Source organism: Nocardia implantans (assembly GCF_035544775.1).
GTDB classification, from domain to species: domain Bacteria; phylum Actinomycetota; class Actinomycetes; order Mycobacteriales; family Mycobacteriaceae; genus Nocardia; species Nocardia implantans.
Genome location: NZ_JAYKYQ010000008.1, coordinates 230687 through 288357 on the forward strand (window position 1 = coordinate 230687; position 57671 = coordinate 288357).

Annotated in this window: 54 protein-coding genes and 3 tRNA genes (1 of these 57 cut by a window edge); 20 read left to right on the forward strand and 37 right to left on the reverse strand. The window is 67.3% G+C overall.

From position 1 onward, the window contains the following. Nucleotides 1–6 precede the first annotated feature (6 nt). The 4 genes from U3653_RS20220 to U3653_RS20235 all read right to left on the reverse strand — a co-directional run bounded on the left by U3653_RS20220 (nt 7) and on the right by U3653_RS20235 (nt 1989). A tRNA-Asp gene (locus tag U3653_RS20220) sits at nt 7–80 on the reverse strand. Between the two features lie 29 nt (nt 81–109). Beyond that, nucleotides 110–182, reverse strand: a tRNA-Glu gene (locus U3653_RS20225). A gap of 94 nt (nt 183–276) precedes the next feature. Next, nucleotides 277–942: a TetR family transcriptional regulator gene (locus U3653_RS20230; RefSeq protein ID WP_195078206.1), complete on the reverse strand. Its 666-nt coding sequence runs from the start codon at nt 940–942 to the stop codon at nt 277–279. 971 nt (nt 943–1913) lie between these two features. Beyond that, nucleotides 1914–1989, reverse strand: a tRNA-Lys gene (locus U3653_RS20235). A 64-nt stretch (nt 1990–2053) separates the two neighbouring features. Here U3653_RS20235 and U3653_RS20240 point away from each other — a divergent pair. Continuing rightward, nucleotides 2054–3163, forward strand: a complete 1110-nt coding sequence (locus tag U3653_RS20240; RefSeq protein ID WP_195078205.1) for a tyrosine-type recombinase/integrase — start codon at nt 2054–2056, stop codon at nt 3161–3163. Between the two features lie 72 nt (nt 3164–3235). On the opposite strand, the gene U3653_RS20245 is transcribed toward U3653_RS20240, so the two are convergent. From U3653_RS20245 to U3653_RS20320, 16 genes are all read right to left on the reverse strand, one after another. After that, a complete protein-coding gene (locus U3653_RS20245; RefSeq protein WP_195078204.1) occupies nt 3236–5356 on the reverse strand; it encodes an AAA family ATPase in 2121 nt (706 codons plus the stop codon). Nucleotides 5357–6967: 1611 nt separating this feature from the next. Then, nucleotides 6968–7423: a hypothetical protein gene (locus U3653_RS20250; protein WP_195078203.1), complete on the reverse strand. Its 456-nt coding sequence runs from the start codon at nt 7421–7423 to the stop codon at nt 6968–6970. Between the two features lie 39 nt (nt 7424–7462). After that, nucleotides 7463–8293: a DUF2637 domain-containing protein gene (locus tag U3653_RS20255; protein ID WP_195078202.1), complete on the reverse strand. Its 831-nt coding sequence runs from the start codon at nt 8291–8293 to the stop codon at nt 7463–7465. After that, a complete protein-coding gene (locus U3653_RS20260; RefSeq protein ID WP_195078201.1) occupies nt 8290–8655 on the reverse strand; it encodes a hypothetical protein in 366 nt (121 codons plus the stop codon). The genes U3653_RS20255 and U3653_RS20260 overlap by 4 nt, the downstream gene beginning before the upstream one ends. Continuing rightward, nucleotides 8652–9179: a hypothetical protein gene (locus U3653_RS20265; RefSeq protein WP_195078200.1), complete on the reverse strand. Its 528-nt coding sequence runs from the start codon at nt 9177–9179 to the stop codon at nt 8652–8654. The genes U3653_RS20260 and U3653_RS20265 overlap by 4 nt, the downstream gene beginning before the upstream one ends. Beyond that, a complete protein-coding gene (locus U3653_RS20270; RefSeq protein WP_195078199.1) occupies nt 9176–9796 on the reverse strand; it encodes a hypothetical protein in 621 nt (206 codons plus the stop codon). Before U3653_RS20270 ends, U3653_RS20265 begins: the two co-directional genes overlap by 4 nt. Then, on the reverse strand, nt 9793–11487 hold the full coding sequence (locus U3653_RS20275) for a coiled-coil domain-containing protein (RefSeq protein ID WP_195078198.1): 1695 nt from the start codon (nt 11485–11487) through the stop codon (nt 9793–9795). Before U3653_RS20275 ends, U3653_RS20270 begins: the two co-directional genes overlap by 4 nt. A 22-nt stretch (nt 11488–11509) precedes the next feature. Then, nucleotides 11510–11992 carry a hypothetical protein gene (locus U3653_RS20280; RefSeq protein WP_195078197.1) on the reverse strand — a complete coding sequence of 161 codons (483 nt, stop codon included), beginning with the start codon at nt 11990–11992 and terminating at the stop codon, nt 11510–11512. Between the two features lie 20 nt (nt 11993–12012). Further along, complete coding sequence (locus tag U3653_RS20285; protein WP_195078196.1) at nt 12013–14166, reverse strand: type IV secretory system conjugative DNA transfer family protein; 2154 nt, start codon at nt 14164–14166, stop codon at nt 12013–12015. Further along, the gene (locus tag U3653_RS20290; protein ID WP_195078195.1) at nt 14166–14936 is read right to left on the reverse strand and encodes a hypothetical protein; all 771 of its coding nucleotides are present in this window, start codon (nt 14934–14936) and stop codon (nt 14166–14168) included. Before U3653_RS20290 ends, U3653_RS20285 begins: the two co-directional genes overlap by 1 nt. Continuing rightward, nucleotides 14937–15371: an RRQRL motif-containing zinc-binding protein gene (locus tag U3653_RS20295; protein ID WP_195078194.1), complete on the reverse strand. Its 435-nt coding sequence runs from the start codon at nt 15369–15371 to the stop codon at nt 14937–14939. Continuing rightward, nucleotides 15368–15706, reverse strand: coding sequence for a hypothetical protein (locus U3653_RS20300; protein WP_195078193.1), 339 nt, complete (start codon nt 15704–15706; stop codon nt 15368–15370). Before U3653_RS20300 ends, U3653_RS20295 begins: the two co-directional genes overlap by 4 nt. After that, nucleotides 15703–16089, reverse strand: coding sequence for a hypothetical protein (locus U3653_RS20305; RefSeq protein WP_195078192.1), 387 nt, complete (start codon nt 16087–16089; stop codon nt 15703–15705). The genes U3653_RS20300 and U3653_RS20305 overlap by 4 nt, the downstream gene beginning before the upstream one ends. 145 nt (nt 16090–16234) lie before the next feature. After that, a complete protein-coding gene (locus U3653_RS20310; protein WP_195078191.1) occupies nt 16235–16450 on the reverse strand; it encodes a DNA-binding protein in 216 nt (71 codons plus the stop codon). A 169-nt stretch (nt 16451–16619) separates the two neighbouring features. After that, on the reverse strand, nt 16620–17324 hold the full coding sequence (locus tag U3653_RS20315) for a GntR family transcriptional regulator (protein ID WP_195078190.1): 705 nt from the start codon (nt 17322–17324) through the stop codon (nt 16620–16622). A 124-nt stretch (nt 17325–17448) separates the two neighbouring features. Then, on the reverse strand, nt 17449–18357 hold the full coding sequence (locus U3653_RS20320) for a class I SAM-dependent methyltransferase (RefSeq protein WP_323124128.1): 909 nt from the start codon (nt 18355–18357) through the stop codon (nt 17449–17451). 1359 nt (nt 18358–19716) lie between these two features. Between U3653_RS20320 and U3653_RS20325 the strand changes: the two genes are divergently transcribed. The 6 genes from U3653_RS20325 (at nt 19717) to U3653_RS20350 (ending at nt 27215) form a co-directional block, all read left to right on the forward strand. Then, on the forward strand, nt 19717–20685 hold the full coding sequence (locus U3653_RS20325; protein ID WP_195078189.1) for an acyl-ACP desaturase: 969 nt from the start codon (nt 19717–19719) through the stop codon (nt 20683–20685). A gap of 129 nt (nt 20686–20814) precedes the next feature. Further along, complete coding sequence (gene dusB, locus U3653_RS20330; protein WP_323124163.1) at nt 20815–21942, forward strand: tRNA dihydrouridine synthase DusB; 1128 nt, start codon at nt 20815–20817, stop codon at nt 21940–21942. A 694-nt stretch (nt 21943–22636) separates the two neighbouring features. After that, nucleotides 22637–24409 carry an LCP family protein gene (locus tag U3653_RS20335; protein WP_323124127.1) on the forward strand — a complete coding sequence of 591 codons (1773 nt, stop codon included), beginning with the start codon at nt 22637–22639 and terminating at the stop codon, nt 24407–24409. 189 nt (nt 24410–24598) lie between these two features. After that, nucleotides 24599–25261 carry a phosphate signaling complex protein PhoU gene (phoU, locus tag U3653_RS20340; protein WP_067795247.1) on the forward strand — a complete coding sequence of 221 codons (663 nt, stop codon included), beginning with the start codon at nt 24599–24601 and terminating at the stop codon, nt 25259–25261. 119 nt (nt 25262–25380) lie between these two features. Beyond that, nucleotides 25381–25674 carry a hypothetical protein gene (locus tag U3653_RS20345; protein WP_195078187.1) on the forward strand — a complete coding sequence of 98 codons (294 nt, stop codon included), beginning with the start codon at nt 25381–25383 and terminating at the stop codon, nt 25672–25674. A gap of 26 nt (nt 25675–25700) precedes the next feature. Further along, on the forward strand, nt 25701–27215 hold the full coding sequence (locus tag U3653_RS20350; protein WP_195078186.1) for a hypothetical protein: 1515 nt from the start codon (nt 25701–25703) through the stop codon (nt 27213–27215). 169 nt (nt 27216–27384) lie between these two features. Here the strand turns inward: U3653_RS20350 and pstB are convergent, their stop codons facing one another. From pstB to U3653_RS20380, 6 genes are all read right to left on the reverse strand, one after another. Next, complete coding sequence (gene pstB, locus U3653_RS20355; RefSeq protein WP_195078185.1) at nt 27385–28161, reverse strand: phosphate ABC transporter ATP-binding protein PstB; 777 nt, start codon at nt 28159–28161, stop codon at nt 27385–27387. 21 nt (nt 28162–28182) lie between these two features. Beyond that, nucleotides 28183–29085, reverse strand: coding sequence for a phosphate ABC transporter permease PstA (gene pstA / locus U3653_RS20360; RefSeq protein ID WP_067795241.1), 903 nt, complete (start codon nt 29083–29085; stop codon nt 28183–28185). Beyond that, nucleotides 29085–30056 carry a phosphate ABC transporter permease subunit PstC gene (gene pstC, locus U3653_RS20365; RefSeq protein ID WP_195078184.1) on the reverse strand — a complete coding sequence of 324 codons (972 nt, stop codon included), beginning with the start codon at nt 30054–30056 and terminating at the stop codon, nt 29085–29087. The genes pstA and pstC overlap by 1 nt, the downstream gene beginning before the upstream one ends. A gap of 90 nt (nt 30057–30146) precedes the next feature. Further along, a complete protein-coding gene (gene pstS / locus U3653_RS20370; RefSeq protein WP_195078183.1) occupies nt 30147–31259 on the reverse strand; it encodes a phosphate ABC transporter substrate-binding protein PstS in 1113 nt (370 codons plus the stop codon). A 241-nt stretch (nt 31260–31500) separates the two neighbouring features. Beyond that, nucleotides 31501–32421: a mycothiol synthase gene (gene mshD / locus U3653_RS20375; protein ID WP_195078182.1), complete on the reverse strand. Its 921-nt coding sequence runs from the start codon at nt 32419–32421 to the stop codon at nt 31501–31503. A gap of 129 nt (nt 32422–32550) precedes the next feature. Further along, on the reverse strand, nt 32551–33315 hold the full coding sequence (locus tag U3653_RS20380) for a winged helix-turn-helix transcriptional regulator (protein ID WP_195078181.1): 765 nt from the start codon (nt 33313–33315) through the stop codon (nt 32551–32553). Nucleotides 33316–33609: 294 nt separating this feature from the next. On the opposite strand from U3653_RS20380, the gene U3653_RS20385 reads away from it, so the two are divergent. The 8 genes from U3653_RS20385 (at nt 33610) to U3653_RS20420 (ending at nt 38397) form a co-directional block, all read left to right on the forward strand. Beyond that, nucleotides 33610–34410, forward strand: coding sequence for an LmeA family phospholipid-binding protein (locus tag U3653_RS20385; RefSeq protein WP_195078180.1), 801 nt, complete (start codon nt 33610–33612; stop codon nt 34408–34410). Continuing rightward, nucleotides 34407–34850 (forward strand): thioredoxin family protein, encoded by a 444-nt coding sequence (locus U3653_RS20390; protein ID WP_195078179.1) that lies wholly within the window; start codon nt 34407–34409, stop codon nt 34848–34850. Before U3653_RS20385 ends, U3653_RS20390 begins: the two co-directional genes overlap by 4 nt. A 287-nt stretch (nt 34851–35137) precedes the next feature. Further along, nucleotides 35138–35632: a DUF4395 domain-containing protein gene (locus U3653_RS20395; RefSeq protein ID WP_195078178.1), complete on the forward strand. Its 495-nt coding sequence runs from the start codon at nt 35138–35140 to the stop codon at nt 35630–35632. A gap of 29 nt (nt 35633–35661) precedes the next feature. Further along, nucleotides 35662–36495: a sulfurtransferase gene (locus U3653_RS20400; protein ID WP_195078177.1), complete on the forward strand. Its 834-nt coding sequence runs from the start codon at nt 35662–35664 to the stop codon at nt 36493–36495. A gap of 5 nt (nt 36496–36500) precedes the next feature. Then, nucleotides 36501–36806: a DUF1416 domain-containing protein gene (locus U3653_RS20405; RefSeq protein WP_043686601.1), complete on the forward strand. Its 306-nt coding sequence runs from the start codon at nt 36501–36503 to the stop codon at nt 36804–36806. Between the two features lie 187 nt (nt 36807–36993). Next, nucleotides 36994–37701: a heme-binding beta-barrel domain-containing protein gene (locus tag U3653_RS20410; protein ID WP_195078176.1), complete on the forward strand. Its 708-nt coding sequence runs from the start codon at nt 36994–36996 to the stop codon at nt 37699–37701. 187 nt (nt 37702–37888) lie between these two features. Next, nucleotides 37889–38023, forward strand: coding sequence for a hypothetical protein (locus U3653_RS20415; RefSeq protein WP_323124126.1), 135 nt, complete (start codon nt 37889–37891; stop codon nt 38021–38023). Nucleotides 38024–38103: 80 nt separating this feature from the next. Then, nucleotides 38104–38397 carry a DUF1330 domain-containing protein gene (locus tag U3653_RS20420; RefSeq protein WP_195078175.1) on the forward strand — a complete coding sequence of 98 codons (294 nt, stop codon included), beginning with the start codon at nt 38104–38106 and terminating at the stop codon, nt 38395–38397. 375 nt (nt 38398–38772) lie between these two features. Here U3653_RS20420 and U3653_RS20425 read toward each other — a convergent pair whose 3' ends face one another. From U3653_RS20425 to U3653_RS20445, 5 genes are all read right to left on the reverse strand, one after another. Next, nucleotides 38773–40833, reverse strand: a complete 2061-nt coding sequence (locus tag U3653_RS20425) for an ATP-binding cassette domain-containing protein (RefSeq protein ID WP_435406578.1) — start codon at nt 40831–40833, stop codon at nt 38773–38775. A gap of 10 nt (nt 40834–40843) precedes the next feature. Further along, nucleotides 40844–43096, reverse strand: a complete 2253-nt coding sequence (locus tag U3653_RS20430) for an ABC transporter ATP-binding protein/permease (protein ID WP_195078174.1) — start codon at nt 43094–43096, stop codon at nt 40844–40846. Between the two features lie 4 nt (nt 43097–43100). Beyond that, complete coding sequence (cydB, locus tag U3653_RS20435; protein ID WP_195078173.1) at nt 43101–44132, reverse strand: cytochrome d ubiquinol oxidase subunit II; 1032 nt, start codon at nt 44130–44132, stop codon at nt 43101–43103. A gap of 9 nt (nt 44133–44141) precedes the next feature. Then, nucleotides 44142–45635 (reverse strand): cytochrome ubiquinol oxidase subunit I, encoded by a 1494-nt coding sequence (locus tag U3653_RS20440; protein ID WP_195078172.1) that lies wholly within the window; start codon nt 45633–45635, stop codon nt 44142–44144. Between the two features lie 639 nt (nt 45636–46274). Continuing rightward, the gene (locus U3653_RS20445) at nt 46275–47138 is read right to left on the reverse strand and encodes an aminodeoxychorismate lyase (protein WP_324722429.1); all 864 of its coding nucleotides are present in this window, start codon (nt 47136–47138) and stop codon (nt 46275–46277) included. Here U3653_RS20445 and U3653_RS20450 point away from each other — a divergent pair. The 5 genes from U3653_RS20450 (at nt 47043) to U3653_RS20470 (ending at nt 50640) form a co-directional block, all read left to right on the forward strand. Continuing rightward, the gene (locus U3653_RS20450; RefSeq protein ID WP_323124170.1) at nt 47043–47276 is read left to right on the forward strand and encodes a hypothetical protein; all 234 of its coding nucleotides are present in this window, start codon (nt 47043–47045) and stop codon (nt 47274–47276) included. The two genes, U3653_RS20445 and U3653_RS20450, sit on opposite strands and share 96 nt — an antisense overlap. Nucleotides 47277–47377: 101 nt before the next feature. Next, nucleotides 47378–48490 carry a CAF17-like 4Fe-4S cluster assembly/insertion protein YgfZ gene (ygfZ, locus tag U3653_RS20455; RefSeq protein WP_323124124.1) on the forward strand — a complete coding sequence of 371 codons (1113 nt, stop codon included), beginning with the start codon at nt 47378–47380 and terminating at the stop codon, nt 48488–48490. Between the two features lie 101 nt (nt 48491–48591). Then, on the forward strand, nt 48592–49308 hold the full coding sequence (locus U3653_RS20460) for an MOSC domain-containing protein (RefSeq protein ID WP_195078169.1): 717 nt from the start codon (nt 48592–48594) through the stop codon (nt 49306–49308). Continuing rightward, nucleotides 49305–50258, forward strand: coding sequence for an asparaginase (locus U3653_RS20465; protein WP_195078168.1), 954 nt, complete (start codon nt 49305–49307; stop codon nt 50256–50258). Before U3653_RS20460 ends, U3653_RS20465 begins: the two co-directional genes overlap by 4 nt. Nucleotides 50259–50433: 175 nt before the next feature. Next, complete coding sequence (locus tag U3653_RS20470) at nt 50434–50640, forward strand: DUF3073 domain-containing protein (protein WP_067795154.1); 207 nt, start codon at nt 50434–50436, stop codon at nt 50638–50640. Nucleotides 50641–50788: 148 nt separating this feature from the next. On the opposite strand, the gene purM is transcribed toward U3653_RS20470, so the two are convergent. The 6 genes from purM to U3653_RS20500 all read right to left on the reverse strand — a co-directional run. Beyond that, nucleotides 50789–51865, reverse strand: coding sequence for a phosphoribosylformylglycinamidine cyclo-ligase (gene purM / locus U3653_RS20475; RefSeq protein WP_195044398.1), 1077 nt, complete (start codon nt 51863–51865; stop codon nt 50789–50791). A gap of 130 nt (nt 51866–51995) precedes the next feature. Beyond that, complete coding sequence (locus U3653_RS20480; protein WP_195078167.1) at nt 51996–53684, reverse strand: ABC transporter ATP-binding protein; 1689 nt, start codon at nt 53682–53684, stop codon at nt 51996–51998. Next, nucleotides 53677–54675, reverse strand: coding sequence for an ABC transporter permease (locus tag U3653_RS20485; RefSeq protein ID WP_195078166.1), 999 nt, complete (start codon nt 54673–54675; stop codon nt 53677–53679). The genes U3653_RS20480 and U3653_RS20485 overlap by 8 nt, the downstream gene beginning before the upstream one ends. Then, nucleotides 54675–55730, reverse strand: a complete 1056-nt coding sequence (locus U3653_RS20490) for an ABC transporter permease (protein WP_195078416.1) — start codon at nt 55728–55730, stop codon at nt 54675–54677. The genes U3653_RS20485 and U3653_RS20490 overlap by 1 nt, the downstream gene beginning before the upstream one ends. Before the next feature lie 68 nt (nt 55731–55798). Next, complete coding sequence (locus tag U3653_RS20495; protein ID WP_397071208.1) at nt 55799–57364, reverse strand: ABC transporter substrate-binding protein; 1566 nt, start codon at nt 57362–57364, stop codon at nt 55799–55801. 306 nt (nt 57365–57670) lie between these two features. Next, a protein-coding gene (locus U3653_RS20500) for a hypothetical protein (protein ID WP_195078164.1) crosses the window boundary here: on the reverse strand, nt 57671 shows a 1-nt sliver of it. Its footprint extends 386 nt past the window's final position; only 1 of the gene's 387 nt is visible here; its start codon lies beyond the right edge, outside the window; only part of the stop codon is in view: it crosses the right edge, with 1 base visible at nt 57671.

A 57671-nucleotide genomic window follows, 5' to 3' on the forward strand; every position in this document is an offset into this window, starting at 1 on the left:
TCTTTGCGACCCTGACGGGACTCGAACCCGCGACCTCCGCCGTGACAGGGCGGCGCGCTAACCAACTGCGCCACAGGGCCATGCTCTGCTACCAACGATCCGTGGATCGTACCCCCTACGGGATTCGAACCCGCGCTACCGCCTTGAAAGGGCGGCGTCCTAGGCCGCTAGACGAAGGGGGCTCGTCCCGGATTTCTCCGGACCGGCTTTCAACGGCTGTCCGTTGGGAGCTGGGATAGCTTATGACAGACCGGACTCGAATCCCAAACCGGCTGGTCAGAGGCTCAAACCGAGCTCATCCAGGCGCGCTTGGGCACGCCAGCCGTCGCTGCGGAACTTCTCCAGCCATTCCGGGGTGGCCATCGCCTCGATCACGACCTCGAGCGCCTCCTCGAACCGCGACCGCAGATCGACCTGCCCGCCGATCAGGTCCACCATGTACCGCTGGCCGGCCAGCGCGGCGGCGAGCGTGCGGGTGAACCGGTCGGGATCGGCGTCCGCGCGCAGCTGCCCTTGGTCGATGGCACGGACAGTGAGCACCCTGGTGGTGCGGCCCAGGATCCGGTTGCCGCCCGCTTGCACGTCACGGTAGAAGTCCGGTTCGATGATCAGGCGGTACTCGGCCTGCACGATGATGTCGTGCTCGAGTCGCAGCGCGATCTCGTCGACCACCCCGTGCAGGATGTCCAGCGGGCTGAGATCGGTTCGCGCCAGCCAGCGCTCGGCGGACGCGCGATAGCGCTCCACCGCGGTCTCCAGCACCGCGCGTGCCAGATCTTCCTTCGAATCGAAGTGGAAGTACATGGCGCCCTTGGTGGCGCGCGATCCTTCCAATATGCGGTTGAGCGATGCAGCGGCATAGCCGCTCTTCCCGAACTCAACGGCGGCGGACCTGATAATCGCCGCCCGTGTCCGGCGCGCCCGCTCTTGCTGCCGTGCCATGCTCGAAACGCCTCCGAAGCCTTACTCGCCGCCAATCAGCCACCCCCGAAGGAACGGACCCTCGGCGCGAATTCATGAGTTTTATCAATACGTTGAACCCGGTTTTCGACCGATTACAAACTCTCGGTACGAAAACTCCTCAAAAACCTGGAACACACCAGCTGGTATAGTTTCCCTGCCCGGGTGCGCCGCAGGGGGTGCGCATCCGGGCATTTCTTCGTCTCGAACGTGCCTCCTCCTGCGGCATCGAGTTCCGTCGCGCCGTGGCCGGCCGGACCGACCGCGGCACCTTCGGACACAGCAACGACAATCCGAATTCCGCTGCGCCGACCGAGCCGGCGATTCTTTCGGAATTCATCAAGGCGTCACCGTACCCGGAATCCCGATGCGACACGCGGCAAACCGAAGAGTCGAGTAGCCATCCGATTCCGTTTTCTGTTACGGCAAATTTTCGGCAACCCGGCCCGGCCTTCCGAGGGGTGCGTGAATTCGCCAGCGGCCCAAGTTTGTTCACGCGCGCCGACCGGCGGCCCGGACGGCCGACCGCCGCCCACGTTTCGCCCGCCAACCCACTCCACGCGCCCGCACCGGCCAGAGCCGTTCACCCCCTGCAAATCCAAAGACATTGCCAGCCAACATGATTCAATGATATCCAGATCCAGCTAAGATGAACAAAGCTGGGTGCCAAGTGTTTACCGCCCGCACCGCCCGCCGCGTTACCCCCATCCCGGCACCACTCCACCCACCGGGCCGCCGCGCCGACCCCGCCCATCCATCCCGCCCACCGACACGAACTCCCCCGATTGGGGTATCGGCCCCCATCCGCACTACACTGTTCCTCCGCGCCCCTATAGCTCAGTTGGTAGAGCTACGGACTTTTAATCCACAGGTTAGGGCGCTTCTACCAGCGGAAACGCTAGAATCGTGGGGCAAACGTGGGGCTCACAGATCCCCACGCCCCGCCGTCGTGATGGTGCCCCCTGTAGGACTCGAACCTACGACCTAGTGATTAAAAGTCACCAGCTCTACCAACTGAGCTAAAGGGGCTCGGCTGGCAAGCATAGCTGACAGCGGCTGTGGGGCACGAACCGATTGAAGGGTGGGCCAGTCGATGGCGTGGGCGGAGAAGCTCCCCAGCGGCAAGTACAGGGGCGTCTACAGGGACGCGAACGGGAAGAAGCGGAGTGCCGGCACCTTCGCCCGAAAGGCGGAGGCAGAGCGGCAGGCCGGGAACAAGGAAGTCGCGGAACGCCGGTCCCCCACTCCCGGCGGGGCCGACAAGATGACATGGGGGGAGTGGGAGCCGACATGGTCGGCCGCACGGATTGTGAGGAAGAGCACAAATCGTTCTGATGTAGCGCGGCTGCGCGACCACGTTCGCCCGCGATGGCAGAGAGAACCGCTGCGCTCGATCACGACCGACGATGTACAGAAGTGGGTGACCGACCTCTCCAACAGCGGCATGGCGGCATCTACCGTCGCCAAGTGTTACTACCTTCTCAGTTCCTCAATGAAGGCAGCGCACCTCGCTCGGCGCATAGACGTGAACCCGTGCAAAGGCATCACTCTTCCGAAGCCCGGCCCGATGCCCGAGCGCTATCTTGACGACGACGAGATAGCAGCCATCGAGGCCTCCCTCGACGCGTTCGACCTCGTTGTCGTCGAACTACTGCTCGGTACCGGAGTACGCCTCGGCGAAGCGATGGGCCTCCACTGGGAGAGCGTGAATCTCAAGCGTCGCGAGATCGTCGTGGAGTGGGCATACGACCCAGTGGAACACGAGATGAATCCGCCGAAGGACTACGAACGTCGGACTATCCCGATCGGCGACAAGTTGTCGAAACTGTTGAAGTCTCGACTCGACCGCGTCGGCATGGGTAAGCGCGCCCCGGCACCGGTGAAGTACCCGCGGAACGCGCGGGTACACACTGGTCTCGTCCTAGCACATACGGAGGGCCGTCCCTTCGATTCGAGCAATCTCCGCGATCGCTTTGAAGCCTCGGTGCGAATCGCTTACGTCGGCAAGGGCAGGGGCCGCCATCAGATTGGGCACGTCCGACTACACGACCTCCGCCACACCTACGCCAGTCGGCTCCTCGAGCGCGGCATACCGATTGAGGATGTCTCAAGACTGCTTGGTCATGCCTCCGTCACTACGACGATGCGATATGCCCATCGCGCCAAGTCCAGATGGGACTCGGTGCGGGCCGCGCTGGACTAGGACACGCGCACGCTGTAGCCATCGACTGGCCCACCCTTCAATCGGTTCGTGCCCCACAGCCGAACAGACAGGCTATTCGGCCTCAATAGGCGTCGCCAGGATGGAATCGATGATCTGCTTCATACCCTCCGGGCAATAGCTATCTGTCTCCATACCAGCAAGGATGACATTTCGCAGCGTCTCGTAAGAAGATTTCCCGGCCAAAATATCGTTAGCGAATCGCTTCAATATCAGTCTACCCGGGAGTATTTCACGCCAAGAACCGTCGTCAATTGCAGACTCGAAACGCTGCCGCTCCTCTTCAGCATACGCTTGGACGGCATCGGTCTCGGTAAGCATTTTTCTTACACCTTCAAGACGTTTGAAAGTGGAATCTATACTTGGCGACAGCTCCATCGACGGATCTTTCGCGTCCGACCTTCCGCCAAGTTTAATCGCACTCACAATCCGGGAGTTCACCATACTTTTGACACGTTCAAATAGAACCGGGTCAATCACACCCTTTGCGCTATCTCTAAGCGCATCCGCAACCTGCACAGTGGAATCGAAGCGCGCACGACCAAGAATAGTATTCACGGCCGAAAGGATATACTTATCGTTGAGCAGGTAATTCTCGATATGGTAGACGTTCCAGTTAAGGGTTCTGGCATTTTGCGGAGTCTCGTCTTGCTCGAAATCGCGATCCACAATTGCGAAGAATCTACCGGCGGATCCAAACTTGTCCCCCGACTTTTCCAGAGTGTCGTATAGTGCCTTCACGCGGGTCTTGTCACCACCACTCACAATGTTGACACGTGCCGCGAACTCTGGGGCAAGCCTTTCCAGCACGGAGGCATCGAATTCGCTATCTCCCCCGCCCTCGACAATTACGATTCTACCGGTAGGTTTAAAGCTAGCCAGGTCTCCGACAATGGCGATCGTCGCCTTCTTCAGGTCATCATCTGCCAGCACCGGGATAGCTTGATTGTCGCTTGCACTCTCAGCAGCACCCATGGGAGTCATGTGGTAGACACTGAAACCTTCGCCGCTACTGACCGCTTGACGAAGCAAAGCATCCGAGTGGGTAACGAGCCACAACTGGTTCTGCTGCTCCTTTCCGAGGTGCTGGTGATAGAACTGAACTAGCCCTCTTAACAGACCGGGATTGAGATGGAGCTCAGGCTCGTCCAACAGCACCGTTGAGAACTTAGGGGCCGAGTTTCGCAATCGGAGATACCCGTAGACTATCTCCTTTTCTCCGGAACTCAACTCATTGATATCGTGGGTTTCACCACTCTTAAGCCTGACCGGAAACGTCAGGCCACCACCAGTTTCTGGCAGGACACCGAGATATTCTTTGTCTGGAAAGAACTGGTTGAACATCTCCTTGATAGTGTCGTTTACCGTTGTCTCATTCAAATCTTGACTGGCCTCACGGGCCACAAGTCCACGCAGGTATGTAGCAGCTAATTCCGTCTTTATATTGGTATACTTGTTCTGCCAGTTGTACAACGAACTCTGACGCCTCTGGTCCTCAAAGTTCTGAGTATTCAGATCGATCCCACCGACGGTCTCTCTATTGTATGCACGAGACGCGCTGTGATACTCAATCACTCCGATATTTCCAGGATCATAGGTCGCAAATACGAGTGCCGCAGCAATATTAGGGATCGATTCAATTAGGTTCTTACCCGGCTCAATTGTGATACCGATCTCGGAAGTCGGCCTGTCAAGCGCCTCCAGCAAGGAAGGCATCGTCTCTCTCACCCTCTGCTTAACCAGATCGACCCGCACAGGATCTGGAGATGCCATAACCATATGAGCGAAGCGACGATACGAGACATCCTGTCCCGTCTCCATCATCCAAAGCCATGGCTCGAGAATTTCATCCGCGTGCGCACGTACATATTCTCTTTCTTCGACTGGCAACTCGACCGTTGCCACAATTCTTATCGGCAGGGAGGGGTCGCGGAAGAGGCGCTTGACGTGTGCAGGATTGTTGATATCAATCTGCAACTCGCTAAAGAAGTGGTGCCACTCATTAACTTGATATCCGCCATAGACGCTTTTCAACAGCCTAATCGCATCGAAAACGCATGACTTTCCACACCCATTCGGTCCAGCCACCATCACGAAATCAGAAAGATTGTTCACTTCAAAGAGTCGAATGCCCCTGAAGTTCTCAATGCGAAGACTTCTAAAGTACACTTTCATTCCTAACTCGGTCCGTGAGTCTAACTCGCTGCCAAATATCTCATGCTATATATCTACAGAGGTCGCAATGATCGCTTTTGCAAGATCCCCGTTCTCCGTTTGCGCAATAGCACTATTTCACACATCTTGCAGACTTGCTGTCACACGTCATCGAAGACGAGCCGACGTACGGACCTCCGCGATGCTGGTCAAGCATGTAAGAAGTTCTACCAGCAGCAGCATTGGACGACAGATTTACACCACCGAAGTTGTGGACTATTTAGTACACAGTCACCTGCATGTGCGTTACCAACGGTTACGCAAGCCGCGTCTTGGTATCCATGAGTCCGCTGATCAATTGCCCCTCTGGGTGGCCCTGCCTCCCGGCGAGGGCGGGGCGCTGGGGCAGAGCCCCGCCTCGCAGCCTTCGGCTGCGCAGCTTTCCCTGGTCCACAGCGCGCGGCTCGGGCTCGTGCTGGGTGCTCCTCCGGTATGGCCTGGGGCTACTCGATCACGACGACGGCGGCCGTCAAGGGTGGCCGCCAGGCCATCGCCGCAGGCGACGCGAAGCGCCCTTGATGGTCGTTGTCGTCGTGATAGCCCCAGTAAGGCCATACCGGAGGAGCAGCCAGCACACCGCGCGCGGACCACGCGAGCCCTCGGCTCGCGCACGCGGGCGCCCAGCGCTCGCGCATTACTCCGATGACCTGCTGCGCCTTGCAGTCCCAGCTTCGAGCGGCATCCGCGGATCAGTAGACCGCAGCCGACGCACACGAGTCGACCAGCTGGAATCGTCTCCCAAGGCAATCCACTCGCAAACCCACCGATACCCGCCCAACTCAACCCTTCTTTCTTCTCCTCACCCCCGCCTCCCTCCCTGACCTGATTTGATCTTGAATCCCTCCCCCCTCCCAGTTCCACATCTCGTGCGCACGAAGTGGGTATGAGATGTGGAACTGGGAGGGGGGAGGGATCCAACGACGCGCAGCGTCGTTTACGCAGGTCAGGGAGGGAGGCGGGAGTGAGGTACGGCCTACGAAAAGTTGCGACAAGTTGTCTCCACTTTTGGCTGGCGTTTCGCTCTGTTCTCACTAGCTTTTCGCACTCCGTCAGATCACAAGATCAGCTGCCAGAACCGGAATCCGGACACGAGAAACCCAGCCCAGTCCTCGGTGCCAGCCTGAAAAGAACAGAGGATCGCGGGACCGCGGCGAGAAGCTACGGAGCCGCTGCGGGCTATCGATCGGCAATTCGTTTGGAGTAGCGGCGCGTGACGCCGTGCGCGGCCTTCGGCCGCGTGCCCCTAGGTGGTGGCGCCTGCATTGTGTTCCCGCGCCCCTCCAACCTCAAGGGCGCTGCGCGTCGCCTGCGGCGATGGCCTACGGCCACCCTTGACCTTGGAGCCTCTGCGCGGGAAGAGCAGGCGTTATGGGGCAGGCCGGTGGCCTGCCCCGGTGGAGGCGCAAGCGCCACCACCCAGGGGCAAAGAAACCCGCCCGGCGTTTCGGTCGGCGGGCGGGTGGCGAACAATGGGACAGGCCTGGTGTCCAGCTGCGCCAGGCACGCGAAGGCCCCTGCCGACTGGGACTCGGCAGGGGCCTTCTTGCTGGTCAGACGCGGGTCAGACGGCTGCTACTCGTCGTCCTGGCCCAGGTACGCGGCGACCTCGGCGAGGGAGTCGTCGGTGGGCGGCTCGTACTTCGCGCGATACAGCTTGGGCGGGGCGTAGTCGGCGTTGAACGCCTGTCCGGTGCCGGTGTACTGGATGGTCAGCCGGGCGCCGTTGCGCAGGTCGTCATCGCCCGCGGCGAGGATCGCCGCGCGGATGGCCTTTTGCAGGTTGCCGCGCACGAACAGCTTGCGGGCGCCGTCGTCGTCCGGATCGGTCTGCCACCCGGTGAGGATGACGACTTCCAGCTGCCGGATCGGGTTGCCCTGACGGAGCTTCGGCTTGCCGGTCTTCGGGTCCTTCTGCACGGCCAGCTCCTGGGAGACGACCAGGCCGGCCACCGTCGTGCCGGGCTCGTCGGCCTTGCCGAACGCGCTGCGGATGACCTTCGGCTCCTCGGTCATGATCCACGATGTCATTGGGGGTTACTCCTTGGTTATCGGTTGTTGGGTGTGGGGTTATCCGGCGATCAGCCGGACGCTGTGGGGTGCGGGCAACGCCAGCTGCTCGCGACCGGTGTCGCCTTCGGTCTTGAGGCGAGCGAGGATCTTGCCGACCGAGCCGTGGTGCAACCCGACGATCGGGGCGATCTCGCGGTAGGAAAGGCCGGCCTGATGCAGCCGCAGGATCTCCGCGTCGCGTGCTGCTGTCGCATCGATCTCGGCCGGTGTCGCCTCGGTGTCGGCGGGTGTCGCCTCGGTGTCGCCCGATTTCGCGGTGATGTCGCCGGTTGTCGCCGCCGCGACGGGTGCTGTCGCCTGCGGGACCGGGGTGCGGGGGACCTCCATCAGCGCGGTGAGCGCGTGCGTCACGGCCAGCATGGCGATCGGAGCGGCTCCGGCAACCACCGCGGCTGCGGGAGCGGGCAGCAGCAGACCATCGGCTTTCCAAGCGTGGACGCCGTTTCCGATCAAAGACACCAGCTCAGCGGCAGCGAGCTCGGCCCAGAAGAACCGGCGAGTCGCGGCCGGGACCACCACGCCGATCTTCTCGCGCCGGTTCAACGCCACCAGCGAGAACGCGGCCTGGACGATCGGGCCGTCCACGATCACCGGGGCGCCCCACGCCAATCGGGAATCGATACCGGACATGACCGCCACGCCGTGCAGCGCGATCGCCGACCAGAAGAACGCCGCGATCGACACGGCCGCAAGCGACAGCAAGGCGACAGCCTCAGCGGCGTTCCACGACGGCGGCGACACCGGTGTCGCAGTGGTCGCGGGAGCGGGCGACGCGGCGACACCAGACGGCGACACAGTGGCGTCAGGGGGAGACAGGGTGTCGCTCATCGTTCGATCCCTTCTCGATTGCGGTTGGTGACCAGGCCCGCGAACGCGTGCCCGTAGAGCGGTTTCGGGACCAACCGCTCACGATCGGCGTGCAGCGCGTTCTCGCCCGCGATATCCAGCGCGTCGTCCAGATCGCTGGCAAGCTCCCGGTTACGGTCCTCCAGATCCGCGACCTGATGCTCGGCGGCGTCCAGCCGCGCGGTCACTGCGGCCAGCTGCTCCTCCAGCACGGCCGCGCGTTCGTTGGCCGCGATCAGCCGGGCCTGAAGCTCGGCGTAGGACTCACCCGGCGCGGTCGGCCCGTACGGGCGCAGCGGCTCGAACCCGCCGACGGGAGCGTCGGTCTCGTGGATCGCGGTCACCGCTCCATCTCCTGTCCCCGATCGCGGTTGGCGACCAGGCCCGCGAACGCGTGCCCCGGAATCGGGCGCTGCTGGGCGGGTTCTGTGGCGTGGCCGGCAGCCCATCGGCCGTGGCCGGTCATGTCGCGGACCTGCACACGACTGCGCCACGTCATCGGGTCCATGCCGGGCGGTGCCTCGCTCGTCATGACCGGAGACGCCTGGTGGAACAGACCCACGTAAGCGGTGTGCGCGAGCACGTCGTCCATCTCCGCCCACCGGGGCGCCACGGCCGGATCGGCAGTCCACCGCTGTTGGATCGCACGAGCCTGTGCCCGCAGCTCGATCGCGCGGGGGTGGTCGGGCCACGGAGCGTCTTCGGCCCGATCTCGCAGGATGTAGGCGCGGGTGTAATCGGTCCGCCACGCCGCCTCCTGCGGGTCGGACACGCGCTTGGCGTAGTAGGCGGCGACCGCGTCGTCCAGGTCGTCCGAGCGGACGAGATCGATCATCAGATCCGCCACCGTCCGATCCTCGGCGTTCACCGCTCCATCTCCTGCCCCTGGGCGCGGCCGTTGACCAGGCCCGCGAACGCGTGCCCCGGAATCGGGTGCCGCTGTTCGGCGAGCTCCGCGGTGCGGGCGGCGGCGAACGAGCTGGACACCGGGACCGGTGCCGCGTTCGGGTTTGCCTCGGCCGGATCCGACCAGGAGTCGCGGCGTTCGGCGGCGGCGAGCTGCTGGGGGGCCTGCTCGACCGAGTGGGGCTCGACTACCCAAGCGCCGTTGCCGGTCAGTTCGCGGGCGTGCTGCTGGCTGCGCCACTCGATGCCGGAAAGCACCCGAATGCCCTGGGCCTCGTCGGCGGCGATCTGCGCATGCAGACGTCGCATGGCGTCCGGCGCGGACTTCCAGTCGTCGTAGGCGTCACGCAGGTACCGGTAAGCCGCTCCGAGGTCATCGTGACGACTGGTCCAGGAAACGGTGATCTCATCGACCTTGTCGAAGATCCGGTCCATGTCTTCTTCGGACTCGGCATGGAACGCGGTCTCGCTCAGATCCTTCACCCGGTCGAAGTCCGCCCGCATCAACACCTCCTCGGGGTTCTCGACGCGTCCGGCGTAGCGGTTGATGTACAGGTCATCCAGTTCGTTGGTGCTCACAGCTCCATCTCCATTTCCCGGTCCCGGTTGCGGCCGTTGACCAGGCCCGCGAAGGCGTGGCCCTTGATCGGCACGCGGCCGGTGGTGTTTCCGTTCGCGGCAGCCGCCTCGGCCCCGGCCTGCTCGGCCTGGCGCTCCGGGCTGCCGTAACGCTCGTGCGCCGGTGTGCGCTCGGCGAGCTTCGCCACCGCCTCGTCGCGCTCGCCGCGCAACTGGTCACGCTCGGCGGTGACCGCGGTCAACTGCCGAGTCAGCCGGGCTTTGGCCTCGGTCAGCTCGTTGTTGTGCTCGATCGACAACCGATGCCGATTGCGCAGCTGGTTGTTGAGGTTGGCGGCGTCGACCAAATCGCCGGACAGCTGCTCGATCTCACGACCACGCTGCGCGAGATCCTCGGCGAGCTGGTCACGCTCGGCCGCGACCTGCTGCACCGGCGCGGGCAGCTGCTGCTCTCCGCGCTCCTGCGCGGACGAGCCCCGGTCGATCCCCTCCCGCCACTGGCTCACTTCGTCGGTGACCATCGACCGGCCGCCTTCAGCGCGGAACACCCGCTCCGGACGCCATTCGTCGGCCAGATCGAAGGCGGCCACATGCACGGTGGTGCCGGGTGCCGGCCGAATCCCGGCCAGCTGCTGCGCGGTCCAGCGCGCCGAGTCCGCCTCGGTCGCGTGGGCGCCGCGCTCGTGCACCACCTGGTTGGCGTTCTGCGGCAGGTAGGTGACGGTGCTGCTGAACCGCTCCGCCTGCTGCCCCTGCTCGGCCTCACGGACCTGTGTCGTGTCCTGTTCGCGGTGCACCTGCCCGGCCAGTGTCCGCTCCCGCAACACGGCCTCCCTGGCCGCGAGCTGGTCGGCGACGGTCTCGGGGCGGCCGTGGTCGATGTACTGCTTGGCGGCGTTGAGGGTGTCGCGGGTCTCCACCGCCAGGGTGGTGCCGTCCGACCACGACGTGCGGCCGATGTTGCGCTGCAACCATTCGGTGGCGGTGTGCTCGGTGGCGAACGACCGGGACTCGGTGAGCGTCCCGCCGTCCGGATCGGTCCACGTCATCTGCGCGGTATAGCGGTGCCGGTGGGCCTGGGCGGCGTCGATCCGCGCGAGCAGCGCCTCCTCGGCGTTGGCGCGGTGCGCGGCGTCCAGGCCCTGCTGCCACTCCAGCCGCTCGCGGTCGGCGTAGCGGTCGATGGTGACCTTCTCGCGGGCCACTCGGGCGCGGTAGTGCAGCGCTTCCAGACCCTTGACCTTGTGGGCGCGGGCGAACAGGTTGCCGGTCTTGTACTCCGGGAACACCGTCGCCGCGTCCAAACCGTCGAGGGCGATGCCCTGCTCGGTGCGGGTCAGGTGCTCGTTGCCGATGAACTGCACCGCGAGCCGGTCACGGTGTTCGGCCAGGGCGCGGGCGTCGCGGGCGCGGCGGTCGTGATCCACCCGCGGATCGATGGCACGCTGGGCGACCGCTTGGGCGTGCAGCCGGTAGCGGTCGACGGCCTGGCTGGTCCAGATGCGGTGATGGGCGCGGGCCTGCTGCTGCTGGCGGCGCTCGGTGCGGACCAGGCAGCTGATCTCCTTACGGGCCCGGCGCCGCTCCAGCCAGTTCGCGGCCTGGGCGTGGCGCTGCATCGCCGTGCGCATCGCGGCGCTGAACTGGCGGGCCTGCGCGAAGATCTCGTCTTCGACACTGTGGTCGGACATTCCTTTTCTCCTTCGGTGTGGGTTATGCGGACTCCGCCGCGTCGTTGCGGCGGCGGGTGGTCTGGCGTTTGATCCAGCTGGCGGAATCGGCGAGGACGTAGCCGCTGAGGCGGACCGACTCGATCGGGCCGGGGCGCCCGGCGCACATCCACACCGAGAATCCGGTCAGCCCGGCGCCGTAGACGGCGAGCGGGCCGGTCATCGGCAGGGTGGTGGCGGCGACCGCGAAGCCGGTGCTGGTGCCCAGGGCCGGGGCCCACAGCCGCAGCCCGTCTTTGATGCGGGTGGCGTGGTCGACGTGCTTGCCCAGCGCGCGGCCGATCTGGCCGCCGTCGGGGACGATGGGTGTCTGCTGCTGGATCTGCTCAACCAGCTTCTTGGTGGTGTGATTGGCCAGTTCATCGGCGAGCGGAGCCAACTGGTCTATCTCGGCTTGACGCTGCTCGTCGGACAGCCCGGAGATCTCCTCTCCGTGGTCCTCGGGGTTGATGTTGGGAACAGACATGGGTGGTGCTCTTTCTCGTTTCAGGCGTGGCGGTGTTTGCGCAGGTCGATGACCGGCGCCAACGGGGCGGGCTCGCGGGTGACGGTCTGCATGGCTGCCAGGCCGGGCAGTGGGCGCAGCGAGGACAGTTGCCGTTCGTCGAGCGGGGTGACGCGGCCGAAGCGGGCGACGCCGCCGGAGACGTGCACGATGTCGCCTTTGGCCATGGCTCGCAGCCGGTTCGGGTGCACGAGCAGCTTGTCGTTGGCTTGGACGTTGCCCTCGTCGCCTTCCTGGGAGCCGCCGATGAGCTTGCGGGAGAGGTCGAAATCGCGGCGGGTGCCGTAGATCTCGGCGAGCTTGTCGCCCTTCTCCTGCCCACCCAGCAGCGAACCTCCGGAGGCGGCGGTGACCAGGGCCTCGCGGGAGTCGTCGTCGTGCCCGAGACCGTTCCAGGACTGGGCGAACCACCACGAGCCGATGCCGGCCTTGCGCAGCCGCTCCACCCACGCCTTGGCGCGGGTCTTGCCATCGGATACCGCGGAGAACTCGTCGACAGCCAGCAGGGCCTGGCGGCCGTGGTCTTTGTCGGCGAGCTGTTCGAGCATGCAACCCAAGGCCGCGAACTGGGCGCGGGCGCGGTCGGCGGCTTTGACGCCTTCGAGGATGATGTAGAGGAAATCGAAGTCGGTGACCTGCTTGTCGCCCTCGAAGGAGTCACCCAGCAGCCGGTAGAGGATGCCGAACTCGCTGCGCGCGGAATCCATCACCGGCTGTTTCCCGGCCATCGTGGAGGCGATCTCCCGATCGACACCGGTCACACCGGCCCACGGCACGGTGTCGTCCCAGATCCCGCCCCACAGCTTGGCCAGCTTGACCGGATCGAACCGCGACAGGAACTCGATCCAATCCCGCGGCGGGTTGTGCCCGACCGGCTTGCCGTCGACCACCTTCTCCGGGGCATCCACGACCAGGTGGATCAGGGTCTCGCGCAGGTTGTGGAAGTAGCGTTCGGTGTCGGTCGTCGGTGTCGAGCCGCCGGAGATCATCGCCGACAACACCGACCGCAGATCATCGAGATCCGCGATGCCCCACAGGTTCAGTTGCGTGTGCAGCGGGTCGGTGTCCTCGACACCCACCACACCGATCCGGTCAGCGGGCACACCGAGCGCGGCGAACCAGCGCGCCATCGTCCGCGCGGACTTCTTCGACTCCGGGCCGCCGTTGCAGTCGATCACCAGCACCAGAGGCCGGCCGGGCCGACGCGGGCGCCACCACTGCCGGTGCCGCAGCCAGCCGGTGACGAACCACGACACCAACGTCCGGTTCATCAGCGTCGACTTGCCCTTACCGGAGGAGGCGACGACGGTGCCGTGCTCGTTGAACTTGATCCACGGCACGATCAGCCGGGTCTCCGTGCCCGCTAGCAGCGCCCGCGTCCGCGACTTGGCCGGGGCCTGGCTGGACTCGGTCGCCAGGCGGCCGAGCACCGGCTGTGGGTTGAGCCCGCCGGTGGAGAACGGCAGCCGATACCGCGACATCCGTGCCGCTGCCCGCTGCTCACGCTGGGTGCGCAGCCACAACGCCCGCTCGGTGGCGGCCGGGGACTGCAACCCGTTGGTCGCGATGCGCACCCGCCGGTTGGTGAACGCGATCATCGCCGTCAACCACGCGGCCGGGATGAGCAGCACCGTCATCGCCGCCAGGCCGTGAGCGGGGTTGCCCGACACCAGCTCGGCAGCGCCCGCGGTGAACTGGGTCAGCGGCGCCGACCAGTCCATGCCGCCGAACACGACCGCCGAACCAGGCATCGCGACACTCGCGCCGATCGTCCAGTTCCGCAGCCGCGCCGGAGACCATGCCAGCAGGTTGGCGACCAGGAAGATCGCGCCCGCCGACACCAGCCCGAACACCGCGCAGGTGCCCGCGATCATCAACGCGTCGAGGAACCCGTCGAGAGTGATCTCCGGCAGAGTGATGCCGAACAGGTCACCGTCGGGGGCGTGGTCGCCGAAGATCGGCGGGGCCTTCGGGTGGATCTCGATGTGCGGGGCCTCGCCGGTACCCGAAACCTGGGACTGCTCCGGGGCGGCGGGCACCTGCGACGGGTAGGGCTTGGCGCACTCAGGACGGAAATCGATCACCCTCTGGCACACCACATCCGCATCGCGGTGGATCGGAAATTCGATGCTCATCACGACACCGCCTCTCCGGTGTCACGACCACCGATCGTGGCGTGGTGAATGCGATCGGAGGCACCACCGGAGATCAGCGACAGGCCGGGCCGAGAACCGGAAACCGTGCTGCTGGCGCCGAGGGCTTCGGCGAGGCCGGCCACTCGGATCGAGGGGCCTTCCACACCCGCCGCGGCGCGGGCGGCATCGGCGATCACGTTGCGGATCTCGACGTTGCGGCAGTAGTAGATGAGCTTGTCGCAGTTGGCTTTCGCCGCTGCCTGCTTGGCCTTGGCGACCGCTATCCGGGCCGCGGCAGCGTTCTTCGCGGTCAGCTCGACCTCGACCGCCCACAACCGGCCCTGCTCGTCGTAATACCGGCCATCGTGGATGTGGGGGCGCGCCTCTCCGGCCCGGACCGGCCCGACCTGCGCGCGCAGCTCACGCTCGGAGATCCACCGCTCCAGATCCAGCCCCACCAGCGCCAACCGCAGCTCCAGCACGGTGCGCACGTGCGCGGCCATCTTCGGTGTCGGCGTCCAGAACTGCGTGCTCAGACCCGTCAGACCCTCGATCGCGGAGCGGGTCGGGAACACCCACGTCGGTCCTGGCACCGGCCGCAGCTTCAACGACGAAACCAGCTTGCTTTCGCGCCACTTCGCCACGTGCCGGTACGCACTCGACATCCGCACACCCAGCATCCGGGCGACAACATCCAGCGGCGCCCCATACATGAACGCCAGAATCGTCAACACGGTCATCGGCACCGGACCGATCCGATATGCCGTCATCTATCGCTCCCATCCATCACGGTCACGGCCACGGCCGTTGACCAGCCCCGCGAACGCGTGACCCGCAATCGGGGACCGTTCAGCCGGGGTCGTTGTCGAATCGGCCCATCCCGGGCCGGGGTCATTGATCTGCTCGAACTCCGCACGGTCGACGCCGTGCCGCTCCGCAGCGCGCAGCTGCCGCTCCCGCGTGGCCTTCGCCAACGCCGCACGCTGGGCGGGAGTCGCTTCCCGCTTCGCCGCGGCGAGGTTGACGTCATAGAGGTAGGCCGTCAACGGCTCCCGCAACCGGCGCGGACGCTGCACCTTGCCCGCGATGTCCTGCCCATTCGGGCGCAATCCCTGCGCGGCCAACTGCCGACGCGTCCGCAGATGCGAAGGCGCGCAACGCCAGTCGTAGACCGGAATGCCGCCCTGGGATTCGGGCGCGGTCACCGTGCCACCCCCGGAACCTCCGAGCGCGGGACGCACGACCCCGCCGGTTCCGCCGGAACCCCGGCATTGAGCGGGCGGCAGATGTTCGGCGACGGCACGTAGTCCTGCTGATCGATCCACGCCGCCGTGCACCCGCCCATCCCGATGAGCAGCAGCACACCGACTGCGGCCAGCCGCACCATCGGCGGCAACACACCCAGCGGGGCGAACACCGCGCTGGTCCCGGTGAACTCCGGACCAGCCATCGAGTGCAGCGGGTTGTGTCCGCCACGGCGGTCGAAATGGGTGACCGTGTACCCCTGAACAGGCGGCTCCTGCCGCCATGGCGCGGTCACCGCTCCGCCTCGTTCCGCTCAGCACCGTCGCCGTCGACCGCCGCGCCCATGTCAGCCTCGCGGTCATCACGCGCGGCCAGCGCATCCGCGATGCCGGCGTCGAGCAGCGCGCGCAGCCCGATTGCCTGCGCAAGCGTCAACTGCATCGCCATCCCGGCATACGCCGACGACGACGCCGGAAACACCCGAACACATACCCGGTCGACATGCTCCGCGTACTGCACCCGGAAAGACCCGTGCACCGAGATATCCGCGAAGACTCCGGTATCCACCGGAGCACCCGACTCGCTGGCGGCGACCACGTAAGAGCCCAGGTAGTCCCGCAACACGCCCTCGGGGGGTGCCTGCCGCTCGTGATCCCCATTGCGCAGGTTGATGCTCATCGCCGAAGCCCCCACTGCCGCGAGGACCGCCACAGCGCGAAACCGCCCAACAGCACTACCGTGATCCCGACGACTTCCGGCGCCGTCAGCACGAGGTAGCCGACCGCGACCGCGGCGACCGCGAAACCAAAAGTCCGCGCCCGCATTACGCGACTCCGGTCTCATTCAAGGGCCGGACCAGCGCGAGGACCTGGTCGCGATCGACCTTGATGAGCCTCGGGCCGACCTGGAAGCCCTGCAAAAGTCCGCCGTCCACCCAGCGACGGACGGTCCGCGGGTGGACTCCCCCGGCCAGTTCCGCCGCGACGCGAAGGCTGATCAGCGTCTTCGGTCCACCGACCGAGCCACTTCGTCTGCTCATAGATGTCACTCCTTTGGCGACTTGTCGTTACGTATACACAACAGCGTATGTGTAGTTGCGTATGTGCACAAGACCTACACATGCGTAGACGCCAAAGGGCATGAAAAAGGCCTGATCAACGCATTGATCAGGCCCCTATACGCTTCGACCGAAGCCGGTCCGAGTCAGGTCAGGTGGAGGTCTCCCGCCTGCTAGTGGCGACCGATTCAGGCTCTAGCGCCATCCGGAACAGGAACGCGTCGTATCGGTCCCGTGGATACGAGATGTTCGAAATCATCAGCACCTGCTCATCGCTGTCGATGTAGCGCTGAAATACAGCCTTGACCAGCTCGCCGGACGGAGTCTTGAGCCACTCGGCATGACTCGCCGGCGGTAGGGAGTCCGTGATGGTCTCCTCCAGAAACGCCGCCGCCGAGACGTCGGCCACACCGACTGGCTGATAGCTATCCGACACGGAGATCGGTCGACCGCCTTCCGATGCGCGCACAATGACATGCGTCAACTCGGCGCCGACTTTGACGCCCAGCTTGTCCGCGAGGTCTTCCGTAGCGGACACACTCTCGATGTCACGCTCCACCTCCACCGGCTCCGATGCTTCGTTCTCGAATGTCGTCTCGGGCTGCTCGAACTGCCGCTCGGGCGAGACCCTGGTGAGATTGGGCCGGTCGGCAACGAACGTGCCCTTCCGCCGCTCGGTCCGCACCAGCCCCTGACCGAGAAGCAACTCGATCGCATTGCGGATCACGATCTGCGACACGCCGTGGCGTTTCGCCAGTTCCGGGTAGCTCCGCAGCTGGGTTCCCGGCGGGAGTTCACCAGCCCTGATCTTCCGTGCGTATTCACCCGCGATCTTCACGTATGCCGGTTCAGCCACTGTCAGTCCCCTCGCTTCGTTCACTCAGGCAGGAGTTAGTTACCCCTACCAATACACAACTACATATACACACATCATGGCAGTGTGTGAGAAGTGGGGTGACGCGTTTGCGCGACTTCCGGTGCTACTTCCTACGTGTCCAGCACTCTGCTTTGTCGTGCAGGTTCCACCAGGACACGAATTGCGTGTCCTCCTCAACCTGCTCCCATCCGGAAGCCAGCTTGTCAAAGAAGGCATCAGTGCCGGTCTTGCCGCCGCGAGGTTCGCCAACGTAGATCAGCGTGTCGCCTCCGGCTGCCTCGAACGCTTCCAACGCGTCGGTTGACATCGGATCTCCCCAGCCCGGCGGCCAGCACAAGAAAAGAACTCGACGCGACTCCTCGCCAGCTTTCCGCGCTGCGGCCAGGCCGGCGAGGTCGCCGACTTCGTGCCAGACATCCAACTGCCCCGCTCCCCCACGAAACGAGACATTTTCGATCTGGCCGGGCGGTTCCGAGTCAAATGCCAAAACATCGACACCGCGGCGTCGCAGCTGTGCGGCCCAGTATCCGCGCCCGGCGCCGATCTCCAACAGCCCTCGACCCGCGCAAACGGCGGTGATCCACTCCAGCGTCTCGGGCGACGGGATCGCATACGCATATGCCTCTTGGAGAACCGTCTGCGCGTAGGCCAGTCGCGCACTGCCCTTCGCTACACCGCCGTTGACCTCGCGACGCCCACCACGCTCGGCCGGGGCCACACTGACGGACGGACCAACGATGTCCCAGTACGGATTCTCACTGTCACCGCCCGTCATGTAGTGCAGCAAACGAATGTCGAAGGCCCTGTCGGCCTCGGCATCACCGCTTCCAGGTATGGCAGCGGCAGTATCGAGGTACTCCGCAACCCTGGGATACGAAGTGCGGAAGCGTGTTTCGTCCCCAAGAAGATCGGACAGCTCTTCACGACGCTCTGGTGTCAATACGAATCCTGTCACCCAGTCGATTGTGCCGACCTCGGCGGCCGCTTGGTGGGCTATGAGCTGCACCGCCACTCGGGCTTTCACATCGCCAGCGGCACAGCAGACCACCAACGTTCCCTACTCCCGTGGGGCAGTAGGCCTTCACCAATGGGGCAGACATGGGGCAGAGAGACGTACCAATGTGTACACTCACGTCCCGAATGCACAAACCAAAACAGCCGCAAACACGCTGAACAGACGTACATTCATGTCCGAATTGTTGACATATGTCCAGGCCGTTTGATACGGGATGCGAAAAGGGACTTTTAATCCGCAGGTCGTAGGTTCGAGCCCTACTGGGGGCACCGAGGCCGGGCGTCCGGGTTTACTCCGGGCGCCCGGCCTGTTCAGCGGAGTTCTCCGCCATCATGCCTTGGCTGTACCGATCAGACGCCTACGCCGGACGCGCACTCTCCGGCGTAGCGGCCGCAATGCGCGGAGCGGCGCCCGGTTCGACGATTACTTCCGCGCGATCACGCCCAGCGCAGACGGGGTCATCGCCGATCTCGGCGACGTGAGTAGAAGGACACAACGCGTGGGGCCGCGGTGAAGCGGTAGTGGCCACGACTGGACGGGCGAGGGCATCCGTGCCTTTCTTCGGCGTCACCACGATCCCGCCAGCCTGATGAACACATCCGCGCCCGCCACAGAGGCCGGATCACAGCGGGTGGCGCGCACTCCCCGCCGAGCTCGGGCGGCTCACGCCCAACATGCCTTCCACAGGGCGTATTACTCATCGACAGCCGCACAGAACAGATATGAGCGGCCATGGGTCATCCCCGGCGTGTCCCCCACAACGCCGTCGAGGTCTCTCTCGCCCGCACTCACACGCCGGAAAGGAGCCGCCGAACTTCTGCCGGTGTCCGATCCGGACGACAAGTCATGTGCGGGGCACTCTCGGCATGGCTTCACTGCCTCGCGACAGCGCCGCGGGCGCGTCGTCGCGACCGACGTCGAAGGCGTCTGCCCCACCCCGGAGGCCCCCCGCATCGACTGAATCCTGATTCGGTTCGCCGATTGCGTTCCGGTAGCCCTTCCTCGGCGCCAATTCACAGGAACATCGCAGCTGGACTCGCCGCGATTCGCCGACACGCGCAGAACCAGGGCGTTTCGCGTCCATATCCGCCCGCTGGCCGGGATTGTGCGGTCGACCACGGACCGCTAACGCTCGGAGCACCGCGTCGATAGACCCATTGCCGCGGGAACAGCCCATACACTCGTGTGGATCACTGAACGGCGAAGACGTCGTATGAGGTGGATCACCAGGGCATCGATCGTCTAACGGATGCGTTTCGCATCACACCTACGGTGCCGTAAGGTATGGCCGCATCGGCATCGGTCTACCTTGGGATTGACCTGCACGACCGGAAGCACACACTGAAGGGTTCATACATGGCAAGGGATCTGACTCAACTCGAACTGCTGACGGAGTTGGAGCCGGTTGCCGAAGAAAACGTCAACCGGCACCTCTCCATGGCTAAGGAATGGCATCCGCACGACTACGTCCCGTGGGACGAAGGCCGCAATTTCGCGGCACTCGGTGGCGTGGATTGGGATCCGGAGCAGTCCCGGCTCAGCGAGGTCGCGAAGGCGGCCATGATCACGAACCTGCTCACCGAGGACAATCTGCCCTCCTATCACCGCGAGATCGCCGAGAACTTCTCGCAGGACGGCGCATGGGGCACCTGGGTGGGTCGCTGGACCGCCGAGGAGAACCGCCACGGCATCGTCATGCGGGATTACCTGGTCGTGACCCGCGGCGTCGATCCGGTCGCCCTCGAAGAAGCCCGGATGGTCCACATGACCAACGGCTTCGCATCGCCCGCGGAAGCCGACGCGGGCTTCCTGCATTCCGTCGCGTACGTCACCTTCCAGGAACTCGCCACCCGGGTCAGTCACCGCAACACCGGCAAGGTCTGCGACGACCCGATCGCCGACCGCATGCTGCAGCGCGTCGCCGCCGACGAGAACCTGCACATGATCTTCTACCGCAACATGTGCGCCGCCGCCCTCGACCTGGCCCCCGACCAGGCCATCGAGGCGATCACCCTGATCCTGGAGAACTTCCAGATGCCGGGTGCGGGCATGCCGAACTTCCGCCGCAACGGCGTGTTGATGGCCAAGCACGGCATCTACGATCTGCGTCAGCACCTGGAGGAAGTGGTCCAGCCGGTGCTGAAGAAGTGGAACATCTTCGATCGCACCGACTTCACCGCCCGCGGTGAGGCGGTCCGTGAGCGCCTCGGGCTGTTCCTGGAGAAGCTGAGCAAGGACGTCGTCAAGTTCGAGGAACAGCGCGACCGGATGCTCGCCCGCGAGGCCGCCAAGCGCGACCGCGCGATGGCAGGCAGCTCCGCGTAGGACTTCAGAACCACAACAGGCGCCGCCCTCCTGGAAGACCGAGGGCGGCGCCGGCGTGCGCACACCCGCTCCGGCCGACTCACGTGCGCAAATGAGACACTGGTCGGCGTGACGATGACTACCGAGGCGATGGCCAAGCTGCGGATCGGGCCGTATCCGGTCGATCCGCCGGTCGTGCTCGCGCCGATGGCGGGCATCACCAATCTGGCGTTCCGCAAGTTGTGCCGGGAATTCGGCAGCCCGACCTCCATCTACGTGTGCGAGATGATCACCGCGCGGGCGGTGGTCGAGCGTAACGAGAAGACGCTGCACATGATGTCCTTCGACGCCGACGAGCATCCCCGCTCGATGCAGCTCTACGGCGTGGACCCGGCCACGCTCGGCGAAGCGGTGCGGATCATCGTCGGCGAGGGCTGGGCCGACCACATCGACCTGAACCTCGGCTGCCCCGTGCCCAAGGTCACCCGCCTCGGCGGCGGCGCCGCCCTGCCGTACAAGCGGACGCTGTTCCGGAGCATCGTGCGCGCCATGGTGAGCGCGGCGGAGCCGGCGGGGGTCCCGGTGACGGTGAAGTTCCGCATCGGCATCGATGACGACCATCTCACCTACCTGGACGCGGGCCGCATCGCGGAAGCCGAAGGCGCGCGAGCGGTCGCGTTGCACGCCCGTACGGCCGCGCAGCGCTACTCCGGCGAAGCCGACTGGACCGCGATCGCGCGGCTCAAGGAAGCGGTCACCTCGATCCCGGTGCTCGGCAACGGCGACATCTTCTCCGCCGCCGACGCCGTGCGCATGATGGACGAGACCGGATGCGACGGCGTGGTCGTCGGCCGTGGCTGCCTCGGCAGGCCGTGGCTGTTCGCCGAGCTGCAGGCCGCATTGCGCGGTGAACCGTTGCCAGCGCCGCCCGACCTGGGCCGGGTGGGCACGGTGCTGTACCGGCACGGCGCGCTGCTGTCCGAGCATCTCGGCGAGGAGAAGGCCATGCGCGATCTGCGCAAGCACATGGCCTGGTATCTGATGGGCTTCCCGGTCGGCTCCGATCTGCGTCGCGCGTTCGCCACGGTGGGCAGCCTCGCGGAGTTGGAAGATCTCGTCGGCCGGCTCGACCCGGCCGTTCCCTTCCCGAAGGACGCGGAGGGCCCGCGCGGCAGGCAGGGTTCGCCGGGCAAGGTCGCGCTGCCGCACGGCTGGCTCGACGATCCGGACGATCCCGCGGTCCCGAGCGCGGCGGATGTGATGCACAGCGGAGGGTGACCGGCAACCGCACAGCGAATCCCAAGCGCAACACCACTGTGACCTCTTCGATTTCGCACTGGGGTGGCTCGCCGTGGCGGAATCGTTATCATTGCGGAATCGGTGCCGCCGGTCGCGTGTGACCTGAGCGGGAAAGCAGGACGAAAAGCGAGGTTCGTTGGTGGGTGACGATCGGCACGGGCGTTCGCCACGGCCCGGAGGTCGCGCCCCGTGGGAGCGGTATCCCGCGGCGGACTCCCCCGACCGGGACGCCGCGCATTCGTCTCGCCGTTCCCGCCATACCGACGCCGTTCCCGACCAGAGTTCCGCGCCCCTGACGGTGCAGGACCTCGTCCAGCGGGTCGACAACGAACGCACCGGCCGTCGCGGCCGTCGCGCGGAGCCGACTCCGCCGGACTCGGCCGCCGCGCCGAGCCGAGGCCGCCGCACGGAACCCGACCCGGCCGCCGCCAACGGCCGCGGGCGGCGCGCCGAACCCACGCCACCGGTTCCCGGACCCCCGGCGAACCGAGGCCGACGCCCTGAGCCACTACCGCCGCAGGCCGGCCCTCCATCGGCACGAATCAACCGCGCCGAGGCTCGGCAGGAAGCTCCGCGCAGGCCCGCCGACCCGGCCGCCGCCAATGGCCGCGGCGCCGCGGCCGGCCCCCGGCGCGCGCCGGACTCGCCGCCGCGCCAGACGGGTAGCTCCCCGGTGGTCCAGGACATCACCGGCGCCACACCGGCCGCCCGCGCGACGAGCCGACGCCCCGCCGAGCGCCAGGCGCCCGACGCGCCGGATGCGCCGGTGGCGCGTCCGGAGCCGGAGCAGGCCGAAGAGGTCACCGACGTAATCCCTCCCGTCGATGAACCGACGCGCGCGCTACGCAAGGGCGTTGGCTGGCCTACCAAGGACGGCAAGAGCACCAAGCCGAAGCCTGTCGGCACCGCCCAGACCCGCCTGCAGGCCTCCCGGGAGCGCCGCAACAAGCGGCTACGGGCCACGGGACGAACCGGACTCGCTTTGAGCGCCGCGCTCGCGCTGCTGGTCACCGGCGGCGGCTGGAGCTACTTGCGCTCGACCACGGACAGTTTCACCCAGGTCTCCTCCCTCGACGAGAACTCAGAGGACATCGTCGACTCCAATGCCCAGCTCGGCGACGAGAACTACCTGCTGGTCGGCACCGACACCCGCGCAGGGGCCAACGGCCAGCTCGGCGCCGGCACGTTGGACGACGCCGAAGGCGCCCGCGCGGACACCACCATGCTGGTCCACATCCCGAAGGACCGGAGCCGCGTCGTCGTGGTCTCCTTCCCGCGCGACCTGGACGTGACCAGGCCACAGTGCAACGGGTGGGACAACGAAAAAGGCAAATACACCGACGAGAAGTACCCGTCCGCCATAGGCGACAAGCTCAACGCCGTCTACAACCTCGGCGGCCCGATGTGCCTCGTCTCCACGATTCAGCGCCTCACCGGCGCGTCGATCAACCACTTCATCGGCATCGACTTCGCCGGTTTCGAGTCCATGGTCAACACCATCGACGGCGTCGAGGTGTGCGCGTCCAAGCCGCTCGTCGACGACGTGCTCGGCACCATCCTCGAGCACCCGGGCAAGCAGCGCATCGACGGCCAGACCGCGTTGAACTACGTGCGTGCCAGGCACGTCTACGGCGAGGAGCGCAGCGACTACGACCGCATCAACCGGCAGCAGCGCTTCCTCGCTTCGCTGCTGCGCAGCACCCTGTCCAGCAGGGTGCTGTTCAATCCGGGCAAGCTGAACAGCTTCATCAGTGCGCTTCAAGATCACACCTGGGTCACCAAGGTCGAAACAACCGACCTGCTGATGCTCGGACGTTCGCTGCAGAAGATCGATGCCGGCGCGGTCACCTTCATCACCGTCCCGACCGCGGGCACCAACTCCTACGGCAACGAGATTCCCCGGGAATCCGACATCAAGGCGATCTTCAAGGCGATCCGCGACGATCAGCCTCTGCCAGGCGAGAAGCCGACCGTTCAGGCGAACGCACCCGCTCCGGCACCGGCCGCTCCGGCACCGGCCAAGTACAAGGCGGTGGATCCTTCGGCTGTCTCGCTGCTGGTGTCCAACGGGTCCAAGATCGAAGGCCTGGCGCGTACGGCCGCCACCAAGCTCGGGAACCAGGGCTTCACGATCTACAACACCGGCAATTACGCCAACGGCACCTCCCCGACGACGAAGATCCGCTACGCCGCGGGGCTGGAAGCCGAGGCCGCCACCGTGGCCTCCGCGATTCCCGGCGCGACCATCGAGGCCGCCGACGATCTCGGCGGCATCGTGGAGGTCGTCATCGGAGCGGACGCGGCGACCGGCGTCACCGTCAAGGCGCCGACGCCGGTGGGTGACGACATCACCAACGTCGCGACGAGCACCGCGACGGATTCGACGCCCGCCGTGCTGCCGTCGGACTTGGAACACGTCAACGCCGCCGAGGACATCTGCAAATAGCCTCCCGCGCCCACAGCACGTGGAGCTGCGACGCAGATCACAAACCGTCGTGATGTCGTCGTTTCGACGACGGCGGTTGCGGATCGCGATCATTGACGCATCAACGGCAACCTCCGCGCTAATGATGCACACCGGTCATTCACTCCCTGTTCGTGACTTGGTCAGCGGGGCGAACTAGTCTCAGGTTCCATGCGTGTCATCTACAACGAGCAAATGGCCGAGCTCGCGCACCTGCTGGGCGAGATGGCGGGCCTGGCGGGCTCGGCCATGGAGCGGGCTACCCAGGCTCTGCTCCAGGCGGACCTCGCGTTGGCGGAGCAGGTGATCAGCGAGTCCGACCGGATCGCCGAACTGATCCAGGACGCCGAGGAGAAGGCCTTCGCTCTGCTCGCGCTGCAGGCGCCGGTCGCCGGCGATTTGCGGCAAGTGGTGAGCACGATCCAGATCGTCGCCGACGTGAACCGGATGGGGGCGCTCGCGCTGCACGTGGCCAAGGTCGCGCGCAGGCGTCATCCGAACCACGCCCTGCCCGAGTCCGTCAACGGCTATTTCGCCGAGATGGGCCGCATCGCGGTGAACATGGGAGCCGGTGCGCGAGAGGTGCTGGAAACCCGTGATCCGGAGCGCGCGGCGCAGCTGAACGAGGATGACGAGGCGATGGACGATCTGCACCGCCACCTCTTCACACTGCTCATGGACCGGGACTGGAAATACGGCGTCGCGGCCGCCGTCGATGTCACGCTGCTCGGCCGCTACTACGAACGCTTCGCCGATCACGCGGTCGAGATCGGCCGCCGCGTGATCTTCTTGGTCACCGGCGTGCTCCCGCCGGACCCCGATGCGGAGGGGTAAGCGAAGAACTTGCTGCGCTTGACGTTTCGTGGGCGACGAATGATAGATTCAGCCGCACGGGGCGGGAGTGCTCTGGAATAGCGTTACGCCGGAGGGGATCCGGTATGAAGGGGGGCGTTATGAACGTCGATCCAGCGGAGCTGCGCGCGTTGGCCGCGTCGATGGACAAGATCGGCGGTGATATCGGCGCTTTGACCGTGCGTGCCACCACCGATGCGCTCGGCGGTGTCCTGCCCGGTTCGGCGCTGAGCGAAGTGTGTTCCACCGCGGGTTCCCATGTCGAAGACGCTTGGCGGCGAATGGCCATGCGCTGCAAGCGCGTTTCGAACATCGCGAAGGGCGGCGCCGCGAACTACGAGGTATCCGACCAAGAGTTTCGTGCCGGTCTCGACGCGATGGGCGCGCAGCTGTGAGGACTACGACGCCAACCCTCACGCAGGTGCGGTCGGAATGGCAGCCGTGGAAATTGAGCGAAGCCGGGACGGAAATACGCACGCGCAATGGTGAATTCGTCGCACTGATCGATCAGACGGTGACGCAGATCCGGGCAGCGGGCGCGCACTGGAGCGGTGATGCCTATTACGCCGCGTACGACCGGATCGCCGGCGACCGCGACACGGCGAACAAGGTGGCGTTGGATACCGAGGCACTCGCGCAGACCTTGATCGACAGCGGCACCAGCCTCGCCGGATTCCGCCAAGCATTGCTGGACAAGGTCGACGAGGCCGTCGCGGCCGGATTCACCGTCTCGGAGGACTGGCAGGTCGCTGCCGGGCCGGGCGCCTCCGACGAGGACGGCGAGTCGCAGTACACCTACCAGACCGCCATCACCACCGCCTTGAACGAACTGCTCGGCACCCAAACAGACCTCGCCGCGAAGATCGAGCAGGCCGGCGGCGACGTCCGCACCCGGTCCGATCAGCTCGGCGACGGCGACCCGCTCGACAGCGACAAGTCCGGCGACGGGGACGACCCGGCCCTCGCGGTGTACGGCAAACAGTCCGACGCCTCGACCACCGAGCAGGATCCTGCCGCGGGCACACCGGTGAACACCAGTCAGAAGTCCGACGGGACGACAACGGCGGGCACGCCGCAAGCGAGTCCGATCGCCGCCCAGCAATCCACCGATCAGACCGGCGCCGAGAATTCGACCAAGCAGGACAGCGGCGAGTCCGGCGACGGCAAAGATAAGAGCGAAACGGGCGAGGACAAGAAAACCGAAGACACCGGGGACGGCAAAGACAAAGGCGCCGGGTCCGAGGACAAGTCCACTTCCAGCGGCCCGGCCAGCGACCCGAATTCGTGGAAGCCTTCGGACGTGACGAGCTTGATCACCTCGGTCAGCCAGATCACCGGCAATGTGCCCACGCTGATCGAATCCATCGGCAAACTCGACGATGATCTCGACGACATCATCAAAGCCGGTGGGGAGGCAGGAAAGGGGCTGATCGAGGCCGCCGGTACCACCGCGGAGAAATTCGCGAACGCCGCCGACACGATCGCCGGGACGCACCAGTCCGACGGCACGCCCACGGAATCGCCGTCCTCGGGTGACCCTGCCGGAACCGGGACGCCGAAGCAAGATTCGGCGGCCACCGATCCGAATGCGAAAACCGACGATCCGAACGCGAAATCCACCGATTCGAAGACCGACAACCCGGCGGGCACCGACAACAAGACCGACAACAGCAAGACCGATAAACCGCATTCGTCGCAGCAAGCGGAAACCAAGCAGGACCAACCGGCGTCCGTCCGGCAGGCGAGCTACTCCGATACCGGCTCCGGCAGTCCGAGCGCTGCGCCCGCGCCCACGTCCAGTTCTCCGTCGACCGCTCCGGCGAGCACCGGCCTGCTGGGAGGGATGTCGGCGGCGAACAGGCAATCGGACTCGGAACATACCCGCCGAGTGCAGGCCACCCCGACGCCGCTCTTCGAGACCTCGCCCGAGGAATAGCCGACGAGCTATCCGGCCGAATACGAAGGCCCTGGGCAGCAGCCAGGGCCTTCGTTTCCCGCATGCGGCTGCTGCGACAGGTCTTCGGACCGTAGCCACCGACAATGGCGAAATCGTTGGACTGTTGAGTTATGCGCCGACAGCCTGCACAGCCGCTCGGCAACCGGAATCAGCCGAAGCGACCGGAGATGTAGTCCTCCGTGGCCTTCTGCGACGGGTTGGAGAAGATCTTCTCGGTGTCGTCGATCTCGATCAGCTTGCCCGGCTTGCCCTGGGCCTCCAGGTTGAAGAAACCGGTCTGGTCACTCACGCGCGCGGCCTGCTGCATGTTGTGGGTGACGATGACAATGGTGAATTCCTTCTTCAGTTCGGTGATCAGATCCTCGATCGCCAGGGTGGAGATCGGGTCGAGTGCCGAACAGGGCTCGTCCATCAGCAGCACGTCGGGCGACACGGCGATGGCGCGCGCGATGCACAGTCGCTGCTGCTGACCGCCGGAGAGGCCGCCGCCCGGCTTGTCCAGACGGTCCTTCACCTCGTTCCACAGGTTGGCTCCGCGCAGCGAGCGCTCGGCGACCTCGTCCAGTTCCTTCTTGCTGCGCACGCCCTGCAGCTTCAGGCCCGCGACGACGTTGTCCTTGATGGACATGGTGGGGAACGGATTGGGCCGCTGGAAGACCATGCCGATCGTGCGGCGCACGCCGACCGGGTCGACCTGGGTGCCGTAGATGTCCTCGCCGTCCAGCAGCACCGCGCCCTCGACCCTGGCGTTCGGGGTTACCTCGTGCATGCGGTTGAGCGAACGCAGCACGGTGGACTTGCCACAGCCGGAGGGACCGATGAAGGCGGTCACACTGCGCGGCAGCACGGTCAGCGAGACATCGGACACGGCGTGGAACTTGCCGTAGTAGATGTTCAGATCTTTGACGTCGATCCGCTTGGCCATTTTCGGTAATCCGTTCCGCTTCTATCGGTTCCGGGTGAGCAGGCGGTTGAGGACCGCAGCCGCCAGGTACAGGAGGGCGATGATGATGATGAGGGTCAAAGCCGCGCCCCACACCCGCTCGCGCCCGGCAGCTTCGGGGTTGGCCAGCTCCTGGTAGATCAACAGCGGCAGCGACGCCATATTGCCGTCGAAGATGTTCATGTTGATCGATTTGCTGTAGCCGACCAGCACCAGCACGGGGGCGGTCTCGCCCATCACCCTGGCGATGGCCAGCAGGATGCCGCTGATCATGCCGGGCAGCGCGGTGGGCACCACGATCCGCACGATGGTCTTCCACTTCGGGATGCCCAGGGCGTAGGACGCCTCGCGCAGTTCGTCCGGCACCAGTTTGAGCATTTCCTCGGTGCTGCGGACGACGACGGGCAACATCAGCAGCACCAGCGCCAGCGACACCGCGAGCGAACTCTGCGGGAAGCCGAGCGTCGCGATCCACAGCGCGAAGATGAACAGCGCCGCGACGATCGACGGCACGCCTGCCAGGATGTCGACCATGAAGGTCGTGACCTTGGCCAGCAGGCCGCGGCCGTACTCGACCAGATACACCGCGGCCATGATGCCGAGCGGCACGGCGATCACGGTGGCGACCAGCGACTGCACGATGGTGCCGTAGATGGCGTGATAGACGCCGCCCGCCACCTGATTGGGCAGCACGCCCTTCAGCGAGTTCTGCCACCAGTCCGCCCGGAGCACGGCGCTGAACCCCTTGCTGATCACCATGATCAGCACCCAGGCCAGCGGCACCAGCGCGATCGCGAACGCCAGCCACACCAAGCCGGTCGCGATGTTGTTGCGCACCCGGCGCGACAGGCTCACATCCCGGAAGGTGGGCGGCTTGATCGGCCGGTCCAGAGTCGATGAGGTCATCACCCGTTCACCCTTCCGCCCGCGGCCAGCCGAGCGAGCGCGTTCACGACGAAGGTCAGCGCGAACAGCACGAAGCCTGCCGCGATGTACGCGCCGGTCGGCAGCGGGGCGCTGAACTCCGCTGCGGCCGAGGCGATTTTGGAAGCGAAGGTGTAGCCGCCGTCGAACACCGACCAGTGCCCGGGCTGCGCGGCCGTCTTCAGCACGATCAGCACGGCGATCGTCTCACCGAGGGCGCGGCCGAGGCCGAGCATGGCGCCCGCGATCATGCCGCTGCGCCCGTAGGGCAGCACCGTCATCCGCACGACTTCCCATTTCGTCGCGCCGAGCGCCTGTGCCGCCTCGATGTGCGCGCGGGGGGTGAGGTTGAACACCTCACGGCTGACCGAGGTGATGATCGGCAGGATCATCACCGCGAGCACGACGCCCGCGGTGAAGATCGTGCCGCCGCTGGCCAGCGGGATGTTGCCGTCGTCGAACAGGAACAGCCAGCCCAGGTTGTCGTTCAAGAAGGTCTGGATCGGCTCCAGTTGCGGAGCGAGCACCAGGATTCCCCACAGACCGAACACGATCGATGGCACCGCCGCGAGCAGATCGACGACCACCGAGAACGGCCGCGCGAGCGTCTTCGGCGCGTAGTGCGTCAGAAACAGCGCGATGCCGATGCCGATCGGAACGGCGAGCACCAGGGCGAAGATCGAACTCAGCACCGTCACCATGAACAGATCCCGGATGCCGAACCGTAGGTGGTTGGCGTCCGAGGTGTTGAACTCGGTACTGGTGAAGAAGTTCGCCTCGTTCGCCAGCACCGACGGCACCGCCCGGATGAGCAGGAACAGCGCGATCAACGCGATGGAGGCGACGATGATCGCACCGGCCGTCGTCGCCAGCGAGCGGAAGATGATCTCCGCTCGCGGGCTGTGCGGGCGACCGCTCTTCGCGGCCGGTTCGGTGCTCGGCTTGCTCGGCATGAGCGCAGTATCTCCGCCTGCTCGCCGGCCGGTCGACTCGGATCGGTCAGCGGCGGCGACTTCGTCGTGCACGGTCATGTGGGGCTGCTATCAGGAGATGGCGTTGATGGCGGTGGTCAGCTTGGTCTTGAACTGCTCCGGGATCGGGATGTACCCGGCCTCGTCCAAGCCCTGCTGGCCGTTGGTGACCGCCGAGGTGAGGAAGGCCTTGACCGCCTTCGACGTGTCGGCGTCGGAGTACTTCGAGCACACGATCTCGTAGGTCGGCATCACGATCGGGTACGCGCCCGCCACCGACGGCTTGTAGAACGAGGAGGTGTCGATGACCAGGTCGTTGCCCTGGCCGGAGATCTTCGCGGACTCGATCGCCTTGCCCGCCGAGGCGACGCTCAGCGTCACCGGGTCCTTGCTCGCCGAGGTGATGACGCGCGCGATCGACAGGTTCTGCGCCTTCGCGAACGACCACTCGTTGTAGGTGATCGAGTTCTTGGTGCTCTTCACCGCGGCCGAGGTGCCCTCGTTGCCCTTCGAGCCAGCGCCGACGCCGCCGTTGAAGGCCTTGCCTGCGCCCTTGCCCCAGGCGCCGTCGGAGGCGGAGTCCAGGTAGAGCTGGAAGTTGTCCGTGGTGCCCGACTCGTCGCTGCGGAAGATCACGGCGATCGGCTCGGACGGCAGCTTGGCGTTCGGGTTCAGCGCCTTGATCTCGGGCGCGTCCCAGGTGGTCAGGGTGCCGTTGAAGATCTTGGCGGCGGTCGGGCCGTCCAGCGCGAGATCGGTCACGCCGTCGATGTTGTAGGTGATGGCGACCGGGCCGAAGACGGTCGGCAGGTTCCACGCGGGCGAGGCGCAGCGGTCGGCGGCCTTCTTCGGCTCGTCCTTCTTCGCGCTCAGGGGGGAGTCCGAGCCGCCGAAATCGGTCTGGCCACCGAGGAATTCGCTCACACCGGCGCCGGAGCCGCTCGAGGTGTAGTTGAGCGTCGAGCCGTCGCAGTTCTTCTCATACGCGGCGATGAAGCGCTCCATCGCGTTCTTCTGCGCCGAAGAACCGCTGGCCTTGAGGGCCTTCTTTCCGCCGCACGCGACGTCGACCTTGGCCACGTTGCCGGTGTCCGTCGCGGTGTTGTCGTCGCTGCCACAGGCGGCCAGCGTCATGGCGCCGACGGCCAGCACACCGACGAGGGCGCTGCTGCGCTTGAGATTCACTATTCCTCCGGAATGGCGTCCTACTCGTCCGGTCCCTCACCGGCCCGGACGGGTGTCGTGGTGCTGTTCGCGGGGAACTTGCGCACCAGGCAGCAGTGTGCTGCCCTCACTCAACCTAAGGTCACGTGGTTGACAGTTGGACCGACCTGAGTGAACGGAGGGTGAACAGCCCGGCGCGATTGCGCCTGGTAGATGTGACGTTTGCCGCAGTTTTACTCGCGCACACCCGTTCTGCCGCCTGCTATTCAAACTCCGCCGCCGCGTAGGCGACGTCGACATGCGCGGGAGCGAATCCGAGACGGGTATAAGTGCGCACCGCGGCGACGTTGTCGGCCTCGGTGTAGAGCAGAACCTCGGCCAACCCGCGGTCCCGCAGGTGGTGCAACCCGGCCGAGGTGAGCAGCCGGCCGAGTCCGCGCCCCTGCGCCGCCGGATCGATGCCGACCACGTAGACCTCGCCGAGCGGAGAACGCTCCGCCTGATGCACCTTGGTCCAATGGAATCCGAGCAGATGTTCGGGGTCCGCGGTATCGAAGGCGAGGAACAGGCCGGCGGGGTCGAACCAGGACTCGCCACGGCGGATCTCGATGTCGCGGCGGGTCCACGCACCTTGTTCCGGATGCCAGGCGAACGCGGCGCCGTTCACCCGCAGCAGTTCCGCGTCGTCGGCGGGACCGGCGTAGGTGCGTAACTCGATGTCGTCCGGCACGGCCAATTCTGGTAGCTCAGGAGTTGCCAGCGACCGCCGCATCTGCCACAACTCACGCGCCGTCCGCAGCCCGAGCCGCGCTGCGACGGCCTTGGCCGCAGGCCGGTCGCCGTGCGCCCAGACCCGCGCGCCGGGACCGCCCGCGGCCAGTGCGGCTGTGACCAGATCGGTGCCGACGCCGTGGCCGCGCCGGGCCGGGTCGACCGCGACCTCGGCCATAGCGGGATGTTCGCCATGGGCCGGAACGAGATTCGCGTACCCCACGACGACGTCCTCCTGCCACGCGAGCAGATGGCGTGCTCCGGTGTCCGCGCCCGCCGTCAGCGACAGCACGGCCTGCTCCGAGACCGGGGCGACTCCGTCGGCCTCGGTCGCACGCGCGAGCAGATCGCTGACCGCCCGCGCGGCACTCGCATCGGGGTGGTCGGTCCAGTGTGTCGTCGCGCCGCTCATCGGCCTCCGTTCATCGAGCCGGCGGACCCGGTATGGAGTCCGTTCCTGGCAACGTCATGGCGGCAGCCGGCATTTCGGCCCCGCCGATTCGACGTGGGCGCGTTCGAACTCCAGGCGACCCGCCGACGATCACTGCACGGAGCCGTTGACCGGAGTCAGCGAGGAATCGTCGGTGCCCTCGTTGTCGTCGTCCGGGAAGTTCACCGGCTCCCCCTTGACCGCCGCGCGCGACGGGCGCACGGCCTTGTAACCGACGTTGCGCACCGTGCCGATCAGCGACTCGTACTCACTGCCGAGTTTGGCGCGCAGCCGCCGCACGTGCACGTCCACGGTGCGGGTGCCGCCGAAGAAGTCGTAGCCCCACACCTCTTGCAGCAGTTGCGCGCGGGTGAACACCCGGCCCGCGTGCTGCGCGAGATACTTCAGCAGCTCGAACTCCTTGTAGGTGAGATCGAGCGGGCGGCCGCGCAGCCGCGCGGTGTAGGTCCCCTCGTCGATCACCAGCTCACCCAGGGTGATCTTGCCGGTGTTCTCCGGGCTGGCCACGCCGCCGTTGCGGCCGACCAGCAGTCGCAGCCTGGCGTCGAGTTCGGCGGGGCCGGTGCCGGGCAGCAGAATGTCGTCGAGGCCCCAATCCGCGTTGACCGCGACCAGGCCGCCCTCCGTGAGCACCGCGACGACCGGCACCGACGACCCGGTGCTGCCGAGCAAGCGGCACAGTCCGCGGGCCGCGGCCAGGTCGGTTCTCGCGTCCACCAGCGCGACGTCCGCGGTGCCTGCCTCGAGCAGCGAAGCCACCTCCGTCGGCGCGGGCCGCACGTTGTGCGCGAGCAGCGCGAGCGAGGGCAACACCGACTCGGGGTTGGGGTCGGAGGTAAGCAGGAGCAGCTCCACGGGCCCTCCTCCCATCTCGTAGCCACGCGGCTGCGGCAGCACCGCCGCGGCCACGTCGCTAATCACAGGTAATCGGATGCAAGATTAGCGCGTAACAAGGCATGACCACGCATTCCGGGTGCGACGGGCGCACCGGAGGACACCCGGTAGCCGGGCTCGGGCCAACCGATATGGTGCGTACATGGGTTACGTATCGGGCATGCCCCCTGTCACCGGGGCGCCCGAGGCGGTAGCCGAACGCGCGCCGTGCGGCTTCCGGCCGCCGCGGCCCGAGACCCGGAGAGACGGGGGAGCATGCGCAAGCTGATCATCGGCCTGCTGTGTCTGGCTGGGTTCGCCATCGTCGTCGACTTCAGCACCGCGGCCTACTCGGAATATCGCGTGTCCAGGGCGCTGCGCGACGGCGCCGATCTCACCGCGGACCCCGAGGTGACGATCCACGGCTTCCCCTTCCTCGGGCAGGCCTGGGACAGCCGCTACGACCACGTCGAGATCCGGGCGCGCGCGAAGCGAGAGGACATCCCCGGCGAGATAGCGCTGGAGGCCACGCTGACCGGGGTGCGGCTGCCGGTCGGCGAACTGGTCGACGGCAGCCTGCGCGGCGTCCCGGTGGAGCGGGTGGACAGCCGGTTGCGGGTGGAGCCGACCGAACTCGGCAGGCTGTTCGGCATCCCCGATCTGCAGGTGCATTCCCGGCCAGCGGACAAGTCCGACGGGACCGGCGGGTCCGGCGGTTCCGGCATGACCACCACGGGCGCGCTGGTGCTCACCGGGACCATGCCGGAGACGCCCGGCGCGCAGTACGGCGGTGAGAAGGTCAGCGTGCAGGCCGATCTGCTGCTCGACGGCGATCAGGTGAAGATCGTGGCGACCGGCTTCTACCGCGGCCCGCCCGGCACCGAGACGATGCCTGTGGCGGTGATCACCGAGGCCGACCGCCCAGCGGTGCTCGCCCGGTTCACCCGTACCATCGACACCAAGGAATTGCCGTTCGGTGTCCGGCCGACCAAGGTCTCCGCCCAGGGCGGTCAGATCGTGGTGGAGGGCAAGGGCGTGAACGTCACGATCGACCTCGACCGATTGCAAAGACCATGATCCAAGTCACCATCCTCGCAGTAGTTCTGCTCGCCGCTCTGGCGGTCGGCGTCCTGCTGCGCCGGCGCGAGGGCAAGATCCGCGCGGCCGACGGTATCGACCTGTCCCACTCCGCCCGCGCGGACCTGCTGGCGGCCGTCGGGGTGACCGGAGCCGGTCCCGCGGTGCTGCATTTCTCCGCCGAGTGGTGCGGACCGTGCTCCGCTGTTCGCCGGGTGGTTGCCAATGTGACGGACCAGCTCGCGGGATCACCGCAGCCGCCGCAGGACATCGAGGTGGACATCGACGCAGAGCCCGCTCTCGCCAGAGAGCTCAATGTGCTCTCGCTGCCCACCACGTTCGTCTTCGACACCGAGGGCAGGGAACGGTTCCGCATCTCCGGCGTGCCGAAGGCCACGGATCTGCACTCCGCGCTGGAGCCGCTGACCGCAGCGGCCTGACCTGCGACGACAAGTCCCCTCGACGGCCGAGATCCACCCCCGCTCCATATTCCCCCGCCGAATTGGGTAAACTGCTCTCGTGCTTGCCAACCACGAGCTGATGCTCACCCGACGCCGCACAGTGGATCTGTGTCGGCTCGGTGGTTGTTGCTGCCTGTGCCGCTGATCGGTCGGCTTCCCCGAATTTCCTGACGCCGACCTCTGCCCGCCGCGCGAGTGATCTCACGATCCCCCGGCGATTGGCAAATTTGCAGTCATCGGACTTTTTCAGCGCAGGAGTACGCACAATGTCCACCGAGATCCGTAACACTTTCGAAGCCACCCCCGTTTCCTCCGATCAGGTCGATGTGCGCGGACCGCGTTTCGCCGCCTGGGTGACCACCGGCGTCCTCGTCGCGGTCCTGCTCGCCGCCGCGGTCTCGGCGGTCGCCGCGGGGGTGCTGATCGCCCTGCAAGCGGTGGTCTTCGCGGTCGGCGCCGCCCTCGGCCCGCGCCGACACCCCTACGGCCGGATCTACGCGGCGTTCGTCGCGCCGCGTCTCGCGCCGGCCACCGAGACCGAGCCGACGGCTCCGCTGCGGTTCGCGCAGCTGCTCGGTTTCGTGTTCGCGGCCGTCAGCCTGCTGGGCTTCGCGCTCGGCTCCACAGTCGTCGGCGCGGTGTTCGCCGGCTTCGCCCTGTTCGCGGCGTTCCTGAACGCGGCGTTCGGGCTCTGCCTGGGTTGCCGGATCTATCCACTGGTAGCCCGACTCCGCCGGACCCCGTCACCGGCATCGAACTGACCCTGCACGTCATCTCTGAAAGGAAAACAATGGCTCGCTCCGATGTCCTGGTCTCCGTTGACTGGGCCGAAGAGAACCTCAACGCCCCCGGCGTCGTGTTCGTCGAGGTCGACGAGGACACCTCCGCCTACGACGGTGGTCACATCGAGGGTGCCGTCCGGCTCGACTGGAAGAAGGACCTGCAGGACCAGGTTCGTCGCGACTTCGTGAACCAGGAGCAGTTCTCCGACCTGCTCTCGGCGCGCGGCATCTCGAACGACGACGAGGTCATCCTGTACGGCGGCAACAACAACTGGTTCGCCGCGTACGCCTACTGGTACTTCAAGCTGTACGGCCACAACAACGTCAAGCTGCTCGACGGCGGTCGCAAGAAGTGGGAGCTCGACGGCCGCCCGCTGTCGACCGAGCCGGTGAACCGGCCCGCCACCCAGTACAAGGCGTCGGCGCCCGATCTGAACATCCGCGCCTTCCGTGACGAGGTCATCGCGGCCATCGGCACCAAGAACCTGGTCGACGTGCGTTCGCCCGACGAGTTCAGCGGCAAGATCCTGGCTCCCGCGCACCTGCCGCAGGAGCAGAGCCAGCGTCCCGGCCACATCCCCGGCGCCATCAACGTGCCGTGGAGCAAGGCCGCGAACGAGGACGGCACCTTCAAGTCCGACGCCGAGCTGGCCGAGATCTACAAGGAAGCCGGACTGGACGGCGAGAAGGAGACCATCGCCTACTGCCGGATCGGCGAGCGTTCCTCGCACACCTGGTTCGTGCTGCAGGAACTGCTCGGCCACCAGAACGTCAAGAACTACGACGGCAGCTGGACCGAATACGGCTCGCTCGTCGGCGCTCCGATCGAGTTGGGAGAGTAATCGACATGTGTGCAGCACCTACCCAGGGTCAGGCCATCCCGGCCGGCGTCGACGTGGAGAAGGAGACGGTCATCACCGGCCGTGTCCTGAGCACCGACGGCCAGCCGGTGGGCGGGGCGTTCGTGCGCCTGCTCGACGGCAACGGTGATTTCACCGCCGAGGTCGTCGCGTCGGGCACCGGTGACTTCCGGTTCTTCGCGGCTCCCGGCTCGTGGACCGTCCGCGCGCTCTCCTCCGCCGGCAACGGTTCCGCCGAGGTGCGCCCCGAAGGCGCCGGCATCCACTCGGTCGACGTCGCGGTCGCCAAGTAGGACCCACACGGTCGAACGGCCCCGGTCGCTTTCCGCTCCGCGGAAGCACCGGGGCCGTTTGCGTGCCGCCGCGAGGGGGTCGTTAGACTCGGATCGTGGTCCTCTTCTTCGAGATTCTGCTGGTGGCCGTGGCCGTCCTGATCGGCTGGTTCGGCCTCTACGTCTTCTACCGGCTGTTCACCGAATCATGAGCGAACTCGCGAGCGAAGGTTCCAACCCGGCCGAGCGAGCGAGTGAACAACTGAACGGCAACGCTCCGGCCGATTCCGCCGGTCGCCGCAGCGGTGACCAGGCCGTAGCCGAGGCTGCCGAACGGGCGAAATCGACCGGCGTCCGCAACATCCCGGTCCTACCGGATCTTCCGCTGCCCGAGGACACGGCCAACCTGCGCCTCGGCCCGGACCTGAGCGCCTCCATGCTCGCGCTGCTCCCGATGGTTGGCGTGTGGCGCGGCGAGGGTGAGGGCAACGATCCCGAGCGCGGGGACTACCGCTTCGGCCAGCAGATCGTCGTCTCCCACGACGGCGGCGACTATCTCTCTTGGGAATCCCGGTCCTGGGTCATCGAGGCCGACGGCAACTACGGCGGCCCCGACCTGCGCGAGAGCGGCTTCTGGCGGGTCGGCATCGACGGCAACGACGAGGTCATCGAATTGCTGCTGTCGCACAGCAGCGGCATCGTGGAGTTGTTCTACGGGCAAGCGCTGACCCAGTCGTCCTGGGAACTGGCCACCGACGTGGTGATCCGCAGCCAGTCCGGCGTAGTCGTCGGCGGAGCCAAACGCCTCTACGGCATCGTCGAGGGCGGCGACCTCGCCTACGTCGAGGAACGCGTGGTAGCCGACGGCCCGCTCGAACCTCGCCTCTCGGCCCGCCTGCAGCGCTACATCGGCTGACGGTTTCCGGTTCACCGAGCCCTGCCGTGGTCCGCGTCTCCCAACGCGATACCGGCTGGCTTCCGGCGCGCGCGATACCGGTGGGTGCAGCACACGGCTGCCTGCCTCACGGCGCCGCCGGTGGTTGTGGCCCAGCTCGCTGAGCAGATCCGGATGGATCCGGTGGAGATCGGCTCGTACGGCAAGCATGCCAAGACCTACCGAGCAGCTGCGGTTGGCCCACGGCCTGATCCTGGCCGCGGGCACCGGCCCCGGCCGCCTCTTCCCCGGCGACAGCGCCGACACCACTGCGGCGCTGGTCGGCATCGCGCCATGGCGCTGACAAGCCTCGCTCTCGCCCGCCGGCTCTCCTCCGAGACCAACCCGTAAGTCACATGTACTCATCCCCACACTGGAGGTTCCATGCCCAAGGGCTACTGGGTCAGCGTCTATCGCACCATTTCCGACCCGGAGAAGCTGGCTGCTTACGACAAGCTGGCCGGTCCGGCCGTCAGGGCCGGCGGCGGTCGAGTCCTCAGCCGTGGCGGTCGGGTCGTGGCGTATGACGCCGGAATCGCCGGGCGCACCATCCTGATCGAGTTCGACAGCTTCGAGCAGGCCGTCGCGGCGCGCGAGAGCGCGGCCTACCAGGAGGCGCTTGCCGCCCTCTCCGACGGCGTCGAGCGCGACTTCCGAATTGTCGAAGGCACCGACTGACCGAGGTCCAGGCGGATCTCGGCTGGAGGACTCACCTGATCTCGCGAGCAACTCACCGGGTACGGCCAGAACCCACACACATCCCCAACACAGGACCTGTGATCAACCCAGGCCCACCCCACTAGTACGGCATGAATGCTCGGAGAGGCGGAACAGAACAGCCCCCGAGCCATACCGGTGCGATTGTGGTCGCACGGGTCCGGTCGGACGGACCGGGGCTCGGGGGCCGGGTGACTGCCTGGAATTCGCTCAGCGCTCGCGCGGGCGAAATCCACCTGCAGCGGTGGCGCTAGCGGACAGCCACCTCACGTGTCCTATGAATAACCATTCTTCGAACCACCTCCTTCCTCGTGTACGAACGAATCTAGCGATACGTCAGTAGCTCGGCAACGGAATTTCTCGGTGGGCGGAATCGGCGCTTCCTCGCCCCGTGAAGTCGGTCGTGACCTGCCCCGATGCGGAGATTCGCAGTACCGCGTCGGCCCGATGCCCCTCCGGTAGCTGATGTGTGACGACGACCACGGTGCGGTCCGATTCGACGAGGCCGCTGTCGGCGTCGAGCAGATCGCGCAGCAACTTCGCTCCCGCCTCGCCCTCCATGTGTTCCGTCGGTTCGTCCAGCAGCAGCACCCGCGCCGGCGCGGCCAGTGCGCGGGCGAGCAGGATGCGGCGGCGCTGGCCGCCCGACACGGCTGCCGCTCCCCCGACGAGATCGGTGTGCACGCCCTGCGGCAGCCCGTTCAGCCAGTCGCCGAGACCCGCCTTCCGCAATGCCGCTTCGGCTTCCTCCTCGGTCAGGTCACCGCGGGCTACCCGCAGATTCTCGAGTACGGATGTGCCGAACAGGTGCGCGTCCTCGGCGAAGAAGGTGACGCCGGGGCGGGGCGTGTCGAACAATCCGGCCCAGTGCATCAGCAGGGTGGTCTTGCCCGCGCCGCTGGGGCCGACCACGGCGATCCGGCGGCCACCGGGGAGGTCCGGCACGCGCGCGTCGACGGGGCGGCCCGGGTTGGAGACGCTTGCCCACGGTCGTCCAGGTTCCGGTTCCCCTCCCGGCTCCGGTTCCGCTCCGAGCCGGGCGGCGGATGGGTCGGCCGCGCCCGCAGATCCCTTCCAGCCGACGTCGCCCGTGGGCTGCGAAGGAGCCGCGTCGATGCCGCCGGAATGCGGGCGGGAGTCGGTTCCGGCGGAAGCACTGTCACCGCCGGTCCAGGAGGTCAGCTGGCGGGATGGCGAGATGACCGCTGGGTCAGCGGCGTTCGCCGCGCCGCCGGCCGGCAGCGAACGCGCGGCAAGCGGCGGGAGGACGGCGGAAGTACCGTCACCGCCGGCCCAGGAAGTCAGCTGGCGGGATACCGGGGTGACGGCGGGGTCGGCGGCGTTCGCCGCGCCTCCGGTGGACAGCGGACGCACGGCACGCGGTGCGGGGTTCGTCGACGCTGTGGGCGAATCGGGTTCGAACTGATCCAGGCGATGCAGCGCCGCACGGGCCGTGGTCAGGGCTTGCGCTGCCGCGGGCAATGGGCCGACCGCTTCGAAAGCCGACAGCGGTAGCAGGACGAGGACGACGAGCGCCATCGGCGTCATAGCGCCCGGAGTGCCGCCGTCCGGGCCGTAGAGGGTGATGCCGATGAGCAGGGCGCCGAGTGCCGCGGCGCCGATGGACAACGGCGTGGCGGCAGCCGACCAGGCGCTGCGCGCGGCGGCCCGGTCTTCCGCGGCGACCGCGCGGCGCGACGCTTTCCCCGCCGCGACGAGGGCGGCGTCGAGGCGGCCCGCGACGCGCAGTTCGGCGGCATGGTCGAGCACCGTGAGGGCCTGGGCCGTGAACTCCGCCCGGTCGGCGCGCACAGCCCGTTCCGCCTCGGACGCCGCCTCTGCCGACAACCACGGCGCGACGATGCCCGACAGGGCCAGCGCACCTGCCAGGATCGCGGCGGCCGCGAGCGAAATTGTCGCCAAGAGCCCGACGGCCGCGAGCGACAGCACGAGGGCCACCGCGACCGGCACGAACACGCGGACCACCACTGCGCCCAGATCATCGATATCGCTGCCGATACGGACCAAGAGGTCCCCGCGGCGCGGCGGCTTCACCCCCGTCCGGTCGCCTCCGTCCTCCGCGACCCGGGGACGGCGCAGCCAGAAATCCGAGCGAGCCAGCGTCCGGTAGACCGTGGTTCGCGCGGTCGTCATGGCGCGCAGCGCGACATCATGGGTGGCGAGCCGTTCCAGGTACCGGCACAGGCCGCGGGAGATGCCGAGCGCGCGCACCGCGACCACGGCGACGCTCAGGTCCAGCACCGGCGGCATCTGCCAGGCCCGCGCGATCAACCAGGCCGCCAGCGCCGCGAGTCCGAGCCCGCTACCCAGCGCCAGCACGCCCCACCCGATCGCCACCGCGACCCGCCAGCGGGACAATTCCAGCAGCGCCCACATGCGGCGCAGATCAGCGAACACGTCGGGGGACCTCCGCTCGGTCCGAGTGCACCTCTACGACATGGTCGGCGGCGGCCAGCACGGTTGGGCGATGACCGATGACGATCACCGTCGCGCCCGCACGGGCGCGGGCCCGAAGTGCGGCCAGCACGGTGGCTTCGGCGGCGGCGTCGAGATGTGCGGTGGGCTCGTCCAGCAGCAGGATCGGGCGCTCCGTGGCCAGCACCCTGGTGAGCGCGAGGCGTTGCCGCTGGCCGAGGGAAAGGCCGATGCCGCCGGGGCCGACCACGGTGTCCCAGCGCTCGGGCAGATCGTCGAGCACGGCGTCGAAACCGGTTGCCAGGCAAGCGGCTTCGAGATCGTCTACGACCCGCACCGGACCGCGTGCGGCGTGGTCCGCCGTGCGCGCGCCGAGCAATTCGAGGTTGTCCCGCAGCGTGCCCGGCACCAGAACCGGACGCTGCGGCAGCCAGGCCACGCGTGCCCACCATCGCTCCGGGTCCAGTTCCCGCACGTCGACACCGTCGACCGTCACAGCACCCCGGTCGGGCGTGATCAGGCCCAGAATAGCCTGCACGGCGGTCGATTTCCCGCTTCCATTGGCACCGGCGAGCACCGTGACCGCACCCGGCCGCAAGATCGCCGACAGCCCCGCGGGGGCGAACCCGTCGCGTGCTCGGACCCAGAGGTCGCGAAGTTCGACCGTGCCAGGGCCGACAAGGCCGCGGCGACCGGCCGTCGCCTCGACTGCGGGCGCGGTGCGGCGGTCGGGTGTACCGACGCGCGCCGACTCACCGACGACCGCCACCTCACCATGCACACCCTCGCCGGGTAGCCCCTCGACCAACTCGCCACGAGTCGCCATCGCGCCGGAACCCACGGCGCTGCTGTAGTAAGCCGTCGCCGACACTCCCCCCGGCTCGGTGCGGCCGTCGTAAGTACCGGCGGGCGCCGACTCGCCCGGCTCACCACCGGTACGCGCCGCTGCGCCTTTCACGCCGTGTCCGGACAACCCCTCAGCCAGTTCGCCCCGAGTCGTCGTTGCCGCCGCGTCGGGGCCCACGGCGCCGCTGAGGTGAGCCGTCGTCGAGGCTCCCTCCAACGCGGTGCGGCGGCCGTTGCCGGTGTCGGCGCGGGCCGATCCGTCGGGCGCGGCCGCACACGGGCCGACCAGGCTCGGCACCGCGTTGTCGGCGGCCTCGGGGACGAGCGGCGCGCCCGGCATGGCATGGCCGAGTTGGCTGGCGACCCGCTCGGCAGGGGTGGACTCGAGGATCGCGAACGCCCGATCCGCGGCCGCCATGCCGTCCTGGGCGGCGTGGAATCGTTCGCCCACCATGCGTAGCGGCAGGTACACCTCCGGGGCGAGCACCAGCGCCACCAGGCCCGCGTACAGGCTCATCTCGCCGAACACCAGCCGCAGGCCGATGGAGACCGCGATCAGCGCGACGCTCAGGGTCGCGAGCAGTTCCAGCACCATCGAGGACAAAAAGGCCATGCGCAGCGCGCGCATGGTGCGTTCGCGCAAGGCGTCACCGAGAGCGCGGACGCGGTGCTGCATGGTGCGTCCGGGCTCGCCCCGCTGGTCCGGTGCCGCCTCGCCGCTCTCCCGGCCGAGCGCACGCAGCGTCGGCATGCCCGCGAACAGATCGAGCAGTTGGTCCGACAACCGGGTGGTGGCCGCGAGCGTGGCTTCGGCACGCCCTTGGGTGAGCAGCCCGATGAGGATCATGAAGATCGGGATGAGCGGCAAGGTGATCACCACGATCACGCCGGAAGCCGGATCGTGTGCCGCGATGACCGCGAGCACGATCGGCGGGACCAGCACCGCCAGCAGCAGCGCGGGCAGGTAGCCGACCAGATACCCGCGCAGCCCGGACAAGCCCGTGCCGACGACGACGGCCAATTCGGTTCGGCGCGCGTCCAGTTCGCGAGGCGACAGCCGGGCCCCCGCGCCGAGCACCGCGCCTTCCAGCTCCGCCACCACGCTCGCGCCCGCTCGGTGCGCGAGCCGGGATTGCCACCAGGTGGCGAGCACCCGGCAGGCGATCGCGACCGCGAGTCCGACCAGTTCGGCCGTCCACACGCCGAGCGTGCGCGCGGCCGGATCGGTGACCACGCCCGCGAGCACCCGTCCGATCAGCACCGCCGCGACCACGATCGCGCCGGTGACGACCAGCGACAGCGCCACGCTCAGCGCGAGGTAGCTACGCGCCGAGCGGGCATAGCGCCACAAACGGGGATCGACCGGCGGGCGGGCCATGACGTCAATCCCGCGCTGTCCGCAGGGGCAGGCCGACCGGGGGCGGGATCTGCTCGACGGTGATCCGCTTGCGGAACACCCAGTACGTCCAACCCTGGTACACCAGCACGACCGGCGTGACCAGCGCCGCGGCCCAGCTCATCACCTTCAGCGTGTACGGCGTCGAGGACGCGTTGTAGACCGTCAGGTCGAACGCCGCATCGATCGTCGAGGGAAGCACCGCGGGAAACAGCGAACCGAACAGCAGCGCGGTCGCCGCCGCGACGGTCACCGTGGTGCCGGTGAACGCCCACCCGTCGCGCTGAGCGACATCGGCCGCCGCCGCCACGACCAAGCCGAGCACCGCCAGCCCCAGCGGGATCCAGGTCCAGCCGGTCCCGTGGGCCAGCTGGGTCCACAACCCGAATCCGCCGACGACGACCACGGCCGGTACCAGCAGCAGCCGAGCGGTGCGCCGGGCGTCGTCGCGAACCTCGCCCGCCGTCTTGAGCACCAGGAACATCGCTCCGTGCAAGGCGAACAACAGTCCGGTCGCCAGCCCGCCGAGCAGGGCGTAGGGCCCGAACAGGTCCGCCACCGAGCCCGCGAACTGCTTCTTCTCGTTCAGCGGGACCCCGCGCACGACATTCGCGAACACCCAGCCCCAGGCCAGCGCGGGCACCCAGGAGCCGATGCCGATGCCGATGTCGCAGCGGGCGCGCCAGCGCGGGTCATCGATCTTGCCGCGGTACTCGATGGCGCAGATGCGCAGGATCAGCGCGACGAGCACCAGCAGCAACGCCAGATAGAACCCGGAGAACAGGCTGGCGTACCACTCCGGGAAGGCGGCGAACATCGCGGCGCCCGCGGTGATCAGCCAGACCTCGTTGGCGTCCCACACCGGCCCGATCGTGTTGAGCACCGCGCGCCTGCGCCGGTCGGAGCCCTTGCCGAGGATCGGCATGAGCATGCCGACGCCGAAATCGAAGCCCTCCAGCACGAAGTAGCCGGTGAACAACACACCGATCAGGACGAACCAGAACTCTTGCAAACTCATCGCCGGCTCCTAGTAGGCGAACGAAAGTTGTTCGACAGCGGGCTCTTCGGCGCGGCGGCCGCCCGACGCCGCGTCCGTGTCGTGCGGTTCGACCGCGGCGGGCGCGGCCGGATCGGGTCCGTGGACGACGTAGCGGCGCATCAGGAAGAACCACACGAGCGCCAGCGCGCCGTACAGCAGGGTGAAGACGATCAGCGAGAACAGCACGACGCCCGGCGCGTGATCCGAGACGCCCTGCTGCACGGTCAGGCGCAGGTTCGGATCGCCGGTGGGGTTGGGCGCCACCACCCAGGGCTGCCGCCCCATCTCGGTGAACACCCACCCGGCGCTGTTGCCCAGGAACGGGGTGGGGATGGCCAGCAGGCTCAGCCAGGAGAACCACCGCTGGTCCGGCACCCGTCCGCGGCGGGTCAGCCACAGTCCGGCCAGCGCGAGCAGCGCCGACCCCGCCGACAGCCCGATCATGGCGCGGAACGACCAGTAGGTGACGAACAGGTTGGGCCGGTAGTCACCGACGCCGAACTTCTCGTTGTAGGTCTTCTGCAGGTCGACGACGCCGTCCAGCGTCACGCCGGTGAACTCCCCTTTCGCCAGCCACGGCAGCACATAGGGCACTTCGAGCACATGCGTCACGCTGTCGCAGTTGTTGTGCGTGCCGACGGTGAGCACGGAGAAATCGGGATCCAAGGCGGTGTGGCACAGCGATTCCGCCGACGCCATCTTCATCGGCTGTTGCTCGAACATCAGCTTGCCCTGCACGTCGCCGGTGTAGACCAGAGCGCCCATCGCCGCGATCACCACGACGATGCTCGCCCGCGCCGCCGGCCGCCACATCTGGCGCGCCTCGGCCGTTTTCACCGGGTCGCCGCTGCGCGCGTTGCGCACCATCCACCAGCCCGCGATGCCCATGACGAAGGTGCCCGCCGTGAGGAAGGAACCGGCCACCACGTGCGGGAAAGCCGCCAGCAATGTGTTGTTGGTGAGCACCTCCACGATGCTCTCCAGTTCCGCGCGACCGGTTTCCGGGTTGTAGCGGGCGCCGACCGGATGCTGCATGAACGAGTTGGCCGCGACGATGAAGTACGCCGAGGCGTTCACGCCGATCGCGACCATCCAGATCGCGCCGAGGTGCAGCACTTTCGGCAACCGGGTCCAGCCGAAGATCCACAGCCCGAGGAAGGTCGACTCCATGAAGAAGGCGATCAGGCCTTCCAGTGCGAGCGGAGCGCCGAACACGTCACCGACGAATCGGGAGTACTCGCTCCAGTTCATGCCGAACTGGAACTCCTGCACGATGCCGGTCGCGACGCCGAGGGCGAAGTTGATCAGGAACAGCTTGCCGAAGAACTTGGTCAGTCGCAGCCAGTGCTGCTTGCCGGTGACGACCCAGGCCGTCTGCATGGCCGCCACCAGCGGCGCGAGCCCGATGGTCAGCGGCACCAGGAGGAAGTGATAAACGGTGGTGATGCCGAACTGCCATCGGGAGATGTCCAAGGCGTTCAAGCCGGCCTCCTGCGTATCTACTACATGTCGTAGTAAGCCTACGCCGGAACAGGCGGCGAACAATGCGTCCTAGGCCACGCTACCAGGGGTGATTTCGCCTGTCGCAGCTTGTTTTCCGTGCTCATCGCCGTCCCGTGCCCGCCCGAGTAGGACGCAGATCACGAAGCGACGCCGATCACGGCGACGATGCGGCAATCCGCGCCCAGCCGACACGACCGATCACCCCAGCCGACGCGACTGATCACCCCAGCCCACGCGATCGAGCACCCGGCCAACGCGACCGAGCAACCCAGCCGACGCGACCGATCACCGCAGCCCACGCGACCGAGCACCGCAGCCCACGCGACCGATCACCGCAGCCCACGCGACCGATCACCGCAGCCCACGCGACCGATCACCGCAGCCCACGCGACCGAGCAACCCAGCCAGACGCAACCGAGCAACCCAGCCAGACGCAACCGAGCAACCCAGCCGACGCGACAACCGATCACACCGGCCAACGCGACAACTGATCTCGCAAGTACATGGGTAACTCACCGGGTACGCCCAGAACTCGCGCGGCACCCCACGCAGGACCTGTGACCAACCCACCCGCCTCCCAACCAGTACGGCCTGAAGACCCGGAGGGGCGGCACAGCATCACCAGTCGCCGATGGCTCCCGCTCGCTCGATGCCGCGATCGACCAGCCCGATGATCTCTTCGGCGTTGTCCGGCGCGGACATCCGCAGCCCGTCCAGCGAATTGACCCGCGCCGCAAGCGAAATGCTCGACAGCATCCAGATGCTGTCGCAGGTGAGCAGATCGGCGGTGAACAGCGAGTCGTAGCGGCATTGCCAGCCCGCCTTCTCGGCTTCGGCGAACAGCGCGCGCTGGGTGACGCCGGGCAGCACCCCGTTCTTCGCGGGCGGGGTGATCAACTGCTTGTCGCGGGCGATCACCACGGTGGAGCGCGGTCCCTCCAGCACCCGGTTCTCCGTGCTGGTGAAGATCACGTCATCCGCGCCCATGCGCGCGGCGAACCGGAGGGCGGCCATATTGGTGGCATAGGACAGCGTCTTGGCCCCGAGCAGCTGCCACGGCGCGGCCTGGGCGAGGTCGATCGAGATGCCGCGCGACAAAGACACCACGGCGACGCCTTCGGTGCGAGCCTTCTCGACCCGCTCCGGCACCGGCACCACGAGCACGAAAGCGGTCGGCACCGGCACGGCGGCGGCGAGGTCGCCGGTCTTCACCTTGTCGGGCGTGCCGGCCAGCTCGCAGTCGCGGCCGCGGGTGAGCACCAGCCGCATCACGCCTTCGCGTTCGCTGCCCCACTCCTTGGCCGCGGTCTCCACCGCCTCGCGCCATTTGCCCAATTCGGGCTCGGGCAGATCGAGCGCTTGTGCGGAGCGACGCAATCTGCCTAGATGAAATTCGATCGCGCACGCGACTCCCGCGCGCACGAGCACCGTTTCGAAGACACCGTCGCCACGCAATACGCCAATATCGTCCGCAAACAACAACGGCGCATCCGCATCTCGGACCGCGCCATCGAGAGTTACCAGAACTCGATCCACCATGCGACGAGCGTAGGCGGTGTGAGCGGACAATGCCTATGTCACGGCCGCTTTTGCCAGACCTTTTGTGCGGCCTCCCCATGAGGTCCGCCGTAATGCTCGGACAATGCCGATCCGCTATGCCGTTCCGCGACGCCGTGGCCCGGTTCGCGCACGGCCGGGCGGGCCCGCCTAGAGTGGGAGAGGTGTCCGTGGTCGTTGCGCCCAGCCCCATCCTCAGTGTGTCGGGAGCCGTCGCGGGAGCGGCGGGTTCGCCCGACGCCGCCGTCGCCTGGCACTACGGCGATCCGTTCGGCGAGCAGCGCGCGGCGGTACAGCGCGCCGCGATCGTCGACCGGTCGCACCGATTCGTTCTGCGCATCACCGGCGGCGAGCGACTGACCTGGCTGCACACCATCTCCAGCCAGCATGTCGCCGCCCTCGGCGACGGGCAGTCCGCCGAGAACCTCGACCTCGATCTGAACGGCCGGGTCCAGCATCACTTCGTGCTCACCGAACTGGACGGGACCGTCTGGATCGATACCGAGGCCGAGCGCGGACCCGACCTGCTGGCGTTCCTGCAGAAGATGGTCTTCTGGGCCGATGCCAAGCCGGAAGCCGCCGACCACGCGGTGCTGAGCCTGCTCGGCCCAGGTGTGGCCGCGCTGACCGAGACGCTGGGCATCACCGCCCTTCCCGGGGTCTACGAGGCCACCCCGCTGCCCGGCGGCGGATTCCTGCGCCGGATGCCGTGGCCGACGGCCGAGTCCTTCGATCTGGTCGTCCCGCGTGACCAGCTGACCGGCCTGTGGGACCGGCTCACCGCGGCGGGCGCCGTCCCCGCCGGAATGTGGGCGTTCGAGGCGTTGCGAGTCGCGGCCGTGCGCCCGCGGATCGGACTGGACACCGACGAGCGGACCATCCCGCACGAGGCTCGCTGGATCGGCGGCGTCGCCGAACACGGAGCGGTCCACCTGGACAAGGGTTGCTACCGCGGCCAGGAGACGGTGGCCAGGGTCCACAATCTCGGCAAGCCGCCGCGGCACCTGCTGCTGCTGCACCTGGACGGCTCGGCGGACGAACGCCCGGCCACCGGCGACGACGTCACCGCGGGCGGCCGCGCGGTCGGCAGGCTCGGCACGGTCGTCGACCACTACGAACTGGGTCCGATCGCCCTCGCGCTGATCAAGCGCGCGGTTCCGGCCGACACCGCGCTGGTCGCGGGCCCGGTCGCGGCGTCCATCGATCCCGACTCGGTGCCCGCCGACGACGAACCGCAGGCGGGCCGTCTCGCGGTCGACCGGCTGCGCGGGCGCTGACCTGTTGACCGACCACCGGCAGGCGGGGGCCTTCCCTCAGCCGTCATCCGCACCTTTGCTCGATGCCGAGCTCCCCATTCCAGACGAGAGGAGCGCCGTTCATGCGCGTCGGTGATTCCGGAGAGGTGCTCGCGGCGTGCGTGGTGCACGCCGATATCGAGGTGCCGGGTCGAGTCGGTCGCAGTGCCATCGACAAGCGGCCGGTGGCGGGACGGGTCGCGGTGCGCGCCTTGGGCTTGGATGGCGATCACGTCTGCAACACCAAGGACCACGGTGGCGTCCACCAAGCCGTCTACGCCTACGCCGACGAGGACGCCCGCCGCTGGGGCACGGAGCTGGGCCGGGAACTGCCCGCGGGTTGGTTCGGCGAAAACCTGCGTGTGCGCGGCCTCCCCGTCAGCGACTCGGTGATCGGCGCGCGCTGGTCGGTCGGCGACACCTTGCTGGAGGTGAGCGCTCCGCGCGTGCCGTGCGCCACGTTCCAGCACTGGAGCGGCGAGCAGCAGTGGGTCAAACGGTTCGCCCTGCGCAGCGACACCGGCGCCTACCTGCGGGTGCTCACCGAGGGCACGATCGGAGCGGGCGACCGGATCTCGGTGGTGCACGTCCCCGCGCACGGCGTCACGGTCCGCGACCTGTTCACCGGCGCCGATCCGGACCTGTTGGCGATCCTGCTCGCCGACGAGCCGACCATCTCCGACGACGTGCGTATGCAGGTGCGACGGCACGCGCGCAGGCATGGCAACGCCGGGCGCGCCGCCGCGCACCGCCACGTGACAGCAAGCACCGACGACATCGGCACGGGAGCGAAATCGTGAGTGTGGAACTGGTCGAGGTGGTCCGCTCGGGCTTCCGCGAATGCGTGCACCGCGGCTCGGTGGTGGTGCTCGACGCCGCGGGCGAGCCCACCCTCGAACTCGGCGAAGTGCATCTGCCGATCTTCCCGCGCTCGACGAACAAACCGATGCAGGCGATCACCTTGCTGCGCAATGGTTTTCAACCGGTCGACGACGCCGAGCTCGCCATCGCCACGGCCTCGCACTACGGCGAGCCCGACCATGTCGCGCTGGTCCGCAGGCTGCTGGACCGGTTCGGCCTGCCCGATTCGTCCTTGGCCTGTCCGGCCGATCTGCCGTACGACGAGGGCGCGCGCACCGCGCTGCTGTCCGGCGGAGGACAGCCGCACCCGATCTACATGAACTGCTCGGGCAAGCACGCGGCAATGCTCGCGACCTGTGCGATCAACGGCTGGCCGACGGAGGGCTACCAGGACAGGGCGCATCCGCTGCAGCGCGCGGTGATCGCGACCGTGGCCGAGCTGACCGGCGAGCCGGAAGCCGATCTCGGCATCGACGGCTGCGGATTGCCGATCATCCCGGTGTCCCTGGTCAACCTCGCGCGGGTGTTCTCGGCCATGGCCACGGCCGAGCCGGGGAGCCCGGAACGGCGGGTCGCCGACGCGGTGCGGGCGCACCCGCGAGTGATTTCCGGCACGAACGCGCCCGATCTACTGACCATGCGGGCCACTCCGGGGCTGGTGTGCAAGATCGGCGCGGACGGCGTGCACGCGGGGGCGCTGCCGGACGGATCGGCTTTCGCGTACAAGATCGAAGACGGGCACGATCGCGCGCGAATGCCGCTGACGCTGGCGATTCTGCATCGAATGGGGATCGAGTGGACCGACGCGCACGCGGAGCTGGCGGCCCCCGCGGTGCTCGGCGGAGGCGCACGAGTGGGTGTGATTCGCGCGATACCGGGGGTGGTCTAGGTATTCCACGGCAGGGCGACAAGCGGGCAAACGGCACCGGTTCCGGAGTTCTTCACCCACTCCTGGAAGCGAGACCGCCGGACACACGCTAAAGTGTCTGTCAGGAAGAGTATTAATTCGAACGGGGCCGCCACCAAACCCCAGGCCGCCCCGCTGTGACGCGAGGGGGTCAGCCATGGGCCGTGGCCGGGCTAAGGCAAAGCAGACCAAGGTCGCACGCGAGCTGAAGTACAGCTCGCCCACGACCGACTTCGCGAGCCTTCAGCGCGAGCTTTCGGGAAGCCCCAACTCCCAGCGGGGTGGTGTGCTGTCCGATGAGCACGACGCGGACGACTCCTTGTCCCGCTGGGACGAGGACGACTACGACGACTGGCGCCGCTGACTCGGATTTACGCCGAAGGGGGAGGCCGACGGGCCTCCCCCTTCGGGCGTTGTCGCGGGTTGACGTCCCTGGCGCCGAAAAGGCTTGCAAGACACCGGAGTCCCGCATCGAACGCGGATGCGGGACTCTGACGTGTCTTCGCCGTGGATCAGAACCGCGGATGCTCACCGACCAGGACGGCGCGCACCGCGTCGGCGTCCTTGGCCTTCTTGACCGTGCCCAGCGTCCAGCACTCGATGTGCCGCGCGGTCAGCACCGCCAGCGCCCGGTCCACGTCCTCCGGAGCGACGACGGCGACCATGCCGACGCCCATGTTGAACGTCTTCTCCATCTCGGGCCGCTCCACCCGGCCGCGCTGGGCGATCATCTTGAACACCGGCGCCGGATTCCAGGTGCCGCGGTCCAGCTCGGCCACCATGCCCGCGGGCAGCACCCGGGCTAGGTTCGCCGCCAGGCCACCGCCGGTGACATGGGCGAAGGTGCGCACATCGGTCTCGGCGATCAGCGCGAGGCAGTCCTTGGCGTAGATCCTGGTCGGCTCGAGCAGTTCCTCGCCCAGGGTGCGGCCGAATTCCTCGACGTGTCCGGTGAGCGACATGCGGTCGATCTCCAGCAACACCTTGCGGGCCAGGCTGTAGCCGTTGGAGTGCAGTCCGGAAGACCCCATGGCGATCACCACGTCGCCGGGACGGACCCGGTCCGGCCCGAGCACCGCGTCGGCCTCGACCACGCCGACGCCGGTGGCGGACAGGTCGTAGTCGTCCGGGTCCATCAGCCCCGGATGCTCGGCGGTCTCGCCGCCGAGCAGCGCGCACCCGGCGCGCACACAACCCTCGGCGATGCCGGAGACGAGTTCGGCGACCTTCTCCGGGACCACCTTGCCGATGGCGATGTAGTCCTGGAGGAACAGCGGCTCCGCGCCGCAGACCACGAGGTCGTCCACCACCATGGCGACCAGGTCGAGGCCGACGGTGTCGTGTTTGTCCATCGCCTGCGCCACCGCGATCTTGGTGCCGACGCCGTCGGTGGAGGCCGCCAGCAACGGTTCACGGTAGCCGCCCTTGAGCGCGAACAGCCCGGCGAAGCCGCCGAGGCCGCCTTGGACCTCGGGCCGGGTCGCCTTCTTCGCCAATGGTCCGAACAACTCGACTGCGCGGTCACCTGCCTCGATGTCCACGCCTGCCGCGGCGTACGAAGCACCACCACTGGGGGTCTGTTCAGTCATTTTCGGGGAAAGCTCCAAACCGAATCGGCGGATAGATGCCTGCTCACGCTACCGGAGCCGGATAACGACCCCGCACCGGTGTTGGCTCGCCCTCTTGACAATAGGGCAGAGCCAACCGTAAAGCGGGCGATCAGTCCGTCTCGTCGCCGTAGAGCCGCGCCGCTCGTGCCCGGCGGCGGCGTTGCCGCACCGGATCCGGTACCGGCACCGCGGCGACCAGGCGGCGGGTGTAGTCCTCCTGCGGGGCGCGCAGAATGCGATTCCGATCGCCCTCTTCGACCACAGCGCCGTCGCGCAGGACCGTGATCCGGTCGGCGAGCTGGTCCACCACCGCCAAGTCGTGGCTGATGAACAGGCAGGCCCAGCCGCATTCGCGTTGCAGCTCACCGAACAGTTCCAGCACCGCCGCCTGCACCGAGACGTCCAGGGCGCTGGTCGGTTCGTCGGCGACCAGCAGGTCGGGGTCGAGGATCAGGGCGCGGGCCAGGCTGGCGCGCTGACGCTGACCGCCGGACAACTCGTGCGGGTAGCGGCGTTCGGCGCCCGCGGGCAACCGCACGTCGTCGAGCAGCCTGCGCACCCGGGCGCGGATCTCCGCCGCGCTTCCCGCCTTGTGCACCAGCAGCGGTTCGGCCACGCACTCCCCCACGGTGAGCCGGGGGTTCAGCGAACTGGCCGGGTCCTGGAAGACGAACCCGAAACGTCGCCGGATCGGCCGCAGCCTGCGCGGGGACAGCCCCACGATGTCCTGCCCGCGCACCCGCACCGTCCCGGAGGTCGGCCGTTGCAGCGCCGCGACGCAGCGGCCGATGGTGGACTTGCCCGATCCGGACTCACCGACCAGGCCGAGCGTCTCGCCGGGACCGATGCGCAGGCTCACCCCGTCGACGGCGCGCAAACGCGGCCGGCCGAACGGCCCGGGGAATTCGACCACGAGATCACGGACCTCGAGCACCGGGTCGCCTTCCGACCCGGCGGATCCGGACGGTCCGTGCGCGATCTGCTCGCTGCCCAGGTGAGGTACCGCGGCCAGCAGGGTGCGGGTGTAATCGGCCGTGGGACGGGCGAACAGCTCGTCCACCGGCGCCTGTTCGACCACCGCGCCGTCGCGCATCACCACCACGCGGTCTGCGATGTCGGCGACCACGCCCATGTTGTGGGTGATCAGCACGATCGCGCTGCCTATCCGGTCGCGCAGGTCTCGTAGCAGCGCCAGGATCTCGGCCTGCACCGTGACGTCCAGCGCCGTGGTCGGTTCGTCGGCGATGATCACCTTCGGCTCGCAGGCGATGGCGATGGCGATCATCACGCGTTGTTTCTGCCCGCCGGACAGCTGATGCGGGTAGTAGTCCACCCGGTGCTCCGGATCGGGCAGCCCGACCAGCCGCAGCAACTCCACCGCCCGCGCCTTGGCGGCCTTCTTGGACAGATCGGTGTGGGCGCGCAGCGCCTCCCCGATCTGGAAACCGACGGTGAACAGCGGGTCGAGGGCCGAGCCGGGCTCCTGGAACACCATCGAGACCGCGCCGCCGCGCAATGCGGTGAGCTGCTGATCGTTCATCGCGGTGACCTGCTCGGCTCCCAGGGTGACCAGGCCGCGCACCGTGGCCGTCTCCGGCAGCAATCCCATCGCCGTGCGCGAGCTCACGGACTTGCCCGAACCGGACTCCCCGACAATGGCCAGCACTTCGCCGGGATAGACCTCGTAGGAGACGTCGGTGACGGCGTGCACCGGCCCCGCGTCGGTGGCGAAGGTGACCGACAACGACTCGACGGACAGGGCGGGACGGCCCCGGTCCACGGCGGATGACTCAGGCATCGGTCGCGTCCTTCCTGCCGTCCGGACCGGCCGCGACCGCCGCCGCACGACGGGTGCGCAGGACCGGATTCAGCACTTCGTTGAGACTCTCGCCGACCAAGGTCATGCCGAGCACGACGAGCACGATGGCGACACCGGGAAAGACGCCGGTCCACCAGATGCCGTTGGACACGTCCGGCAGCGCTTTGTTCAGGTCGAAACCCCACTCCGCGGCCTGGGTCGGCTCGATGCCGAAACCGAGGAAGCCCAGGCCGGCCAGGGTGAGGATGGCCTCTGACCCGTTGAGCGTGATGATCACCGGCAGCGATTGGGTGACATTGGCCAGGATGTGCCGGAACAGGATGCGCGTGGTCGACGCGCCGGTCACCCGCGCCGCGTCGACGTACGGCTCCTGCTTCACGGCCACGGTCGCGTTACGCACCACCCGGAAGTACTGCGGGACGAAGACCGCCGTGATCGCCACCGCCGCGGACAGCACACCGCCCAAGCTGGTCGAGCGACCGCCCGCGACCACGATGGACACCACGATCGCGAGCAGCAGCGTCGGGAAGGCGTACATCGCGTCCATGAACAGCACGAGCAATCGGTCCGGCCACCGGCCGACATAGCCGGACAGCAGGCCGAGCGGCACCCCGATCACCAGCGAGAGCACCAGCGAGATCGCGATCACCCACAAGGCGGTCCGCGCGCCGTAGACCACCCGGGAGAACACGTCTTCCCCGCGCACCGAGGTGCCGAACCAATGCTCGGCCGACGGCGCCTGCTGGCGCACGAAATCGACGCCGTCGGAGGCGCTCTGGGCGAATCCGTACGGCGCGATCAACGGAGCGAAGAGTGCGGCCACGACGAACAGACCGACCAGGGCGAGCCCGAGGACCAGCGTCGCACGCTGCAAACCGGCGGTCATCGCGAACAGCCGCAGGCCCGGCACACCCCGGCGCGCCGCGGGCGGGGGGACGAAAGGTTCGTTCAGCAATTCCGGAGCGGTCATCAGAACCTCACCCTCGGATCGATCAGCGCCACCAGCACGTCGACCAGGAAGCTCATCACCGCCACGATGAGCGCGATGAACGCGACGATGCCCTGCACGGCGATGAAGTCGCGCGCCGACAGGTACTGCGCGAACTGGTAGCCGAGGCCCTTCCACTCGAACGTGGTCTCGGTGAGCACCGAGGCGCCGAGCATCATGGCGATCTGCATGCCCATCACCGTGACGATCGGGATGAGCGCGTTGCGGAAGGCGTGCCGCCCGGTCACCACTCGGCGGGACAGCCCACGGGCCCGCGCCGCGTCCACGTAGTCGGCGCGGAGGGTCTGGATCAGGTTGATCCGCACCAGCCGCAGGAAGATGCCCGCGGTGAGCAAGCCGAGCGCGATGGCGGGCAGCACGGCGTGTTTCAGCACGTCGATCAGATATCCGGCGTCGCCGTAGAGCATCGCGTCGATCACCATGATGTTGGTCTTCGGCGAGACATGCTGCAGTCGCAGCTCCACATTGGTGCTGGCCCGGCCCGCCACCGGCAGCCAGCCCAAGCGCACCGCGAACACCAGCTTCAGCAGCAGGCCGACGAAGAACACCGGTGCGGCGTAGAACAAGATGGCCAGCAACCGCAGTGTCGTATCGGCGGGTGAATCCCGCCGGGTGGCGGCGTATCTGCCCAGCGGGACGCCGATCGCGAACGCGACGACCAGCGCCCAGCACACCAGCTCCAGCGAGGCGGCGCCGTAGGTGACCACCACCTCGCTGATTTCCCGGTTGTCCTGGGAGCGGCCGAGATCCCCGTGCAGGAGCCCGGACAGGTAGTCCCCGTACTGGGTCAGGATCGGCCGGTTCAGCCCGGCCGCCTCCTTGCGCGCCTCGATCTGTTCCTGGGTCATGCGTCCGCCCATCGCCGCGCTGATCGGATCGCCGACCACGCGCATCAGGAAGAACACGACCGTGACCAGGATCAACGCGGTCACCGGTATCAGCAGCAGGCGGACGCCGAGGTAGCGCAGCAACGCGCTGTGGCGAGAATCGCCGCCGCCCTTGCCGGTTCGCCGCAGGCCGGAGGACCGGGCCGGAACCGAGGCCGGTGCGGTGTCCGCCTCCGGTCCGGCCGTGTCGGCGGAACTCACTTGCTCAGCACCGTGTAGCGGAACTTGAACGACGCGTCGAGCGTCTGCTCCACGCCGTGCACGCCGGTGGCGGAGACCGCGATCTGCTTGCCGGACAGCAGCGGGACGATCGGCAGGAAGTTCTGCGCGAGGTCACGCTGCACCTGCTGGATCTGCGCGAGCCGCTTGTCCTTGTCGGGCTGGGTCGCCTGGGCGATCAGCTGGGCGGAGATGCCCGGGTCCTCGAAATGCGACTGCAGGAAGTTGTTCGGGCCGAAGAACGGGGAGAGGTAGTTGTCCGGGTCCGGGAAGTCGGGGAACCAGCCGAACTGGAACAGCGGGTAGCCGTCGCGGGCGCGTTCGCGCTGGTAGGTGACCCATTCGGTGGATTGCAAGTTGACCTTGAACAAACCCGTGGCGTCCAGCTGCGACTTGATCGCCGCGTATTCCTCGGAGCTGCTGGAACCGTAGTGGTCGGGGTTGTACTGGAGATTCAGTTCGACCGGCGTCGCGACTCCGGCATCGGCGAGGAACTTCGCCGCCTGGTCCTTGTTCGGCCCGGCGCCGTAGATGTCCTTGAACGGCTCGGCCGCGCCCGGCATGCCTTGCGGCACTGAGGAATACGCGGGCAGGTAGGTCTTCTTGTAGACGCCGTCCGCGAGCGCCGCGCGGTCGACGGTGGCCGCGACGGCCTTCCGAACGGCCAGTTTCTGCGCGGGCGTGCCACCCGGCATGGTGTTCAGATTGAACACGATGTAGCGCAGTTCACCGCCGGGGCCTTCGTGCACGGCGACTTTGCCGTCGTCGCGCAGCGACTCGATGTCGGTGGGCGTGAACGACCGGTATCCGACGTCGAGCGAGCCGTTCTGCAGGTCGAGTTTCATGTTGTCGGCGGTGGCGTAGTACTTCGTGGACACCGTCTCGGTCTTCGGCTTGCCGAGGATGCCGTTGTAGTCGGCGAAAGCCCGATACTCGACCAGCTTGTTCTTGTCGTAACTGGCGATGGTGTACGGGCCGGAGTAACCCTTGGCCTGCACCACGTCCTCGTCCGGCATCACCTTGTCCGGCGCGTACACCTTCTCGTCGACGATCGGCCCCGCCTGGGTGGGCAGGATCGCGGGGAAGGTCTGGTCGTTGGGCACCTTCAACGTGAACGCGACGGTGCGCGCGTCCACCACGTCGGTCTTCTCCAGGTTGCCCAGCAGCGACGCGGGACCGTTCGGGTCGTTGATCCGCACCATGCGATCGAAGGAGAATTTCACGCTGGTCGCGGTCAGCGGGTTGCCGTTGGCGAACTTCAAGCCGTCCTTCAACGTGCAGGTGTACACCGTGGGCGCGGTGAACTCGCATTTCTGGGCCGCGTCCGGTTTCGGCGTCGCGTCGCCGGGCGCGAAATTGAGCAGATACTGATAGATCTGCGTCTCGGCGACCAGCGACCCGTTGTCGTAGGCGGCCGCGGGATCGAGCGAGAAGATCTTGTCGGTGGTGCCCGCGACCAAGCCGTCACCGCCATCGCCGGTTCGCCCGGAACCGCAGCCCGCCAGTACCGACCCGGCCAATCCCAGCAAGCCGACGGCCGCGATGGCTCGCGTCCCGATCCGTCGCCCCAACCTCGAATTCCTCATCACGGCCCCACTTCTCGAGCGCCGCACCGCGTTGCAGGCCGGGTGCGGACACGGGTGAACTTCCGATCTGATCGGCACCGTACCTACGAAGCATTTTCGGCACGTTACGTTTCCGAAGAAAATTCGCGGCGCTCTCAGCAGGTGTTATGCGCAGCGACTACGACCAGCGCGGAAAATCGGTCGTACGTCCAGAATTGCCGGTCGCCGCATCGCGTGATGTCTCGAGCAGGCCACATCACTACGCGCGACAGCGAACGGGACGGGT

Bases quoted from the DNA above. Each gene is read 5' to 3' on its own strand.
- U3653_RS20480 (WP_195078167.1), bottom strand. From the start codon at position 53,684: ATGCCTGAGTCATCCGCCGTGGACCGGGGCCGTCCCGCCCTGTCCGTC.
- pstB (WP_195078185.1), bottom strand. From the start codon at position 28,161: ATGGCCAAGCGGATCGACGTCAAAGATCTGAACATCTACTACGGCAAG.
- phoU (WP_067795247.1), top strand. From the start codon at position 24,599: ATGCGTGTCATCTACAACGAGCAAATGGCCGAGCTCGCGCACCTGCTG.
- U3653_RS20285 (WP_195078196.1), bottom strand. From the start codon at position 14,166: ATGAGCATCGAATTTCCGATCCACCGCGATGCGGATGTGGTGTGCCAG.
- pstC (WP_195078184.1), bottom strand. From the start codon at position 30,056: ATGCCGAGCAAGCCGAGCACCGAACCGGCCGCGAAGAGCGGTCGCCCG.
- U3653_RS20425 (WP_435406578.1), bottom strand. From the start codon at position 40,833: ATGTGGGCGCTGCTGGAATTGTCCCGCTGGCGGGTCGCGGTGGCGATC.
- U3653_RS20255 (WP_195078202.1), bottom strand. From the start codon at position 8,293: ATGAGCGACACCCTGTCTCCCCCTGACGCCACTGTGTCGCCGTCTGGT.
- U3653_RS20385 (WP_195078180.1), top strand. From the start codon at position 33,610: ATGCGCAAGCTGATCATCGGCCTGCTGTGTCTGGCTGGGTTCGCCATC.
- U3653_RS20420 (WP_195078175.1), top strand. From the start codon at position 38,104: ATGCCCAAGGGCTACTGGGTCAGCGTCTATCGCACCATTTCCGACCCG.
- U3653_RS20250 (WP_195078203.1), bottom strand. From the start codon at position 7,423: ATGACATCGTGGATCATGACCGAGGAGCCGAAGGTCATCCGCAGCGCG.
- U3653_RS20325 (WP_195078189.1), top strand. From the start codon at position 19,717: ATGGCAAGGGATCTGACTCAACTCGAACTGCTGACGGAGTTGGAGCCG.
- U3653_RS20395 (WP_195078178.1), top strand. From the start codon at position 35,138: ATGTCCACCGAGATCCGTAACACTTTCGAAGCCACCCCCGTTTCCTCC.
- U3653_RS20230 (WP_195078206.1), bottom strand. From the start codon at position 942: ATGGCACGGCAGCAAGAGCGGGCGCGCCGGACACGGGCGGCGATTATC.
- U3653_RS20280 (WP_195078197.1), bottom strand. From the start codon at position 11,992: ATGTCTGTTCCCAACATCAACCCCGAGGACCACGGAGAGGAGATCTCC.
- U3653_RS20430 (WP_195078174.1), bottom strand. From the start codon at position 43,096: ATGGCCCGCCCGCCGGTCGATCCCCGTTTGTGGCGCTATGCCCGCTCG.
- purM (WP_195044398.1), bottom strand. From the start codon at position 51,865: ATGACTGAACAGACCCCCAGTGGTGGTGCTTCGTACGCCGCGGCAGGC.
- U3653_RS20290 (WP_195078195.1), bottom strand. From the start codon at position 14,936: ATGACGGCATATCGGATCGGTCCGGTGCCGATGACCGTGTTGACGATT.
- U3653_RS20460 (WP_195078169.1), top strand. From the start codon at position 48,592: ATGCGCGTCGGTGATTCCGGAGAGGTGCTCGCGGCGTGCGTGGTGCAC.
- dusB (WP_323124163.1), top strand. From the start codon at position 20,815: ATGGCCAAGCTGCGGATCGGGCCGTATCCGGTCGATCCGCCGGTCGTG.
- U3653_RS20410 (WP_195078176.1), top strand. From the start codon at position 36,994: ATGAGCGAACTCGCGAGCGAAGGTTCCAACCCGGCCGAGCGAGCGAGT.
- U3653_RS20470 (WP_067795154.1), top strand. From the start codon at position 50,434: ATGGGCCGTGGCCGGGCTAAGGCAAAGCAGACCAAGGTCGCACGCGAG.
- U3653_RS20415 (WP_323124126.1), top strand. From the start codon at position 37,889: ATGCCAAGACCTACCGAGCAGCTGCGGTTGGCCCACGGCCTGATCCTG.
- cydB (WP_195078173.1), bottom strand. From the start codon at position 44,132: ATGAGTTTGCAAGAGTTCTGGTTCGTCCTGATCGGTGTGTTGTTCACC.
- U3653_RS20390 (WP_195078179.1), top strand. From the start codon at position 34,407: ATGATCCAAGTCACCATCCTCGCAGTAGTTCTGCTCGCCGCTCTGGCG.
- U3653_RS20275 (WP_195078198.1), bottom strand. From the start codon at position 11,487: ATGTCCGACCACAGTGTCGAAGACGAGATCTTCGCGCAGGCCCGCCAG.
- U3653_RS20405 (WP_043686601.1), top strand. From the start codon at position 36,501: ATGTGTGCAGCACCTACCCAGGGTCAGGCCATCCCGGCCGGCGTCGAC.
- U3653_RS20305 (WP_195078192.1), bottom strand. From the start codon at position 16,089: ATGAGCATCAACCTGCGCAATGGGGATCACGAGCGGCAGGCACCCCCC.
- U3653_RS20450 (WP_323124170.1), top strand. From the start codon at position 47,043: ATGAAATTCGATCGCGCACGCGACTCCCGCGCGCACGAGCACCGTTTC.
- U3653_RS20400 (WP_195078177.1), top strand. From the start codon at position 35,662: ATGGCTCGCTCCGATGTCCTGGTCTCCGTTGACTGGGCCGAAGAGAAC.
- U3653_RS20345 (WP_195078187.1), top strand. From the start codon at position 25,381: ATGAACGTCGATCCAGCGGAGCTGCGCGCGTTGGCCGCGTCGATGGAC.
- U3653_RS20485 (WP_195078166.1), bottom strand. From the start codon at position 54,675: ATGACCGCTCCGGAATTGCTGAACGAACCTTTCGTCCCCCCGCCCGCG.
- U3653_RS20240 (WP_195078205.1), top strand. From the start codon at position 2,054: ATGGCGTGGGCGGAGAAGCTCCCCAGCGGCAAGTACAGGGGCGTCTAC.
- mshD (WP_195078182.1), bottom strand. From the start codon at position 32,421: ATGAGCGGCGCGACGACACACTGGACCGACCACCCCGATGCGAGTGCC.
- pstA (WP_067795241.1), bottom strand. From the start codon at position 29,085: ATGACCTCATCGACTCTGGACCGGCCGATCAAGCCGCCCACCTTCCGG.
- U3653_RS20245 (WP_195078204.1), bottom strand. From the start codon at position 5,356: ATGAAAGTGTACTTTAGAAGTCTTCGCATTGAGAACTTCAGGGGCATT.
- U3653_RS20310 (WP_195078191.1), bottom strand. From the start codon at position 16,450: ATGAGCAGACGAAGTGGCTCGGTCGGTGGACCGAAGACGCTGATCAGC.